Raw genomic sequence first — 55,593 nt, 5'->3', positions numbered from 1 at the left:
TCAGGATGGCGCCGAGTTCAACGCCGATGACGTGATCGCGTCGCTGACCCGAGTCAGCGATCCGGCCTCGCCGCTCAAAGGCAATCTGCCAGCCTATAAATCCGCGACCAAGGTCGATGATTACACGGTCGATATCGAATTGACCGGCCCTTATCCGCTCTTGCTGAACGATCTGACCAATATCCTGATCTTCGATGCGGGCTGGCTGAAGGATAACGATGCCGAGAAGCCGAGCGATGCGGCGGCCGGTGTCGAGAATTACGCTACGAACAACGCCAACGGAACCGGGCCTTTCGTCGTCGAAAGCCGCACCCCGGATGCCGAGACGGTCCTGGTCCGTAGCGATGACTGGTGGGACGAACCACGCCACAATATCGATCGGATCGAGTTTACGCCGATCACCTCGGCCCCGACGCGTGTGGCGGCATTATTGTCCGGCGAGATCAATTTCACCGAGGAGGCGCCGGTCCAGGATCTCGAGCGTTTGGCGGCGGCACCCGGTGTGACCTTGATGGAAACGCCCAGCCTGCGGACGATCATGTTCGGTTTCAACCGCAAGCCAGAACTCGAGGACGGTCGCGAAAATCCGTTCAACGATCTGCGCGTGCGCCAGGCTTTCGATATCGCGATAGATCGCGACCTGTTGGCAGAGCGCGTTTTCCGCGGCAAGTCTCGTCCCTCGGGTTCGATGGTCGCGCCCGAGATCCCCGGTTATGCCGAGGCGCTGGACGCCTATCCGGCTGCCGATGCGGAAAAGGCCCGCGCCCTGCTGGCCGAGGCGGGACATGAAGGGCTGGAATTCAGCCTGGTCTGCACCAATGACGCCTATGTCAATGACGAGGAACTGTGCCGCGCCGTGGTCTCGATGCTGAGCCGCGCGGGCTTCAGCCCGACCCTGGATTCCGCTCCGCAGGCGCTGCAGACACCCAAGCGTGCCGGTGGCAAGTCGGATGTCTATATCATCGGTTGGGCGACCCTGCCGATGATGGACGCCTATTCGGTCCTGCAGCAGATCATCCATACCAAGGGCGAGGCCTGGGGCGTGTTCAACTGGGGTGGCTGGTCCTATCCCGAGATCGACAAGCTGATCGAACAGGCCTCGACCGAGATGGATCGCGAGAAGCGGTTGGCGATCGAGACAGAAGCCTTGGCGATGGCCAAGGAGGAACTGGTGATGCTGCCGCTTTACCAGCAGCCGATGGCCTGGGCGATGTCGGAAGACGTCGAATCCGTCATGCAGAACCCGGACAACAAGGCCCGGCACTGGCTCACCAGGCTGGCTGAGTAATCTCGATGGCGGCATGGCCTTCGGGCCATGCCGTGAAACCACCGGGCCGGTATGCTCCGGTCCGCAACTTTCCAGACACGAGTAGGCACTGATGCTGGTCTTCATCCTAAAGCGTCTCGTCAATGCGGTTTTCGTCATGATGGCCGTGGCGTTCCTGGCCTTCGCGATCTTCCAGGTCGCCGGCGATCCGGTCGAGATGCTGGCCAATGAACAAATGTCGCAGGCAGACCGCGATGCGCTGCGCGATCGCATGGGGCTGAACGATCCCATGCCGGTGCAGTTCCTGCGCTTTGTCGGCAATGCCGCGCAGGGCGATTTCGGCATGTCCTATCGCAATAACCAGGACGTGATCGGGCTGATCGCCGAGCGTTTTCCCGCCACGATGGAGCTGGTGCTGGTCGCCACGCTGATCTCGCTGGTCGTGGGTATCCCCCTGGGTATCCTGACGGCGATCGGGCGGGGGCGATGGTTTGCCGAAGGGTTGCAATTCGTTTCCATCATCGGTGTCTCGCTGCCCAGTTTCGTCGTGGGCATCATGCTGATCCTAGTCTTCTCGGTCATATTGGGCTGGGCGCCTTCATTCGGACGCGGCGAGGTCGTCGATTTCGGATGGTGGAGTACCGGCTTGCTGACCCCCTCGGGACGCGCCGCACTGGTGCTGCCGGCGATTTCCCTGTCGCTTTACCAGATCACGCTGATCATGCGCCTGGTCAGGGCAGAGATGCTCGAGGTGCTGCGCACCGACTTCATTAAATTCGCAAGGGCTCGCGGGATACCTCGCCGCAAGATCTGGTTCCGTCACGCGCTCCGGAACTGCCTGATGCCGGTGGTCACCATGACGGCGATGAATGTGGGGGTGCTGATTGCCTTCGCACTGATCACCGAGACGGTGTTCCAGTGGCCGGGCATGGGGATGCTGTTCATCCAGGCGGTGACCTTTCTCGATTTCCCCGTCATGGCCGCCTACCTGGTCATCATTTCCTTCATATTCGTGTTGCTGAACACGGCGGTCGATATCAGCTACGCGATCATCGATCCGCGCCTGCGCAGCGCAAGGTAAGGTTCTTATCATGTCACAGCAGCATCAAGTTTCCGCCATGACCCCCGCCCCAGATGACGGACCCGAGGCCTCCACGCAGATAACCGGCAGGCGCGCCAAGTGGCGGGAGGGCGAGATCTACCAGTCCTTCCGCAGGCGTCCCGCGACGATCGGGGCAGCGATCTTGCTCCTGTTCCTGATCGTGACGGCCTTCCTGTCGCCACTCTTCGTGCCGCAGAATCCCTATGATGCGGCGCAGCTCGACCTGCTGAATGCCGAGATCCCGCCGATCTGGCAATCGGACGGTCAATGGCCCTTCATTCTCGGCACCGATACGCAGGGGCGCGACGTGCTGTCGGCGATCCTCTATGGTTCGCGCGTGTCCATCATCATTGGTATTGCCGCTGTCCTGTTATCGCTGATCGTCGGGATCACCTTTGGTCTTTTGGCGGGTTTTTACGGTGGCATCATCGACACCTTGCTGATGCGGCTTGGCGATGTGCTTCTGTCGATCCCGACCATCCTGGTGGCGATCCTAGTCAGCTCGCTGGCCATGCAGGCGCTGCCCGCGTCATTGCGCGATGTCGGCGCGGCGGGGGTGCTGGTGCTGGCCATCGTGCTGTCGTCATGGGTCCAATATGCCCGCACCGTCCGCGCGCAGGCATCGGTCGAGCGCGAGAAGGAATATGTCCTTGCGGCGCGCGTGCTGAACGTGCCGGGCCGCCGGATCATGCTCGGGCATATCCTGCCCAATACGCTGACCCCGATCTTTGTTGCCGCAACGCTGAATTTCGGCATGGCGATCCTGACCGAGGCGACGCTGTCCTTTCTGGGCATCGGCATGCCTCCGGGGCAGCCAAGCCTCGGCACGCTGATCCGCTTGGGGAATGACTACCTGTTCTCGGGAAGCTGGTGGATCGTGGTCTTCCCGGTGGTGCAACTGTCGTTCCTGGTGGTGACCGTGAACATGATCGGTGACTGGCTGCGCGACGCGCTCAATCCGAAACTGAGGTAAGACAATGGCCGATCTTCTGATCCGAAATATCCGCCCCATGGGAAACGAGCCCACCGACGTCCTGATCCGCGACGGAAAGATCGCAGACATGGGCGCGGGGCTGCAGGCCGAGGGCGTGCCGGTCGAGGAGGGCAGGGGGCGGCTGGCCATTCCCGGTCTGGTTGATGCGCATACCCATCTCGACAAGACCACCTGGGGCATGGATTGGCATGCAAATGACGAGGTCAAACCCCTGCGCGGCCGGATCGATTACGAGCGCGAGCAGCGGCTGGAGATCGGCATCGACCCGGCGCGGCAATCGATGCGCCATGCCCTGGGCCTGATCGCCAATGGTGCGACGCTGATCCGCAGCCATGTCGATATCGACACGCGTCACGGTCTGGCGATGTTCGAGGGCGTGACGGCCACCCGCGAGGCACTGCGCGATCATGTCGAAATCGAGATCGTGGCCTTCCCTCAATCGGGAATGATGGAGCGCACCGGCACCGTGGAACTGCTGGACGAGGCGCTGGCTCAGGGGGCCGAGATTGTCGGCGGCATCGATCCCTGCGGCTTCGAGTGGGATCCGAAAGGCGCGCTGGACGCGATCTTCGGGCTTGCGCAGAAACATGGCAAGCCCATCGATATCCATTTGCACGAGCGCGGCGAGCTTGGCGCTTTCAGCATGGAGATGATCTTCGAGCGCACCCGCGCACTTGGTATGCAGGGCAAGGTGGGGATCAGCCACGCATTCGCTCTTGGCGCGCCCGACTGGCTGCGCACGCAGGCGCTGATCGACGAAATTGCCGCGCTGGATATTCCGATCTTCACCACTGGGGCTCCCTCGGCCGAGGTGCCCGCGATCATGCGACTGAAAGAAGCCGGAATCCGCATGGGCGGCGGTTGCGACGGTATCCGCGATACCTGGGGGCCGTGGGGGCTGCCCGACATGCTGCACCGCGCCGAGGTGATCGGCATGCGCAACGGGCTGCGCTGCGATTTCGAACTGGAGCACGCCCTGCATATCTGCTCGGGCGGGGCGGCGCAGGCGATGGGCCGCGACAATTCCCGCATCGAGATCGGCGGGGCAGGCGACCTGACCCTGTTGCAGGGCCAGACATTGTCGCATGCGCTGGTGCAGCGCCTGCCGCGACCGCTGGTTGTGAAAGCCGGGCGAGTCACGGCGCGCGATGGAACCGTGATCGGAAAGGACATGCCGTGACGGGCGCGACAACCGAACTCGGGCAACTCGCACTTGGGCAGCGCGCCGATGGGCCGCTTTTGCTGACGGCGCGTTGGGTGATCCATGACAGCCCGCAGGGCCGCCGGCTGATCGAACATGGCGAGGTCGTCATCACGGATGGGCAGATCGCTTTCGTCGGGCGCGATTATCCCGGCGAGGTCGCCCGGCGGGTCGATCTGGGCATGAGCTTGATTTCCCCCGGTCTGATCGATCTGGACGCTTTGTCGGATCTGGACACCACCATCCTGGGCATCGACCATCAGCCGGGCTGGGCCAAGGGCCGGGTCTGGCCGCGCTCCTATGTCGAGCGTGGCCCCTACGAGATGTATTCGCCCGAGGAGCTCGCCTTCCAGAAACGTTTCGCATTCGCGCAATTGCTGCAAAGCGGGATCACTACGGCCGCCCCCATCGCCAGCCTGTTCTACCGCGAATGGGGAGAGACAGTTGCCGAGTTCGACGCCGCCGTCGATGCCGCAGCCGATCTTGGGCTGCGGGTCTATCTCAGCCCCGGCTATCGGGCGGGCGGCATGGTGTTGGAAGCGCCGGGCGAGATAAACCCGGTCTTTGACGAGGCGCGGGGGCTGCAGGGGCTGGAGGACGCGGTTGGTTTCATTCGCCGCCACGATGGCAGCCACGGCGGATTGGTGCGCGGCCTGCTTGCGCCGGATCGTGTCGAGACCTGCACCGAGGAATTGCTGCGCAGGACATTTGCTGCCGCCGAAGAACTTGATTGCCCGGTCCGCCTGCACATGGCGCAGGGCCAGATGGAACTGGACACCGTCCGCGCCCTGCATGGCTGCACGGCACCGCAATGGCTGGCCAGGCTGGGCCTGTTGGGGCCGCGCCTGGTCGCGCCGCATGCCACCTGCGCGACGGCTGACGATCTGGCTCTTTATGCACGGAACGGCGTCAGCATCGTGCATTGCCCGCTGGTTTCGGGGCGTCACGGCGCGGTGCTGAACAGCTTTGGCGAGTTGCGCGGCATGGGCATCAATATCGCCATGGGTACGGATACCGCTCCGCCCGACATGCTGCTGAACCTGCTGGTCGGATTGATCGGCGCGCATGTAAAGGGGCCACAGCACCAGACACCGACCCGCGATCTGTGGGATGCGGCCACCATCGGCGGAGGCGATGCGCTCGGTCGTCCTGACCTGGGGCGGTTGCGGGTCGACGGACCCGCCGATATCGCCGTGTTCGCGCTGGACGATGCGATCATGACCCCCGCGATCGACCCGATCACCACGCTTGTTGCCGGTGGCTCGGGCAAGGTCACGCGCGCGGTCTTTGTCGATGGCCGCCTGTCGATGCGCCGGATTGCCGGGCAGGCAGAGGTGGCGGGGCTGGATCTGCACGAGGCACAGGCGCGTGCACAGGCACAGTTCGACGCTCTGGTCGCCAAATATCCCGAACGAAGCTGGCGGCATCCGCCGCTGTCGGATCTATTCCCACCATCCTATCCCCTGGAGTCGTCATGAATGTGCTGGAAGTCCAAGACCTGCGGGTAGAGTTTCCGACCCATCGCGGCGTTCTGACCGCGCTGGACAATGTCAGCCTGTCAATCCGCCCCGGCGAAATCCTGGGCGTCGTCGGAGAATCCGGCGCAGGCAAATCCATGACCGGTCTCGCCGTGCAGGGATTGCTCGAGCCGCCCGGTCGGATCGCCTCTGGATCGGTGACGCTGAATGGCAAGCGGATAGACACGTTGTCCGATCGCGAGATGACACAAATTCGGGGCCGCGAGATCGGCGCGATCTTCCAGGACCCGCTGACCTCGTTGAATCCGCTCTTTACCGTGGGCGCTCAGCTTGTCGAGACGATCCGCCAGCATATTCCGATGTCGAACTCGGCCGCTCGCGCCCGGGCCGTCGAGTTGCTGGCCGAGGTCGGTATCCCTGCACCATCCGAGCGCGTGGATCACTATCCGCACCAGTTCTCGGGCGGGATGCGTCAGCGCGTCGTCATCGCGCTGGCCCTTGCGGCGCGCCCCGGCCTGATCATCGCCGACGAGCCGACCACGGCGCTGGACGTGTCTATCCAGGCGCAGATCACCGCGCTGCTTCGTCGCCTTTGCGCCGAACACGGGGCGGCGGTGATGCTGGTCACCCATGACATGGGCGTCATTGCCGAAACGGCGGACAGGGTGGCGGTGATGTATGCCGGACGCCTGATCGAGATCGGAGAGGTCGGGCAGGTCACCCGCGATCCACAGCATCCCTATACGCAGGGGCTGATGGGCTCGATCCCTGCGCTTGGGGCAAGGGTGCCGCGGCTGGAACAGATTGACGGCTCCATGCCTCGGCTGAACGCGATCCCGCCGGGCTGCGCCTTCAACCCGCGCTGCCCGAAGGCAGGCCCAAGATGCCGCCGCGAACGGCCAGAACTTTTCACGGCAGGGGCCGAGCAGGCGGCCTGCTGGCTATTGGAAGGAGGCACGGCATGAACGCCGATACGAAGGACAGGGCCACGGCTCCCGCGCTCGAGGTGCGGGGACTTTCCAAGAGCTTCGATGTCTCGGCCCCATGGCTGAACCGGGTGATTGAACGGCGCGGGCGGCAGATCCTGCGAGCCGTGGATGATATCGACTTCGACGTGCCCCGTGGCGGTTGCCTGTCGCTGGTCGGTGAATCCGGCTGCGGGAAATCCACCGTCGCCCGCATCGTCACCGGACTGTATAAGCCCGAGCGGGGAGAGATGCGCTTTGCGCCCGGTAATTCGGGGCAGCCGCTGACCGCGCAGATGATCTTTCAGGATCCCTATGCAAGCCTGAACGCGCGCTGGAAGGTCTTCGATGTCATCGCCGAGCCTCTGCGCGAACTGAAGCTGCGCAGCGGCAAGCAGGCGATCCGCGAGCGGGTGAACGAATTGCTGGAAGTCGTCGGACTGTCCGCCACGGACGGGGCGAAATTCCCACATGAATTCTCGGGCGGGCAGCGGCAGCGGATTTCCATTGCGCGGGCATTGGCCTCCGAGCCGGAATTCCTGGTCTGCGACGAGCCGACATCGGCGCTGGACGTGTCTGTCCAGGCGCAAATTCTGAACCTGATGCGCTCCCTGCAGGACGAGCTGGGGCTGACCTATCTGTTCATCAGCCATGACCTGTCAGTGGTGCGGCACATGTCCGACCGGATCGCGGTCATGTATCTGGGCCGGATCGTCGAGGAGGCGCCGACCGAGGTGCTGTTCGCAAGAACCCGTCATCCATACACACAGCTTCTGCTGGACACGATCCCGGATGTTCGCAACCCGCATCGCGACCGTCCGCTGAAAGGCGGAGAGGTGCCAAGCCCCCTGAACCCGCCCTCGGGGTGCAGTTTCCATCCGCGTTGTCCCTTCGCCAATGATCGCTGCAAGCAGGAAAAGCCGGGCCTGATCGCTTGCGATGACGGCGCCGTCGTCGCCTGCCACCGGGTCGAGGAAAGCGGCGGGCTTCCGGCCGGAGAAACGGTGAGCGCGTAACCCGGTCCTCGTGGAACGGGACTTTGCGTCCCGGCGCCGGCAGGTCTCTTGAACCAGTGGCAACACCGGCCGGCGGTCCCGCGAGGTATTTGGGCAAAGCAAAAGGAGGCAGATGACCCCGAGGCAGATCGTGGAAATTGGAGGGGGTCTCAGCCTTCCGTCGTTTCTCCGATGCGAACCGGACGAATACTGTCGACCGGAGGCGCCTTCAGAACGAATTGCCGGTCCGATGTGATGTAATTATCGGCATGAAGCCGGGCGATGGGCTGGTAATGCTCTGGATCGACATAGCGTTTCTCGGGATCGAGACATCTGTCGGCGACATGCATGTAGACGACTTCTCCCAGCACCAGCACGCGCCGGTCGAAATCGATGACCCTCTCGACGCGGCATTCCATTGCGCAGGGGCTTTCGATGATCCTCGGTGCCGTGACCAGGGTTCCCGGAGCGGGCGTCAGTCCCGCGGTCAGGATTTCGTCCACATCCTTGTCGAAGGAAAGGCCGCAGATCAGCATTCCCTCTGCGATGCTCATATCGACCATGTTGACGACGAATTCGCCGGTTTCACGGATATTGGCCACCGTGTCCTTGATTGCGCCGTCCGGCCGGGTTTGAATGCCGAGGACGACGATGGGGGGCTCATGCGAGAAGACGTTGAAGAACGACATGGGTGCGGCGTTCCTGCCTCCCGAACTACCATCGGTCGATACCAGCGCGATGGGCCGCGGGCCGACGAAATTCGAAAGCAGCCGATAGCGGACATCCTGGTCAAGTTTGGTAAAGTCGAAATCCACTATTGAGCCTCTGAATGTTATATGTGGCGTTGCGGCTGGACGGCGGGTCTGCAAAAGGCACAGGATTGAAAGTAAACTGGAACCGGTTATTGTGAACAATATTGTTAACAGAACTGGCTTGCAAGAGATGGATTTGAAATGAATACGGGAGAAGACACGGGTATCGGCAGGGCGGCAAAAGGCAGGTCGCTTTCTGTAGAGGAAATCCGCGATCGCATATGGCTCGCGATTGCGTCTCGCCAATTGTCTCCCGGAACGCGATTGAAGGAAGAGGAACTGGCAGGCGTCTTCAACGTCTCGCGTGGTCGGATTCGGCTTGTGCTCAAGGAACTGGGTCGGGAAGGGCTGGTGATCCTGCAAGCCAATCGAGGCGCCTTCGTGGCGGCACCGACGGCCGAGGATGCCGCCGATGTGTTCCATCTGCGCCGGGTCGCGGAAACCCGCATCATCCGGCGGCTGGCTGAAACGATCTCTCCCGAGGGGGTGGAGGAGTTGCGCGGGCTGGTTTCGGCCGAGGCCGATGCGGTCGCCGCCGGGGATAAGTCGGAGATCATCCGGCTGTCCGGGGCGTTCCATCTGCGCATGGCCGAGTTGCTCAAGAGCAATTTCCTGATCTGCATCATGCGCGAGCTGATCGCGCGCAGTTCCCTGGTCACGGCAATCTATCGTCCGCAGCATGACGTCCATTGTGGCCCGGCGGATCATGTCAAATTGCTGGACGCGCTCTCTGCCGGAAATGCCGGGCGGGCCGTCGAACTCATGGTCGAACATATCGATCTACTGGAAAGCGAACTGGATCTGAGCCAATCCGTCAAAAAGTCCAACGATCTCAATACGATCTTTTCATGAGCGCGATAACAGCCTGAAGCGGCGCGATTGCGGCCCCTATCCTTGCGGGGTCATCGCCTTGCGCTGACGGTTGCGTTCCAGTCCCAATTGCCGCTCGCGCCAGATGATCATGATCCCGGCCATGATGACCAGTGACGCGCCCCCCAACATCACCGGGGTCGCGATCTCGTCGAACAGGAACCAGCCGAAGGCGATCGACAGGATCATCGAAACATATTCGAAGGGCGCGATCAGCGAGGCCTCGCCAAAGCGATATGCCGATGTCAGGAAAATCTGCCCCAGACCGCCAAGCAATCCCGATGCAATCAGCAAGGCGGTCGTTTGTGCATCGGGCAGCACCCATCCGAATGGAAGGGTCAGCAGTGCCAGCACCGAAGATGTGAACGAGAACCAGAAGACGATGGCCGAGGTTCGTTCTTCCTGCACCAGTTTGCGCACGAAGATCTGCGCCAGCGCCGCACAACCGGCCCCGACAAGTGCCACGACCGCACCTAGGCTGCGCCTCAGATCCGGCTCCGCTCCCCCGAAACCGAGCTGCGGGGAAAGCACGATCAGCACACCGCTCAGGCCGAGCGCGACCATGGACAGCCGAAACAGCCGCACGTTCTCACCGAGGAACATCGCCGCAAAGATAACCACCAGCAGTGGCGCGGCATAGCCAATGGCGATCGCCTCGGGGAAGGGCAACAGGGCGAGGGCCCAGAACATGCAGCCCATCGCCGCCGTGCCGATGATCCCGCGATAGAAATGTCCCATTGGCCGGAAGGTGCGCAGTCCGACCGACAGTTCTCCGCGCCAAATCAGCCAGGCCAGGATGACCGGGATGGCGAAAAAGGAGCGGAAGAACACCTGCTGACCGGGGGGAACCCCGAGCCCGCCGTCCGAGGTCGCCTTCACGATCGCTGCCATGACGGTGAAAACGGTGACACTGCAGCATTTCAGAATTATGCCGCGAAGAGGACTGTCCATCGGCAGGGCTCTTTCAGGGGGCGGGATGATCGGGGGGATGGGTCATTGCCTGCGGATTATGTTGCCGTGGTAGGGCGGTCAAGCATTTTAGACCTCGCTGCCCGTAGGGAGGAGCTCGGGCCCCGCGCATCTGGCGGTTAATTTGCCTGCTTCCGACCCGGCACGGCCCAAGGACGCTTTTCGCCGACATTTGCTTGGCCATGTCTGCAAAGTTCGGCAAGGTCTTTGAACTCTTGGCCGTGACCCCATCAGAGTGTATAGGTTCACCCCGATCAAACTTGCCCTCGATGGTCCGCGCCCATCCCGCGCCTCCCCTCGACGAAGGAAGCCTTGAGATGGTACCCGGTTTCACCTGCACCATATGTGCTACGCGTAATCGAGACTTGCTGTATCTGGTCGTGGAACGGAATGCGTATGTCGTCGTGAAATGAATTGATGATATAAGAACAATGACGAAATATCAGGCAGACAGGCTCTCCGTCGCCCCCATGATGGATTGGACGAATTGGGCATAAAAAATATGGCTTGCCAATGGGTTGCGGCAAGCCTTCGGGGTGTTAGCAAATTTTAAGCAAGCGGATCAGCGCGACAGGGCTGTTGCCTCGCGTCTGGCAGCTTCCGCGCGAGCGTCAATGTAGCCCGCCAGATCGTTGAGATGGACCATTTTTGCGCCCTTCTGGGAGTTCTCCATGCGGACCAGAGGCAGGGCGATTTCACCGGCAGCAACCTTCCGAAGGAACACCGGCAGCGTGAGCGGTGCAAAGAAATCCTTGCACACCACGTCTGCCGGGATCAGCGGCTGACCATCATATTTCGCCATTAGGAGAAACGCCGTATTCATCTTTTTCGACCGTCTGATGGGTTACAGTGCGCGCGGCGAGGCAAGGAAACTCGCCGCGCGCTGGCAGTGGAAGGGGCAGAACCACCGCCGGTAGAGGCCAGGTAAAGGAGAAGGAAAACCCCGGCCTATCCGTGTATCAGTTGTTCAACCGGACGCGGCAGACCGTTGCCGCCGCTGCGGCGGCCTCGACCACGTGGCCGACCAGGGTGTTGCCTGTAGCCGTGCTGGTGATTTCGGTGCCGGTCCAGTAAGCTTTGACGCCTTCCGTCAGACCGGTCCCGGCTACCTTGGGCAGGTCAAAGACACCCTCCACGGCAACGGCAACTTTCCGGCCTTCTGCGGCGTCCGTGGCGGCCACGCCGAACAGTGCGCCAATAAGGGCAGCTTGCCCTGAAACGAGGCCGCCGGTCGGGGCTGTGAGGTCAATAGTGCTTCCGTTCTGAACATAGTTTCGCATGTCAGTAACCTTTGCTGGTTCGGGGGTAGATGATGCGGCTCGGGCGCAATCCCTGCGCCGCAGAGATCCGGTCTTCGAGGCTGGCGATTGCAGCGGCCATTTCGGAGTCAGACCGATAGGTGACAGACTTGTCGCCATGCCTGACGGTCAGCGCGCCGCTATCTCGGGCCTCCAGCAGCGCCTCGAGGCGCTGCTGCATTTCAGTCACGCTGGCCATTACGCGCCCGTTGCGTGGTCAAGGCGCGTCCAGGATCTCCACTCCATCCAGCCCAAGCCGAAGGGGTGACGAATCTTGAACTGGACGGCATCGGTATCGAAATTCACGCGGCTATCGGTGAACGGGGCCTCTTGCCCCTGCAAGAACACCCGCACAGCGCCGTCCATGCGGGCGGGGTCGGCGACCAGCCACGATTTCGCGGGATCGGTGAGGCGAGGCTCCACAACCACCTGTAGCTTGCCTGCCAGAGGGTTCACGTCAGCCACGGCGGACGCCTGAATCTGGGCAAGAAGCCGCAGGGCGGTTTCCTCGAAATCGGAATGGACAAGCCACTGGCTGGGATACACGCCGATGATGACGCCGCCCGCGCCTTTGCGCTTGGCCATTCCCGAGCGGAAGCCCATGACTTGCGCAACCTCCGTAGAACCGTCCAGCGTGAGCGTTTTCACGTTGCCCCGGCTGGCGTCGAATACCGCAGTGTTGTCCGACATGGTCGGCCCGGCATGGCTGGCCTGTTCCACGAATGCCACCTGCCGGTCGGCGATCTCGGCAGCCATGCGTTTCCCGAATTGCACGCCATCATTTCCGAGGCGGGAACCGGCATTGATCGTGAGTTCATACGATTTCGAGGTAATGCCCCCGATAACGGCAACGCTGACCTTTTCACCGGACTCATGGACAAAGCTGTGCTTGTACTGACCATTTTCCAGCCGGTCAGCTATGGCCAAAGTCGTCCAATCCGCCAGTGCCCGCGTTTCAGCGTTGAACGTGCTGACAGTATCGCGACCGAACAATGCGGCGATGGGCGCGGCGGCAGCTTCCATTTCCCGGCGCATGGCCAGGTTGAAGGTGCCGCCAGCGATGATCGGAAAGTCACTGGTCGTCGCGGCCCGGCGGATAACTTCGGCGTCGGACAAGCCAAGCGTGTTGATCCCGTGGTTCCGGCACAGCCGTTCGGCCAGGGCGCGTTCCCCCTGGGCGAAAACTTCCGCAGCTTGGCCGGTAGGAGCCTCTCCACGGTTGCGGGCATCGTAGAAGCCAATGACGGCGCTGCGCAGCACTTCCGGGTTATCCAGCGTCTGATCGTTGTGCCCCCGGTTCACGGTGCGGATCGTGGTTTGCCCGGCTTCGATGGACGCCAATGCAAGGCGCATACGATCACTATCATCCGCTTCACTGGCGCGCAGCACTTCGCGGACGTTATCAGGCACGCCAGCGGCCCGGCAGACAGTATCGAACTGGTCTGCCGTCATGCGGGTCGGCTCGGTGGTATCGGTAGTTTCAAGAACTGGATCAGGCATCTGATTTCCTCGGATTCGTGAATTGGGATCGGCAGGATTCACCACGAAACTGCCTTCGATGAATTTGCCGGAGAGGGCGCGGCGGATGGTCCGGCCTGCGGAGTCCGTGTCCTTGCGCCACTTGGTCACGGTGAAGGACACGGAAAAGCCGGTTTGGGCACCGTCGGCGAGGTTCGCGGCGATTGCCTCATTGTCGGCCCGGCTGGACAGTTTCCCGTCGGCAATAAGGGCCGTGACGCCGCCCTCGAGGCGTTCGGTGCGGAAATTCGAGAGGGTGCCCACGGTGTCACGGGCAGAGCGGGAATGATCCATTTGCAAGGGCAGGCTTTCCGGCCAGCCGTCTGCACCGAAGGAGGCCAGATCCAGCACTTCGATATGCGAGCCCCGTTCGACCGGTGCATCGGTGGCGACCACGACCGTAAAGGTCCGGCTTTCCGGGTCATAGCTGTTCGGTCGGGCTTGCGCCTGGAACCGGCGGATCGGTTCAGTCATCGGTTTCCTCCATGGGGGTAGGGCCAGCCGTTCCGCCGCTGGGGCGGTTCGTGTCTGCGGCGATCTCATCCATGACCGTTTCAGGGTCGCGGCCTCGGGCGGCGATAATCTCGCGGCGGGATTTCAGCCCGGCGTCAAGCAATGCGATTTCCGCGTTAGCTTCTTTCATCGGGTCGACCTGGGGCCAACTTGGCTCGATCCATCCGGGGGTGATGATGCCGCCAGCAGTGCGACCGGCCAGCCGTTCGATGCCATGCCAGCGGCGGAACACCGGAACCAGTAGCCCTTCGATCAGCAGCACCTTGCGGGTAGCCTCGGCCTTCCTGCGAGCGGTCAGGGCACCACCCCGGAATGACGAATAGTTGACGCCTTCCAGATCCCCGATCAGGTCTTCATAAGTCACGCCGATGGCGGCGGCGATTTGGCGGTAAAGGATCTTCATGAAGGCATCGAAATCGGGGCTTTCGGGGCCGCGCACCGTTTCCACCGTCTCACCGGGACGTGCCCGGATAATTGCCCCCGGTTCCAGAGATGGATTGATTTCCCCATCAAAGGCGTCGGTGCCGTCCGTGCTGGTGAAAATAGCTGTCAGCAGGGCGCTGACCTGCAATTGCTTTAGCCGTGCCTCAATCGCAATGCTGGCGTTGTTCAATACGGGCAACACCGCCACCAGCGGGCTAATGCCCCGGACCTGACCTGGGAATTCCGATTCATAGACGTGCACCACGTCGTCCGCGTCGAACCGCTGGGAAGCGGTGACCGTAGCGAAGGGGTCGCCAGGTGCGTTCGGAAGGATCCAATATCCGGTAATGACGCCGCGCCCGTCTCGTTCCACGCCGCTGATGATTGCGCCGCCATCATTGCGCGGTTCATTCTTCGACCGGTCGAGTTGTTCCGGGTCAAGGATCTGGAATGCGTACTGGCCCGACACAACGCGATGCAGCCCCAGAATTTCGCCAGCGATGGCATGGGAGCGGATTGCCGCGCGCTGGATTGCCGTCGCGCTCATTTGCCGCGAGGGGTCCAGTCGTGCTGTGTTGAACCGGAAGTCGAGATCGGAATCATCCGTATTCAACCGAACGCCGCTGCCAACAATCTGCGAAACCAGCAGATTGACGGCTGACCGAACGACGCTGTCGTTCATGTAGAGGCCCGCCACGCGCTGCGCCACGGTCTGCCCCGCGCCCCGAATATCAGCCGCACCCGATACGCCGCGAGGATCGTCGGGCCAGTTATCCGATGCAGCATTCACGGCTCGGGTGACAGCCGGGGCCGGTCGGGTGCGGGTCAGGAAACGGGAGAGGGCGGTAAACATCGTGATCACCGCGCCAGAAAGCTGCCGTTCAGGCCAAGGTCATCGGCTGCTTTCCTCGCCCTGCGAAGAATGGGCGTCAAATTGAGAAGGGCAAGGGTGCGGCCTTCTCTGTTATCGTCTTTCCATCCGTTCGTTATCTCCGACGTGATCTTGGCCAAGCCGCCAGCCTTCGCAAATGGGACAGCCGCCAAAGGCTCATCATTCCCGATGTCAACATCAGTATATGCCGCCAGCCAAACATCCTCGCCCCTCTCGAAGATCTCGATAGCTTCCCGCATCGCCTGCGGGTTGCCTTCGATAAATGCCTTAGCGACATCGCGGTCCATGGAGGCCGAACTGACAAAACCGTCCGCCGTGGCTGCCATGATGGCCTCGACGGGCAGGTATCCAGAAGCGTCGCGCGCGGCTTCGTATTGATTCCGTTCATCGTCCGTCAGGCCAATGCCCAAATCACGCGTGGATGCATTGACGCGCGGCACCTGATGCCTGCGCGCAAGCGTCTTGAACAAATTTTCGTTCAAACCGGAAATCGCAAGGAAATGGCGGCGCGGCAGGAAGGTCATCTCGAGTCCCCTTGGGTTGCGGGTTCATTTGACCCCAACATACCCGCCGCCACAATTGGTGTCAAGTGACCCCAGTAAAGGCGATGTATCCGGCCTAGAAAAGGATTGTCTGTTTGCGGAACGCAAACGCATTTGCAAAACGTCAACAAAAAACGTGTTGAATCAATGTGTTAATTGAGAAATGATGGCGGCGGCTAGAAAAGGAGATGCCAATGACCGCCGAAGAAGTCGCCGCCGAAGACGCCGCGCTAACCGCAGAGACTACCGCGCAACTCGCTTTCCTCGAATCGGCCCGCGCCGCCGGGGATCTAGACCGGGTGCTGGAACTGATGGGCCGGGCGATAGAGCCGGGCGACGATCCCCGGCTCACCATGGGTCTAGCGGCACTGCGCCGGATCAGCGCATCCAGTTTGATTTAATCAGGGCCTTGGCTTTCGGCGCGGCGTCGAGAACACCGCGCCGCAGCTGATCTGCTCGCTCAATCCAATCCACGCGCATCACCTGACGCGCTGCGATGGCATAAACCATGCAATCTAACGACTCGGCTCGCCGACCGGGAATGCGCTCGAACCGACGGACGGGCATTCCTTTCACATAACGGACTACAAGCCGCTCCGATGCCACCTGCGCGAACCACTCGCCGGGCAGGTCGTCGCTAAACCTGACCGCCCCCACCTTCGCCAGCAGGCCCAGGACGTGCGTCTTGATTCCGTCTACGCCCAGCAGCCATAAGCGGCCCTTCGCCGTCTTGCTCTTGCTGCGCTCGATCCATGGGCGCGCTCCTGCAACGCCTTTACCCGCCATGATCTTGCGGCTGGCACGGGGCGCACAGAAGGACACAACCCGCTCCATGGTTACGCCATCGCCCGCGTCAATGACTGCCGCGTCGATGCCGATTTTAGCGCCACAGGGATGGGGCCAGCGGGTCCGCAGCACGGTGTCCAGTTCGGCCCATGTCGTGTCGTCCGCCGGATCGCCGGGGATGATTTCATGCGCAAGCGCGAACAGGCTGCCGTCCTCGGCCCAGCCAAGTAGGGTCATTTCTAGGCGGTCACGCTGGACGTCGATTCCGGCGGTGATGACCAGGACGGCTTCTGGGATGGCATCCAGCCCGAACCGTTCCGCTCCGTTTGCAAGGGCCACGTCATCGACTTCCTCGGCATCGACCTTCCAGCCCTGCGCCAAAATCGTATTCACAAAGGTTTGCAGCGTGGTTGGATCGCCCTTCGCGGTCACGAATTCGGTCGCCAGCTTGGCCCAAGATGCATTTGCCAGCGTGGAGATCAGCGCATTCATTCTAAACCCGGCATGGCCCTTCACCTCGGGACGCTGCGCCCGCCATCGGCCTTTCGCGACCATGCCGGGCTTATGACGCTCATCAATCACGCACCCGCAATGCGGGCAGACGTAATGCGCGCGCTCCGGCTCGCCCTCGGGCCACTGAATATCTTTCCACGTGATTTCGTGGAAATCGCCGCACTCGGGGCACGGAACTTCATAGATTCGCTGATCGCTGGCCGCATAGGCGCGCAGGACATGGCTTGTGTCCTCAAAGACCGGCGTTGACCCGGTGATGATCTTGCGGTCCGCGAAACTTAGCGTGCGCCGCTCGGCCAGCACCAGCGGGTTGCCTTCCGCTGTGATTTCCATTCCGTCCGCCTCGTCTATCAGCAGGACGCGGACGTTGTGGCGGCGCAGGTTTCGGGGCGCGCGGGCGGCAACAACCTTGAGACTGCCGCCGGGGAAGCGGCGGGATAGCAGCGTGTTGCGCCCACCTTCGCCGCCGTCATCGTCCAGCAGTCCCGCCAGAGAGGGCGAGGCTGAAAAGATCGGTTCAACATCGCTGACGATGTAATCGCGGCAATCCGATTCCGTGGGAAGCAAGGCGAGGATCGGTGCCGGGTCGTTAGCTACATATCCGGCCAGCGCGCCAGTCAGCAAGGTGGTGAACCCGACGCGGACCGGCTTGACCAGCGTCACACGCTCGATGGTGGGATCCCCGATGGCGTCCGCAATCTCGACCTGCGGCGGCCACAGACTGACCGGGCCGGGCAGACTCGACACACCCTCGGGCAAATGAACGTGCGACTCAATCCATTCCGACAGGCGAAGCCGGGGCGGCGGGATCAGGGCGCGCAGGGCATTGCGGCGGATCTCGGCGATATTCATTCTGCGGCCTCCGCAAGCCTTTCCAGCGCCCGGCGCAGTTCCGCGTCAATGGCTTCAACATCATGCGGGGTCAGGTGCGCCAGTTTTTGCCGGGCACGCGAAGGGACCGCTAGAACGCCAGACCGGACCGACCGCAAAACGTCCTGCCACTCGCGCTCGACTTCTACGGCCTTGACCAGTTCACCGCGCAGCGCGGCGTTCTTAATGGCCTGGGCGTCGGCCTGCTCCGAGGCCAGCCGGGCGCGTTCGCGGGACAGGTCCAGCGCCGATTCCTGATCGCCCCGGCCCGCTGCCGCCATGCGCAAATGCTCGCAATAGGTCCGCACGGACTCGACCCTCGCATACTTGCCGGTCGAAACCTTTACGATATGGCCTGCGGCGGCATGTTCCCGAACCTTGCGGTCGCTGATGCCCAGCATGTCAGCCAATTCCTGCGCCGAACATGTATCACCAGCGCTCATGGCAGCGGCCCCCCTATAGTGTTTTTGAAGCGACTGAAATGGCGCGGCGCTGCGATACCCGCATTGACGGTCCCCAGAAGGACCCGCTGACCACTCCGAACCTCCTTGGCGAAAGGCCGGTCGGCTCGGCTAGGGATGACGCCATGAGGTGACGTGAAACGGCCATGGAAAACCTGACCGGTAGGGTGCGTGTAGCACTTGTAGCACTTTTCCCCTTTATCACCCGTCATGCGTTTTGTTTTCGCGCGTGCGCACACGTAAAAAACCCTGAAAACCCTTAGACGGGTGATAGAGGGAGAAAGTGCTACAAGTGCTACAAGGATGGGTATCATGGGAAAGTTGCTCCCGTTTTCAGGCGAAATCCGATGACACATGATGTAGGGTTGTCACGGCTCGACGGACGCGTCCGCTTCACTTCGACGTTGCCTTCTTCGCCGAGCGCACGGGTCATGGCTGTCTGCGTCCATTGCTTAGCGCCTTGCGCTTCACGCCACGTCCTGAACGCAGGGTAGATTTCACTGGTGGCCGTCTTGGCGTCGGGGTCCGGCACTAGGTATTCGGAGATGAAGTTTGCGACTGCGTCTTCGTCATCCATGTATTCGGCGCTGGCTTGTTTCACGACCTGGGGTGGGTTCAGACCCTGACGCCGCCACTCCACGGCCCCATCAATGGCCCAGCGCAGTATTGCAGGCCATTCGGCGCGCAGCTTGTCCTGTAGTCTCGGATCCTGCTTTCCGCTGTTGGCGAGGAAGGTTGCCCGAAAGGGGACCAGCAGGAACCGCTCCCGCATCGCAGTATCGACGCCCTTGAAGGCAGGCCGATTATTGCCGCTGATGAACAAGGTCGACTGTGGTCGGAAGGTAAAAGAGTTTTGCCTCATAAAGTTGGCGCTGATCTCGTCACCGCCAGTTAGAGACTTGAGAATGTCATCATTCCATGTTGCGCCTTTGGGCAATTCGTTGGCCGCGACAAGGCGGCGACCGTGCAGCTGCGCAATAGACTCTCTATGCCGTTGGAACTGTTGCTGGACGAAAATATCGGAACCGACCGTGAGTCCGTATTCGGCGCAGATGCTTACAAGTGTATTGACGAATGTTCCTTTGCCGTTGCGGCCCCTGCCGTAGAGGAACAGCAACTTGTGTTCTTCCGTCAGTCCCGTGATGGCATACCCGGCTGCGCGCTGCATGAACGAAATCAATTCCCGGTCAGGATCGCCATTGTCATCGGGGAATGTGGACTCCAGAAATCGGGTCCAGATCGGCGCATGTGTGCCTTTCGGGGCCGGGGTAACGGCTGTCGACTTCGTGATCATATCTGACCGCATCGCTGCCCGCAGAATGCCGGTTTTCAGATCCACCGTGCCGCCCGGCGTGCCCAATAGCAGGTGATCGCTGTCAAAGGCGTCCTGGCTGGCGATGCTCGACCAATTCGAGCGGGCCATATTGTAAACGGCTGTTGTCGTCCGATGTGAGCGCAGTTCCCGCACCAGCTTATCGGCCTTGCGTGTGTTGTCGCCGACCGCATCTGCCCTTATCTCTGCTGCCTTGACCTTGAGGAAATCCCGAACACGGGCAATAGCCACGACGAAGGGGGCTCTGACCCATCGGGAACCGTCCCAAAACAGCCAGCAGTCCCAATCCGCCACATATCTGGCGTTTTCGTCCCATTCCCGTATGCCGAGTTCTTCCGCCAAGCTGGCGTCGGTAATTTCTTCGGCGGTGTTGACCTGTGCACCATAAAATGCGCCACGGGACGGGGGATCGGTTTCCTGCGGGTCTATCGGGTCATAGGCATCTTGCCGGGGATCATCATCCGGTGCCCAATCTTCACCACATGCTGCGGCGGCATCGGACGCCCACGGGGCACGGTCAGTCATGGCCCGGCCCCCCGATCTTGAACTTGCGGGCCAGCTTGTCGACGGTTGCCGCGACTCCATCCCCCGTGACAATGGCGATCAGGCCGGTGAGTCCTTCGCCTTTCACGAAATCCTGTGCGCCGGTTAAGGTGCCCGACCAGCAGTCATTGGGGTGAACCAGCACCCATAGCCCGTTTTCCTGATCGCGCAGTTCAAAAACGCCATGCTCATTGAATTGGCCGCCCGGCAGGTAGTGCGTGAGCGCCTTTTCCCGGCGGCGATGCAGATGCGAGTCGATCAGCCAGACCGGCGGCAGGTCATAGAGCATCTGCCGTTCAAGCCCGTCGCTGACCTGCACGTCGCTGTAGATTTCGGCCAGCGCCTCAAGGGATTCGCGGGCAGCAACCGGGCGGCCATCCACCAAGAGCGCATGCGCGTCTCCGACCGCGCCTCGCGCCGTCACAAGCATCACCTGTTCGGCGGCGCTAAGCATCGGCGTGCCCGGCTTTATGCGGGTCCGGCGGGGTGGTTTTGCTTTGCGCGAATCGAGTTTGTTACTCATAGCGTCCGGAGTCCATCTGGGTTCACCTGACACCATACCTGCCAGCAAGTTCGGGGTCAAGTGAACCCAAATGAACTCGGAATGGTCGGGCGACTTAGCCGGAACGAAAAAACCCCGCGCAAGGCGGGGCTTGGGCAAGACAAGTTGATAAAGGCGGGTTACTTCCGCACTTGCCCTTCCAATTCATCAGCCATGATATCAAAGGGATCGTGTCCTGCCGCTTGCGCATCTCCAGCAGTTTCGTCGCTGATTGTTGATGGCTCCCCCACCGGATTTCCATCACGAAACACCCGCACCTGCCAAACGCCATCTATAAGGATGGCTTTAATTGTATATACGCTACCGCCATGTTCGAATTCCCGGATTGTTTTCAAGTGATCCCCTCCTTGGCTATGGGTGCCAATGATTTGAAAGATGCATGAATTGGTCAACAGAAAACTACTTCCGGGCGGATTTCAGCGCCACGACCTCTGCCCCGCCATCCGTCGGCGCGACACGGGCCAGCCATGGCCAGCCCTTCCACTTGTCGCCGGTCGCCCGCAGGTGGGAATACCGCTGCAAAGACTGCCAAGACCTGTGCCCGGACACGCTGGCCGCCTGCGGGATGGTGCGGCCCATCTCAAAGAGGCGGGAAACCCCTTCGTGCCGCAGATCGTGAAAGTGCAAGTCTTCAATTTCAAGGAACCGGCAGGCGCGTGTAAACGACGCGGTGATTGCATCGGTTGAGAACGGGAAGATCCGTTCGGACTTTCTCGGCATCGCTCTTGCAATGGCCTCGGCCTCGGGCGTCAGATCCACCCACGTGTCATTTCCGATCTTCTGGCCGGGGTGTTTCATGTCCCGGACAAGAACCCGGCCCGGTTCTAGGTCGGCCCATGTAATGCGGGTGATTTCTTCTTGCCTGCGTGTTGAGAACAAGGCGAAAGCGACGATCATGTGCATCGGCATCGACCGGCCATGCGTGTGTTTGTCAGCGAAATGCTGCATTAGCTTGTCCAGTTCCGCCATGGTTGGGCGGCGGTCCCGCTTTGTGCTTTTGGCGGTAATGCCCATTCGGCGCATCACAACATGCGCAGCCTTCATTTCTGACGGGTCCAGCGGCATGCCCCACATCGGACCGGCGACGGCGAAGATGGCGGCAAGGTGGGAAGTATAGTTCGCCACGGTCTGCGGCTTCCGTCCCCCGTCCAGAAGCTCCTGCGCGAACGCCACCACATCCTGCGACCTGATGGCACCGCAGGGCAGAGCGGCTATCTCATACGTCTTGATGGCGGCCAGGACCTGCGCCTTGGTCTTGCCGATCTGCCGTTCACTCTCGGCGATATAGCGGTCTATGGCATCCGCCAACGTGACGCCGCTCTGTCGCTTCCGTGCGACCTTGTCGAAACCGCCCGGCTTATTGGCCTCGGCTTCTTTGCGGCGCAGCCATGCCTCCGCTGCGGCCCGGCGCTCGAATGTCGATGACGCGGACGTTTTGCGACCGTCTCGCATAACTCGGATTTGTGCGGTAAACACGACTTTGCCGTCCTTCAAACGGCGCTCGGTGATGGTGCCCATGATTTGCTAAAATCCCTTGCTGATTTTTGCTAATCTTAAGCAACCTGAAAACCGAAACAAGCAAAAACCGTTAGAAATCAGCGGGAATATGACTGAAAAAGAGACGATCAAATATGGCCCAAAACGGCAAAAACCTCTATAAAAACAATAACATGCTGTTATCTGTGGCCCCGATGATGGACTGGACGGACCGGCATTGCCGGGTTTTCCATCGGCTGATGTCGCGGCGGGCATTGCTTTATACCGAGATGGTGACCGCGCCGGCGATCATTCATGGCGATCGGGCGCGGCTGCTCGATTACGACGCGGTCGAACATCCGGTAGCCTTGCAACTGGGCGGATCGGATCCGGCAGAACTGCGCGAGGCGGTGCGTGCCGCCGCCGATTGGGGTTATGACGAGATCAACCTGAATGTCGGTTGCCCCAGTGATCGCGTGCAGTCCGGCTGCTTCGGGGCCGTTCTGATGAAATCACCTGAACTGGTCGCCGAATGCGTGGCCGAGATGATGGCCGTCAGTCCGGTCGAGATTACGGTGAAATGCCGCATTGGGGTGGATGAACAGGAACCGGCCGAGATCCTGCCCGCATTCCTGGATACCATGCGCCGCACGGGTGTCCGCCGTATCGCCATCCATGCCCGCAAGGCGTGGCTGCAAGGTCTCAGCCCGCGTGAAAACCGGAACGTGCCGCCGCTGGATTACCCGCTGGTTCACGCGATGAAGCCCGCCTTCCCCGATCTGGAGCTTTCAGTAAATGGCGGGATCGACAGTCTCGACGAGGTGCGTGCGCATCTGCGGGTGATGGATGGGGTGATGGTCGGCCGGGCGGCCTATCATCAGCCCTGGGACATGCTGGGAAGCGCCGACAGGCTTTGGGGCGATACCCCGGCTTTCGGCTCGGCGCTCGAGGTGGCCGAGGCGATGCGGCCATATATCGACGCTCATCTGCGGCGCGGTGGGCGCCTGCACCAGGTCACTCGCCATATGTTGGGACTGTTCCACGGCCAGCCCGGGGCAAGGGGATGGAGGCGAACCCTCTCCGAGGGAGCTTCGAAAGGCGGGCTCGAGGTCTATGATTCCGCCTTGGCCCAAGTCAGCCGGATAGCCGCGTGACCGACAGACCCGGTGCCGTCGTCGCATCTTCTTCTTTGTCCAAGAACCTCGGGGGAGCGCCCCGGAACGGGGCGCGGGGGCAGCGCCCCATTGACCGCCCGCCCCATCCCCGCCATATCTGCCATGCGCGGAGGGCCGGATGACCGCGCGGTCGCTTGCCGCGAGGGAAGGGACCGCGAGGAAAGTCCGGACTCCATGAGGTAACGGTGCCGGGTAACGCCCGGCGGGGGCAACCCCAGGGATAGCGCCACAGAGAACAGACCGCCTCCCGCTTGCGGGCGGCAAGGGTGAAACGGTGGGGTAAGAGCCCACCGGGGGGCTGGCAACAGTCTCCGCATGGCAAGCCCCACCGGGAGCAATGCCGAATAGGGATCGCGCGCGGGGAAACCCGCAGGGCTGCCTTGCCCCAGCAGATCCGGGTAGGCAGCTAGATCCGGCCGGTAACGGCCGGACCAGAGGAATGGTCATCCATCCGGGGGCAACTCCGGAGGACAGAATCCGGCTTACAGGCCCTCCGCGCGATTTACAGTGTTTCGACAATTCGTTGAATCGCCGAAACGCTGCAGTCTTTTGTCCCGTCGCATTTCCGGACGCAAAACCGGTATCCACTTTTGCTGGAAATGCTTTTAGGCTGCATTTTTTGCATAGCAGCCTTTCGAAGCTGAAAATGCCGGGATTTTCAGCGATTCCCGGTTGACTTCATGCACGGCCAGACTACAAGGCGGGCTTCAAACGAATTCTACGGGGTCTGCGCCTAGCTGCTTGCCCCGAAGCAGGAGCGACGATTATGGCGAAGCCGACGACCATCAAGATCCGGCTCAATTCCACGGCCGGAACCGGGCATTTCTACGTGACCAAGAAAAACGCCCGTACCATGACGGAAAAGATGACGGTCCGGAAATACGACCCGGTCAAGCGTCAGCATGTCGAATACAAGGAAGGCAAGATCAAGTAAGATCTGCCTTTGGCTGTATTGCGGTCAGGCCGCGCCCTTCCGGGCGGCGGCCTTTTCGCATTTGAAACGATCCCGGCTCTTGCAGGTGATGCCATGGCGATACATGTAGGCGTCATGAGAATGGGAACCCAGCCATATATGTCCGACATGATGATCGATCCGCTCGCCGCCCTTCATGCCCGTCCGGGTGGTGCCCTCGCGCTACTTGTCCGTGCGGAAGGCGGATTTCCGCGCCGTCCTGGCGCGGCGATGGCGCTTTGGCCCGATGGTGCTCGCGTGGGACGGCTTGGCGCGGGTTGCATCGATGCCGATATCGCCGCCCATCTGGACAGGCCCGGCCCGGTGACAAGGCTGATCTATGGCGCAGGCGGGCCGGTCGATCTGCCCCTGCCTTGCGGCGGCACGGTCGAGATCGCATTGCTGCATCGACCCGATCCGGTCTGGTTGCAGGAAATTTCCGATATTCACCGTGCTCGACGGCTTGCCCATTGGCGGATCGATCTCGAAACGGGCTGTGCCCGGCGAACCGATGCACTCGAAACCGGGTTGAATGGCGGTTTCTTCGGTTTGAAGATCAATCCCCGCTGTATCTTGCATATTCACGGTGAAGGGGATGAGGCGTCTGCCCTTGCCGCCATGGCCCGAGCCGTCGGACTCGATTGCCGGATCGGCGCCACCGCAAGCCGGGCCGATGCACAGACCGCGGTGGTCACCCTGTTTCACGACCATGACCGCGAGCTGCCGGCACTGCGCGCGGCGCTGGAGTCACCGGCCTTCTATATCGGTGCGCTGGGATCTCGTCGCGCTCAGATGGCACGTATCGCTGCCCTGCGCGAAGCGGGGTTCGGGGATGCCGAGCTTGCCCGGTTGCGCGGCCCGATCGGCGTCGTCGCCCCGGTGCGGGAACCGCGCCTGCTGGCCGCTTCGGTCCTGACCGAGATCCTTGCGGCATACGAGCAGGCATTCGGATGAACCGCACCGGCTTGCTGCTGGCGGCAGGCACGTCACGCCGCTTCGGGGTAGCAGACAAGTTGCTTGCTCCGCTTGATGGCCGCCCGCTTGTCGCACATGCGGCGCAAGCCATGCAGATGACCGCGCTGGATCGCCATATCGCGGTGATCGCAAATCCGGAATTGCGACCATATCTGGACGGTTTCGAAATCGTGGAAATACAGCCCGGGGCGCAGTCGGACAGCCTGCGCGCCGGGCTGCAAGCCGCGGGCGAAACCGACCGGCTGCTGATCGCACTGGCGGATATGCCACGGGTCACATCTGAACTGCTGGACATGGTGGTGGCCGCCGCAACGGATGACCGTCCGGCTGCTTGCCACGATCTTGGCCCACCGATGCCGCCCGCCTGCTTTCCGCGAGGATGGCTCATCCGCCTTGCGGAACTGACTGGAGATCAGGGGGCAGGGCGCCTCATCCGCGACCTTCCCGCAGAGGCACTGGTCAATGCTCGGGGCCTGCTCACCGATATAGATACCGTATCCGATCTGGCCAAAATGAAGAAGACGGCCAGATAGCCGCCTTCTTCTTCAGTCAAATATCCCGGGGAGTCGCCGGAACGGCGACGGGGCAGAGCCCCCTCGCCACGCTTAACCCAGGACTTCGGCAATCGAGTCCTTGGTGGCGGACACGATCTGGTCGGCCTCGGCGCGGGTCAGGCAAAGCGGTGGAGCAAAGCCCAGGATGTCGCCCTGCGGCATGGCTCGGGCGATGACGCCACGTTTCAGCATCGCCGCCACGACTTTTGCGCCTTTACCTTCGGAAGCGTCGAAGAACTGCCGCTTGTCCTTTTCCGCGACCAGTTCGACCGCGCAGAGCATACCTTCGCCGCGCACCTCGCCGACATTGGGATGATCGCCCACGGCTTCGCGCATGGTCTGCCAGAAGTGATTGCCGGTTTCGCCCGCGTTCTTCACCAGGCCCAGCTCGTCGATCAGCTTCAGATTGGCGATGCCCGCAGCCGCGCCGATGGGATGGGCGGAATAGGTCCAGCCATGACCGATCACGCCGTTCTCGTCGGTGCCTTGCACCAGCACATCCCACATCCGCTGCCCGACGATGCTGGCCGATAGCGGCGCATAGGCCGAGGTCAGCCCCTTGGCCGAGGTGATCAGATCCGGCTTCATCCCGTAGTGATCCGAGCCGAACATGGTGCCAAGGCGGCCAAAGCCCGTCACCACCTCGTCCGAGATCAGCAGGATGTCGTGACGGTCCAGCACCTTCTGGATCGCCTCCCAGTAACCGGCCGGGGGCGGAACGATGCCGCCGGTGCCCAGAACCGGCTCGCCGATGAAGGCGGCGATGGTGTCAGCACCCTCGCGAGCGATCAAATCTTCGAGCGACTGCACGCAATGGGCGGTGAAATCGGCCTCGGACATATTCAGGTCCGGGCGGCGATAGTAATAGGGCGCCTCGGTATGGATCACCTGTGCCAGCGGCAGATCGAATTTCTTGTGGAACAGTTCCAGCCCGGTCAGCGAGCCGGTCATCAGCCCGGACCCGTGATAGCCCCGCCAGCGCGAGATGATCTTCTTCTTCTCGGGACGGCCAAGAATATTGTTGTAATACCAGACCAGCTTGATGTTGGTCTCGTTCGCATCCGAGCCGCCAAGCCCGAAATAGACCCGGGCCATGCCCTTGGGCGCGCGGTCCATCACCATCTTGGCCAGCGTGATCGACGCCTCGGATCCATGACCTGCATAGGCGTGGTAATAGGAGAGCTCTCGCGCCTGATCTGCGATGGCCTCGGCGATCTCCTTGCGGCCATAGCCCACGTTCACGCAGTAGAGCCCAGCAAAGCCGTCCAGCAGCTTGTTGCCGTCGCGATCCTGGATGAAGACGCCTTCCCCCCCGGTCACGATCCGCTGCGCGGCCTCGCCACGGGCGAATTGCCCCAGATGGGTCGAGGGATGGAAAAAGCTCTCGCGGTCCCATTCGGCCAGTTTATCGTTTGTCAGCATGTTTTGGCTCCTTTCATCCCCAGTCACGGCAGATATACTTGATCTCGGTAAAGGCCTCGAGGCCTTGCCGGGCGCCTTCGCGGCCAATCCCGGATTGTTTCATTCCCCCGAAGGGTATCGGTGCGCCCGTCACCTTGGTGCGGTTCACGGCGACCATGCCGAATTGCAGCGCCCGCGTCATGCGGTAAATCCGGCGCGGATCGTGGCTGTGGACATAAGCGACCAACCCGTATTCGGTGGCGTTGGCGCGCGCGATCACCTCGTCCTCGTCCTCGAAGGGAGACAGGGCGGCGACCGGACCGAAGGTTTCCTCGGAAATGATCGCGGCCTCGTCTGTCACATCGGCCAAGACGGTGGGGCGGAAGAACAATGGGCCCAGATCCGCAGCCACCTCGCCGCCGGTCAGCAGGCGGGCACCCTTGGAAACCGCGTCCTCGACATGGGCGATCTGCTTGTCCACGGCGCGGTCGTGGATCAGCGGTCCGATATCGGGATCCTGCATGCCCCTGCCGATCGACAGCTTTTCGACGGCTGCGGCAAAGCGCTTGCAGAACTCGTCATAGATCGGCCGCTCGATATAGAAGCGGTTCGCGCCAAGGCAATCCTGCCCGGATGTGGCGAATTTCGCCTTGATGCCCTCGGCCACGGCGCGGTCCAGATCGGCGCCCTTGAAGACGATGAAGGGGGCATGACCGCCAAGTTCCAACACGAGCCGTTTCACCGTGTCGGCGGATTGGCGATAGAGCAGCCGCCCGATCTCGGTCGAGCCGGTAAAGGACAGGGCGCGGACACGGGCATCCGCCGTCCATTCGCCGACGATGCTGGCGGCATCGCCGATGATCGTGTTGATGACGCCATCGGGGAAACCGGCGCGCCGCGCCAGTTCCGCCAAAGCGAGCGCCGAGAGCGGCGTTTCCGCCGACGGGTGAATGACCACCGTGCAGCCCGCGCCAAGCGCGGCGGCGGCCTTGCGGGTGATCATCGCGCAGGGGAAATTCCACGGCGTGATCAGTGCGGCCACACCCACGGGTTCGCGCCACAGCTCCATCTCGGCATCGGGCAGATGGCTGGTGACGCCCTCGATATTCGGGCGCAGCGCCTCCTCGGCATAGAACTGCACGAAGCTGGCGGCATAGTCGATCTCGCCCCGCGCCTCGCTGATCGGCTTGCCCTGTTCGGCGACCATGATGCGGGAAAGATCCTCTTTCGCCTCCATGATCAGCCCATGCCAACGGTGCAGGATGTCGGCGCGGTTCTGGGGCAGCATCGCGGACCAGCCGGGGAAGGCGGCCTGTGCGGCATCGACGGCGGCGCGGGCGCCGGTTGCATCGCTGATCGCCACCTGAGCTACGAGTTCACCCGTTGCCGGATCGCGGACGGCCAACCGGCCATCGGCGACGAAATCTCCGCCACCGGGCAACAGACCGGAATCCGATATCCGGTCGGTCAATCGAGAAGACAGATCGTCGAGCATTGCGCACCTCCTTGCTTGACCAGAATATGGGGGGAGGCGGGCAGGCGATTTCACCAATCGGTAAGGGGCGGGCAGAGGAATTCTCTGTTTTCCTCATCGGAGGACGGTGTTTTTTTCTCTGATCCCCGGATCACAACGCAGCCTCACCGCAGAGGGGATGCGGCGAGGCTGCCGGAAAATCTGTTGCGGACGCAGCGATCGCGGTTGGCGAGCCTATTCTGTGCCGGAAATTGTAACCACGTAATCTTCGCCGTCCCAGTTCTTGCCGGCGGAAACGACGGTGAGCCCCTCTGCATCGCGGCCATAGAATACGCCGACTCCTCTGTTGCTGAATTTATGGGTTTTGCCGTTGAGGTCGAGATTGCCATTGACCGCGGCGTCAACCGCAATATCGCGAATGACCCCTTCCATCTTGATGGTTCCGCCAGAAGTTCGATTTCCGGGAGATGCCTTCAGATTGGTTACACGACCTGAAACGGTTCCCTTGCCGAAACTAGCGTTCATCGTTGCCTTGCCGACAATGGGAGGAGGCGCACCTTTCGGCGTCGATGCCGGGCGATACCCACCTGCACCCGAATAGGTGGCTTTGCCGCTGACCGGCATCTCTGCCGATGTGGTGACATTGTCATATGCGGTGGGATCATCCAATTCGTAGCGATCATTGAAATCCTCGATCTGACCGAGCAGACTATTATAGGATGGCGCCTTGGTTCCGCTCCCGCCGCCCGGTGCCGAGCCTCCTCCCGAAGAAGAGCCGCCGCCACAGGCCGTCAATGTGATCGCGCCCAATACGGCAACGCCCTTGAGAATATGACAATACATTCCTGTCTCCCTACTAAACTACTGGCCTCGGGGATGAGGCTGAAATTCATTCTATATTAGGCTTATTATCGCCTGTAAATTGAATATTGTATCCCAAATTAACGGCTGTGGATCAGGGCCGAAACAGCAATCCCATCGCCGGCGGCACATCCTTGACCGGCTTCGTGACGATATAGCTATAATAGCGCCGCACCCCGGCCCGGCTTTCCAGCAGCCCGTCCATCAATGTCTGGAACGCACCCACATCGCCGGTTACCACCTGCATCAGGTAGTCATATCCGCCCCCGATGGCCCAGCATCCGGTTATTTCGTCAATCCGCGCGACGGTGCGTTCGAATATCTGAAAACTTTCGGCACGATGGTTGTCCAGCTCGATGGTGACGAAGACCTGCACATGCGGCCCAAGGCCTGACAGGTCGATCTCGGCGCGGTAGCCTTGGATCAGCCCAGCCTTCTCGAGCCGCTTCATCCGCTCCCAGCATGGGGTCGGCGACAGGTTCACACGGCTGGCCAGATCCGTCTTGGCGATGCGCCCCTCGCGGGAGAGCGTCGCAAGAATGGCAATGTCACGATCGTCGAGGCGAAGCGGGGTCATGATCCGCTTGTTTCCCCGGTGCCGGGGAATGTCAATCTGGACAAGTGACCCCGGCTTGGGGAATCTGGGCCAATGTCGCATTGGCCACTCACCCGCGAGGATATCAGCCGTCCCGCCTATCGCAGCCTGGCCCAGGGGATCGCCGCGGCTATCGATTCCGGCAGCCTGTGTCCCGGTGACCGGCTGCCGCCGCATCGCGATCTTGCGTGGAGACTGGGGCTTTCGGTGCAGACAGTCAGCCGCGCCTACGAGGAATTGATCCGCGCCGACCTGATCTCGGGTGAGGTAGGACGGGGGAGTTTCGTCAAATCCGGACCGCGAGAGACGATCGAGGTGCCATGGTTCCGTGCCGCGACGGATCGCCCCCCGGTAGATTTATCCATGATGACGCCGGTACGCCTGCCGCGGATCGCCGAGGCATGGCGGGTCTCGATGCAACGCATCGCGGACCGTTTGCCCGATTCGGTCATCCATTCATTTCGTCCGCATCAGACCATGTCGCTCTATGGCGGCATGGCGGCCGGGTGGTTGGCGCGCTGTGGAATGGTGGTTCCGGCACAGCGGATTCTGATTACCAATGGGTGCACTCCGGCACAGATGGTCGCGCTGATGAGCGTCGCGCAGCCCGGCGATGAAATCGCCACGGAAAGCTCTACCTGCCATACTCTCAAGCCCGCACTTCGCCATCTTTATCTGCGTATGCGCGGGATCGCGGGAGACGAGCGTGGTATGCGCCCCGATGCGCTTGCCGCCGCGGCACGGGCGTCGGGGGGCAAGCTGAGAGCGGTGTTTCTTCTGCCGTCCGGGGCAGGGCCCTTTGCACGGATGATCGATCGCGAGCGGCGCGAGGAACTGGCCGCCACTGCGGTCGAGCAAGGGTTGGTCATCATCGAAAGCGATGTGCTGGGACCGATCGCCCCGCGCCGCCCGCCACCCGTATCCAGCTTTGCCCCCGAACGCAGTCTCTATTTCACCGGATTGTCGAAATGCCTGTCGCCGGGTCTGCGTCTCGGCTTTCTTGCCATGCCGGAATATTTGGCAGAACGCGTGCTGAACCGGCACCTGTCACTGTCATGGATGGCGACCCCGATGATCGCCGAGATCGCGGCTGACTGGATCGAAACCGGGGTGGCGGATGAATTGCTGGCCGCTCAACGGGTCGAGCTCGCATCCCGAAATCGCCTCGCGCAGCGGCTTTTGGGGGGGCGCAGCATGGGGTTTCCGCACGGCCTGCATCGCTGGCTGCCGCTGCCTCCCAGTACAGATGAGCACGGCTTGATTCGCGCGGCATTGGCTCAAGACGTCGCGTTGGCACCGGGATCGGGATTCGCCGTGACGGATTATGCTCCGGCCCTGCGTATCTGTCTGGGAGGTGCGAACAGCCGGGATCTCGAGCATGCCCTGAACGTGATTTCGGCGCTTCTGCCTGACTCAAACCGGTTTTTCTCGAATACGGGATCGGGAGAGGTTTGACACTCCCCCGGCAAATTGTCATGATTTAATATATGAATTGACTTGAAAACTTGTTGCGCAGAACTCTCGGGCTCAGCCAGATCGGGCAGAACGACCCGAATCCTGCATCCCGGAAGGCCGAGGACGCCCTGCGTCACAAGGCCCCACACACAGGAGGTAAAATGACCTATAAATCCATTACCGCTGCCAGCATCGCGGCTCTTCTCCTTGGCGCGAGCGGCGCGATGGCCGAGACTTGGCGCTATGCGTTCGAAGAGGCGCTGGAAGAGGTCCAGGGCAAGTTCGCCCAGAAATTCAAGGAAGAGGTTGAGGCCAATTCCGACCACGAGATCCAGCTTTTCCCCTTTGGCACATTGGGGGAATCCGCTGACACCATGGAACAGGCGCAATCAGGCATCCTGCAATTCGTCGACCAGTCGCCCGGTTTCACCGGCGCGCTGATCCCCGAAGCGCAGGTGTTCTTCGTGCCCTACCTGCTGCCCGCCGATCAGGATCAGTTGGTAGAGTTCTTCCGTACCTCCAAGACCATCAAGGAACTCTTCCCGCCGCTTTACGCCGATCAGGGGCTGGAACTGCTGACCATGTTCCCCGAGGGCGAGGTCATGATGACCACGACCGAGGCTGTCGAGACGCCCGAGGATCTGAACGAAGTGAAGTTCCGGGTCATGACCAATCCGCTTCTGGTTTCCAGCTACCAGGCATTCGGCGCGACGCCGACACCGCTGCCATGGGGCGAGGTCTATGGCGCGTTGCAGACGGGTATCATCCAGGGTCAGGAAAACCCGGCCTTCTTCATCGAATCCACGAAGATGTACGAGGTGACGGATCACATCACCCGCGCCGGCCATAATAACTTCACCACGGCGGTGATGGCCAACAAGGAGTTCTATGACGGCCTGCCCGACGAGGACAAGGAGGTCATCCAGAACGCCATCGACGCGGCTTTCGACTACATCGTCGAATACCAGACCGGGCTGACCGAAGAGTCGCTGGCGAAGATCATGGAAGCCAAGCCTGACATGACCATCACCGAACTGACCGAGGAACAGCGCGAACCGTTCAAGGCAACTGCCGAGGCGGTTGAGCAGGAGTTCCTCGAAGTCGGCGGAGATCAGGCGCAGGAGATCCTCGACCAGATGAAAGCCGACCTTGCGGCAGTTTCCGAAGGTGGTGGCGAAGCGGCCGAAGGCGAGGCTGCTACGGAAGACGGCTCGACCGCCGAAGGCGAAGCCGCTGCGGATGAAGCCGCGATGGAGACCGCGGATGAAGCCGAAGAGGCTGCCGAGGGTGAAGAAACCGGCAACTGAGTTTCGGCCGAGCTCATGATTTGCGAACTGGCCGGGATTCCGGCCAGTTTACCAGTGATTTTTTCGACATAAGAGGCAGCGGCCATGACGCTTGACGACAAGCACGCCCCCGAGCCTGATCCCGATGTTGTCGCAGCGGCCAAGGCCGCGTCCATCGATGACGACGATATCGATGATTCCAAATATGTATCGGGGTTGCCCGGCTTTCTGGGCGTGATCGATGTCGGAATCGCCCGGATCGAGGCGATCCTGCTGGCCGCAGGCGTTCTGCTGATGGCCATCAACACCATGGCCAATGTGGTTGGCCGGGTGGTTGGCCATACGCTGTATTTCTCGGAAGAGGTCAATCAGGCACTTATCATCCTGATCACCTTCGCGGGTATTTCCTATGCGGCGCGGCATGGACGGCATATTCGCATGTCGGCCTTTTTCGATGCGCTGCCATTTCCGCTTCGCAGGGCGATGATGGTATTGATTGCCGTGATCACAGCCGCGGCAATGTTCCTGCTGACTTGGTATTCCCTTGATTACGTGCTTTCGCAGGCCTCCCGTGGACGATTAATGCCGGCGCTGAACATTCCGCAATGGTGGATCATTGTCTGGGCGCCGATGGGCTTCTTCCTGACCGGGCTGCAATACACGCTGACCGCGATCAAGAATGTCATCGACAAGGATATCTGGCTGTCGACCAGCACATTGGAAGGCTATGACGATAGCCGCGAAGAGGAGATCTGAGCCATGGTCTGGGCTATATTCGGCACGATGATCGTCCTCTTGTTGCTGGGGTTCCCGATGATGATCCCGCTGATTGCCGGGTCACTGATCGGTTTCGTCGGCATTTTCGGAGGCTTTTCACAGCTCGATACCATGGTGCAGCAGATCATGGCCGGTATCCGACCGGCCAGCCTGATCGCTGTGCCGATGTTCATCTTCGCCGCCGATATCATGACGCGCGGACAATCCGCGGGTCGGTTGATCGATCTGGTGATGGCCTTTGTCGGCCATCTGAAAGGCGGGCTTGCGGTCGCCACGGCCGGTGCCTGCACGATGTTCGGGGCGGTCTCGGGCTCGACCCAGGCCACGGTGGTTGCCGTTGGCGGCCCGCTGCGTCCGCGAATGCAGAAGGCGGGGTACAATGACAGTTTCATCCTCGCGCTGATCGTGAACTCCTCGGATATCGCCTTCCTGATCCCGCCATCCATCGGCATGATCATCTATGGCGTCGTGTCCGGCACCTCGATCGCGGAGTTGTTCATCGCGGGGATCGGGCCGGGACTGCTGATCCTGCTGCTGTTCTCGATCTACTCCTATATCTACGCTGTCAGGAACAATGTTCCGACCGAGCCTAAATCGACCTGGGCCGAACGCGGACAGGCGATCAAGCGTGCCTTGTGGCCTCTCGGCTTCCCCGCCATCGTCATCGGCGGTATCTATGGCGGTATCTTCTCGCCGACAGAGGCGGCTGCGGCCTGTGTGCTTTACGCGCTGATCCTCGAAATGATCGTATTCCGGGAAATGGATCTGAGGACGCTTTATGCCACGGCGAAATCGACCGGGCTGATCACTGCCGTTGTGTTCATCCTTGTCGGTGCGGGCGCGGCCTTCTCTTATGTCATCAGCTTCGCCCAGATCCCGCAGCAGATCCTTGGCGCCATCGGCATTGACGAGATGGGGCAGTATGGTGTGCTTTTCACCATCTCTATCGCCTTTTTCGTCGGTTGCATGTTCGTCGATCCGATCGTGGTGATCCTGATCTTCGTGCCGATCTTTGCGCCGGTGGTGCAGGCGGTCGGACTGGACCCGGTTCTGGTCGGGACGATCATCACCCTGCAGGTCGCCATCGGCAGTGCGACGCCGCCATTCGGTTGCGACATCTTCACCGCTATCGCGGTCTTCAAGCGGCCCTATGTCGAGGTGGTGCGCGGCACGCCGCCCTTCATCTTCATGCTGCTGTCGGTCGCGGTGTTGCTGATCTTTTTCCCGCAGATAGCGCTGTTCCTGCGCGATCTGGCCTTTGGATATTGAGGAGGCCGCGATGTTTGAACGGATACTGGTTCCCTATGATGGCTCGACCGGGGCTGAAAGGGCGCTGGTCAAGGCGACTGAGTTGGCCAAGCTGTGCAATGCGCATCTGATCATCGTGACGGTCTATCGCCATCATTCGATGCTGGAGGCATCGCTTTCGATGGTGCGCGGCAGTTCCGAGCCGGGAAGCAACCTGGACGAGACGATGCGAAGCGCCGCGCGAGAGGCTGCCGATTTTGCCAAGAGCCATGCGAAGGATGCCGGGGTGGAGCATGTGAGCGCCTTCATCAAGGCCGGGCAACCCGCCCGGACCATCGTCGCCATGGCCCATGACAAGGGGTGCGATCTGATCGTGATCGGCTCTCGCGGCCTTGGCGCGACCGAGGGCTATCTGCTTGGCTCGGTCAGCCACAAGGTCACGGGCATCGCCGATTGCCCCGTCCTGGTCGTGTAAGGGAGGGCAGCATCCCATATGTGGCGCGACAAGCTGTCCCGGTTCGGGCTGATAGCCCTTGCCACCGATCTCACGATCGAAGGTGATGCCATAAGGTTGCTGCCCGAGGGCTGCCGCCTGCATGTGACGCGGATTGAGTTCGACAATCCCACCACCGCCGAAAATCTGCGCAAGACCGGCCCCCGCCTGCGGGCGGCGGCCGATATCCTGGTGCCCGGTGTCGAGTTGAAGGGCATCGGGTTCGCTTGCACCTCGGCCTCGGCGGTGTTGGGCCCCAAGGTGCAGGAGGCGATCGGGGATCGGGCGCCGGTGACGACTCCGGCAGGGGCGGCGTTGCGGAGTTTTGCCGCGCTTGGGGTCGAACGGGTCGCGCTGATGACGCCTTACATGCAAGAAGCGTCGGATCTGGTGGGGGATTATTTCGCGGCGCATGGGATGGATGTCGTATCCCGCCATGCGATGGGTTACGCCGATGACCGCGACATGGCCTTGTTGCCGCCTGAAGAGGTCATTCGTTTTGCACTGGATTCGGATCATTCCGATGCCGAAGCGTTGTTCATGTCCTGCACATCGCTTCCCGCCGTTTCCGTCATCGAGGAGATCGAGGCGGAACTGGGCAAGCCAGTTCTCAGCTCCAACCAGGTGCTGTTCTGGTCGATGCTCGATATTGCCAAGATCCCGGCCACGGGGCTGGGGCAACTTTTCAAGGTTCGTACATGGTAACAATGGATGATGTCGCTGCGGCGGCAGAACGGATCCGCGACATGGTCCGGGAAACGCCGATCAAACCGTCCGCCAGTCTGTCGAGGCAGGCGGGCGGACCGGTCTGGCTGAAATGCGAGCACAAGCAGGAAACCGGGGCGTTCAAGCTGCGCGGCGCCTCGAATGCCGTGGCGCGGTTGGGGGATGTGGCGGGCGTGACCACGGCCTCGACCGGGAATCACGGACGCGCACTGGCCCATGCGGCGAAGCAGCTGAAGATGCGGGCGGTGATCTGCGTCTCGCGCCTCGTGCCACAGAACAAGCTTGCGGCGATCGAAAGCCTTGGGGCCGAGGCGCGGGTGATCGGTGCCAGCCAGGACGAGGCTTTCGAGGAGGCGCATCGCCTGAAGCATGACGAGGGATTTGCGCTGATCCCGCCCTTTGATCATCCCGATGTGATCGCGGGGCAGGGGACGTTGGGCATGGAAATCCTGCGGCAGATTCCCGACGCGGCCACGCTGGCCGTGCCGCTGTCCGGCGGCGGATTGCTGGCCGGGGTTGCTCTGGCCGCGAAATCGCTGAATCCCGGGATCCGCATCGTCGGGATCAGCATGGAGAAAGGCGCCGCAATGGCGGCCAGCCTTGAAGCCGGGCACCCGGTCGAGGTCGAGGAGGTCGAAACCCTCGCCGACAGTCTTGGTGGCGGGATCGGTCTGCAGAACCAGCTTACTTTCCCGATGGTTCGCGATCTGATGGATGAATTGATCCTGCTGACCGAAGAGGAAATCGCCGCGGGCATCCTCCACCTCGCCGTCGAGGATGGCGAGACCGTCGAAGGGGCAGCCGCCGTCGGCGCGGGGGCGGTGCTTGCGGGTAAGTTGCACGCCGGGGATGGTCCCTTGGTGCTGATCCTGTCGGGCGGGAATATTGACCCGGCCCGGCATGCCGAAATTGTTGAAGGTGTTTCATGAGCGATATTCTGATCTTGTCAGAAGACCAATTGCGCGAATGCGTTGATCTGGATCTGGCCGCGATTGAGGTGGTCGAGAACGCGTTCGCCACCTTGGCCGATGGTGGCGTCGTCATGCCGCCGGTGCTGTCCATGCATATGCCGGATGTGAATGGCGAGCTGGACGTGAAAACTGCCTATGTGCCGGGACTGCCGGGTTTTGCGGTCAAGCTGTCTCCGGGATTTTTCGACAACCCGTCCAAGGGGCTGCCATCGACATCCGGATTGATGGTGCTGCTGTCCTCGGAGACCGGCCGGGTCAGTGCGGTGCTGCTGGATAACGGTTACCTGACCGATCTGCGCACGGCTGCCGCGGGCGGTGTGGCGGCCCGGAATCTGGCGCGCGAAGATGCGCGCAGGGCGGCGATCTTTGGTGCGGGCTTGCAAGCGCGGATGCAGTTGCGGTCGCTCGCGCTGGTGCGGCCCATAGAAGAGGCGGTGATCTGGGCGCGTGACAACGCCAAGGCGCAGGCCATGGCCGAGGAAATGACCGCCGCGGGCATCAGCTGCAAGGCCTCGGCCGATCCGGCGGAAGCAGCCGCATTCGCCGATGTCATCGTCACCACCACCCCTGCCAGCAAGCCGATCCTGCAAGCCGATTGGCTGTGCCCCGGCCAGCATGTCACCGCGATGGGCAGCGACCAGGCCGGCAAGAACGAGTTGGACCCGCATTGCCTAGACCGCGCCGATCTTTATGTCGCGGACCGGGTTAGCCAGACCCGGCTGATGGGAGAGCTGCGGGCGGCGCTGGAAACCGGCGTGTTGACCGATGCGGATGACATTCCTGAACTCGGAAATATCATCACTGGCCGTCATCCGGGCCGCACGGGCCCCGAGCAGATCACCATCGCCGATTTGACCGGAACCGGTGTACAGGACACCGCGATTGCTACCCACGCGCTTGCCGCGTTTTCGAAAGACCAGTAAATGCCTGAATTGCAAAGGACCCCCGAGCGCTTCTCGACCGAGGAATACGAAGAGCGCCTGAAAAAGACACGCTCCAGCATGGCCAAGCTGGGCCTCGATCTGCTGATCGTTTCCGACCCGTCCAACATGGCCTGGCTGACCGGCTATGATGGCTGGTCCTTCTATGTCCATCAATGCGTGATCGTCGGCCCCGATGGTCCGCCGATCTGGTTCGGCCGCGGGCAGGACGCCAATGGTGCATTGCGGACCGTCTGGATGGGCGAGGAGCACATCATCGGCTATCCCGATTTCTACGTGCAGTCGGTCGAGCGTCACCCGATGGACTACCTCTGGGCGCAGCTTGCGGATCGTAACTGGCACCGTGGTTTCATCGGCGTCGAGATGGACAATTACTGGTATTCCGCCAAGGCGCATGAGCGGCTGGTCTATGGCCTGCCCGAAGCCCAGATCCTCGATGCCACCGGCCTCGTGAACTGGCAGCGCGCCGTCAAGACGCCGAAGGAATTGGCCTATATGCGCAAGGCCGCCCGTATCGTCGAGCGGATGCATCGCCGCATCGCCGACAAGGTCGAGGTGGGCATGCGCAAATGCGACCTGGTGGCCGAGATCTATGATGCGGGCCTGCGTTATGACGAATGGTCCAGCCATGGCGGCGATTATCCTGCCATCGTGCCGCTTCTGCCCTCGGGGCCGGATGCCGCCGCGCCGCATCTGACCTGGGACGATCAGCCGATGAAGGATAACGAGGGCACTTTCTTCGAGATTGCCGGTTGTTATCAGCGCTACCATGTACCGCTCTCACGGACGATTTTCCTGGGCAAGCCTCCGCAAGAGATCCTCGATGCCGAGAAAGCGATTCTTGAAGGAATGGAAGCCGGGCTTCACGCTGCCCGCGCGGGCAATGCCTGCGAGGATATCGCAGCGGCCTTCTTTACCGTCCTGGATCGATACGGCATCGAGAAGGACAACCGCACCGGCTATCCCATCGGGCTGTCCTATCCGCCCGATTGGGGCGAGCGCACCATGTCGCTGCGCCGTGGCGACCGGACCGAGCTGAAGCCCGGCATGACCTTCCATTTCATGACCGGTTTGTGGATGGAGGATTGGGGTTACGAGACGACCGAATCCATCGTCATCACCGAGCGCGAGCCGGAACTGCTGTGTAACATTCCCCGCCGGATGCTGGTGAAGTCATGAGCGCGAATCCGATTCAGCCGACGATCCCGTTGGACGGGCAGGGCAAGCAGCATGGTTTCCTGCGCTTGCCCTATTCGCGCAATGATAGCGCATGGGGCAGCGTGATGATCCCGATCACGGTGATTGCCAATGGCGAGGGGCCGGTGGCGCTTTTGACTGGCGGCAATCACGGCGATGAATACGAGGGCCCGATTGCGCTGCAGCAACTGGCATGGGAGATCGATCCGGCCGATGTGACTGGCCGGATCATCATCGTACCCTACATGAATTATCCGGCTTTCCGGGCGGGTGCACGGGTCAGCCCGATCGATCAGGTGAACCTGAACCGCGCTTTTCCGGGGCGGCCCGACGGCACCGTCAGCCAGAAGATCGCCAATTATTTCAATGATGTTCTGGTGCCGATGGCCGATGTCGTGCTCGATTACCACTCGGGCGGCAAGACGCTGGACTTCCTGCCCTATGCGGCGGCGCACTATCTTGACGACAAGCGGCAGCAGGCGGCCTGCGTGGAAGCGGTCAAGGCATTCGGCGCGCCCTACAGCATGATGATGCTGGAAATCGACAGCGTCGGCATGTTCGACACCGCCGTCGAAAGCCAGGGCAAGGTTTTCGTGACGACCGAGCTGGGCGGCGGCGGCACGGCCAGCGCCCGCTCTGCCGAGATCGCCATCCGGGGGGCGAAGAACGTCCTGCGGCATTCGGGCATCCTGGCGGGAGAGGTCGAACCCGCGGAAGGCGCGCAGATGCTGGACATGCCAGGCGGCGATTGTTTCCATTTCGCCAGCCGGGACGGGTTGCTGCATCCGCTGGCCGATCTGGGCGATCAGGTAAAGGCGGGCCAGCCGATCGCTCGGATCTGGCCGCCAGACCGCACCGGCATTGAGCCCGTCGACCTGCTCGCTAACCGCGACGGCGTGATCGCCGCCCGGCATTTCCCGGGGCTGGTCCAGAGCGGCGATTGTCTTGCGGTGATCGCGGCTTTCCATACCGGGGATGCATAACCAAGCCGAAGCAATATAATCGGGTGAGACCGGCCAGCGGCCCGGTCCACCCATTGCCGGGTCGGTCAGCTGGCGGTGCTCGCACTCGGTCTCGCACTCGGTCCAGAGCGTGTCGCGCTGAAACGGTAACGCCGGGCATTTGCGTCCCGCGATGGCCGGGGCTCTGCCCGTCGCCGGCAGGTCTCTCGAACCAGTGGCGAACCATCCTGCAACCCCGGGATATTTGCATGAAGAAGAAGCGGCGCTCGAATCCGGTCCGGCGCAACACGCTTTATCCGGAACCGATCAGCACCCCGGTGGCAAAGACCAGCCCGCCGCCAACGACCACTTGCAGGGCAGCCCTCCAGAAAGGCGTCTGCATCCAGCGGTTCTGAATCCAGGCGATTGCCCATAATTCGATGAAGACGACGATGCAGGCGATGATCGTGGCCGTCCAGAAATGCGGGATCAGATAGGGTAATGCGTGGCCGAGCCCACCAATCGCCGTCATCACCCCCGAGGAAAACCCGCGCTTGAAAGGCGACCCGCGCCCCGACACGATACCATCGTCCGAGGCCGCCTCGGTAAAGCCCATGCTGATTCCGGCGCCGAGGCTGGCGGCCAGCCCGACCAGGAAGGTGGTTCCCGTATCCTGCGTGGCAAAGGCGGTGGCGAAGATCGGCGCCAGTGTCGAAACGCTGCCATCCATCAGTCCGGCAAGGCCCGGCTGAACCCAGGTCAGCACGAAATTGCGATGCGAAATCGCGTCTTCCTCTTCCCGCGCCTCGGGCGTCAGATGCTCGTCGCTCAACTCTCCGGCGCGTTCCTCGTGTCCGCGTTCGGCGGCGGCCAGATCGCCCAGTAATTTGCGCGTTGCGGCGTCGCTGCTGGCCTGGGCCGCCCGGGTATAGAACTCCGCCGCGTCATGCTCCATCGTCGCGGCCTCGGCGCGGATCGCGTCCAGCGACAGGTTCTGCATCATCCATGCTGGCCGGCGGCTGTAGTAGCCGGCCACATGCTCGCGCCGGATCACCGGGATCGCCTCGCCGAAACGCGACCTGTAGGCCTCGATCAATTGCCGCCGATGTTCGTCCTCTTCGTCTCCGACCCCGTCGAATACTGCCGCCGTCGCCGGGTAATCGGCGCGCAGGAATTCGGCCCAGTTGCGATAGATCCGCGCGTCATCCTCTTCCGAGGCGATGGCCAGCGCCAGCACCTCGCGTTCGCTCAGATCGGAAAAACGCTTGCGATTATTCAACATCCGCATGGGCTTCTTCTTTATCCAAAATACCTTCTGGGGTAAGGCCGCTCGCGGCCGAGGGGGCGGACAGGCTTCATGCCATGACGGGAGCAGGCGCGCCATCCAGCAATTCGCGCGTTCGAATCTGTCACCTTGCGCCTGCCAATTGTCTCCGGCACCAACTGGCGAGGGCATCGGGATCGACCCCCTCGGCAAGATCGCCGCTGAACTCCGCGAATGCCGGACGCTGTTCGCGCGAGACATGCAGCAGCACCGGCACACCATCCAGGATTGCCTGCCCGATCACGCTGCAAAAGCCACGCCCGACGGCCTCCTGCTTGCCAAATTTGGGCAGGATCAGCAATTCGGCCCCCGCGAGCCTTGCCTCCACCCGGGCCGCCGCTGTTTCCAGCGCGCCCGGATCCAACCGGCAGCCGGCAGAGCCCGAGCCGAGCGATTGCGAAATGCGGATCGGGCGATCCTCCTCGCCGATCACCTGGATATCCATGTCGCAGGCGCAATCCGGCCCCCGGTCGCGATTGACCTGCACCGCGCCCGCCAATCGCAATCCCTCGCCGGACAGCTCCCTGACCAGCGCTTGCAGCCGCCGGTCGGCCGCGCCCGGCGGCGCGCCTTCCGGCAATTGGAACCAACCCAGCATCACACCCCGCTTTCCAGGGCGAATTTCATCAACCCGTTGATGCCGTCCACGCCCAGCTTCTTCTTCAGCGAAGACGAGGTATTCGCGGCGGTCTTGTAGCTGACGTCCAGCTCGTCCGCGATGGCCTGCAGGCTGAGGCCGCGCCCGATCAGCGTGAGCACCTGCCTTTCGCGGTCCGACAATGAGCCAAGCGGATCGGCAGAGGCCCCGGCACGCAGGGTTGCCAGCGCCACTGCCTGCTTGGCCGACAGGTAGAATTCACCGGCTTCCAGGCTGCGCACCGCCTCGCGGAAATCGGCGGGAGGCGCGTTTTTCGACAGGAAACCCTGCGCTCCGGCCTGTAAGGCTCTTGCCGCAAAGCCGGTCTGATCGTTCATCGAGAAGATCAGGATTTGCGCTCCGGGTGCGGCCTCACGCAGTGGTTCCACCAGGTCCAGCCCGCTGGTTCCGGGCAAGCTGATATCCAGCACGATCAGGCCCGGAGCCGGACCATTCGCCAGCTGGGTCAATGCGTCCTCGCCCGACATCGCCTGTCCAACCGGATCATAACCCATCTCGCGCAGCAATCGGCTGGCGCCCAGATGGGTGATGGGGTGGTCGTCTATGACCAGCGCGCTTTTCATTCCTTTGGCCTCATCCGGTCTGTGTCCGTGGCAAGCGTGCCTCGATCGTGGTTCCGCTTTCTGTCGATGACAAGGCCAACATGCCGCCCAACAGGGTGATCCGCTCGCGCATGCCGGTGAGCCCGGTGCCCTCGCGGCTGTCGCGACCGAAACCCTTGCCATCATCGGACAGGATCATGCGCCAATGCGCCGGATCGGTCCAGAGGCGGATCGTCACGGATTGCGCATCGGCGTGGCGCAGCGCATTGGTCGTGCCTTCCTGCAGGACGCGGAACAGGGTCAGCGCGGTTGCCTCGTCCGGTTCGGGCAGTCCCGCCGCGATATCGAGATTGACCCGGATATCCGGAAAGCGCCGTCCCAGATCGTCGACGTAATCGGACAGGACCGATGGCAACGGCAATTGCCCCACGGCGGCGGGGCGCAGATCCTCCAGAAGCGAACGGTTCACGCGCGCGATCTCTTCGGCGATGGCGGAGATTGCATCGGCATGTTCGGCGATTGCGGGATTCGGGGCAGCCTCGCGTAACGCATCCGCCTCGACCCGCAGGCCGAAGAGACAGGGCCCCATTTCGTCGTGAAGATCGCGGGCGATGGCCTTGCGCTCTTCGTCGCCGCGATTGACCACCCGGCGCTGCAACCGCCTGCGATCGGCCTGCGCTTGTTCAAGCGCCGAGGCCAGCCGGTCTACCCCCGTCGCCAGTGGCGCGAGGTCGGGCTGTGACAGGCTACCGACCCGCGCCGTCAGGTCGTCATGGGTCAGATCCTCCAGTCGCGCCGCGATGCTGTCTACCGGGCGCAGCGCGTGCCGGGTCGCGATCAGGATCAGCAATGCCTGCGCCGCCGCTGCAATTGCCGCTAGGCCGAGGGTTGTGCGGATGTTCCGCCATGCACTGGCGATTCCGGCTGCGGGATCGGTGGCGATATGGACGAAGCCGCGCAACCGCCCTCCGGCGGTAACCGGAACCCGGGTTTCTTGCGGTTCGGGTGCGACCATGGCCGCGAACCAGCCAGGGGCGACGCTGGCCGGTTCGGGATCGGTTTCGGATTCGCGGATGACGCCTTGCCGCGGATCGAGGATCATGATCCTGGTATGACGTGGCGGCACCAGCCGTTCGGGCAGCGCGGTCATCAGCTCGTCGGGTGGCACGGCGCTTTGCATCGTGCCGATGGTGGCCAGTACCAGCGAGCGGGCGGTTTGCGCGCCAAGCCGGGTTTCCAGCGCGATCTCTCCGCGAAGGCTGTTCAGGCTGGCCGCCGCCAATGCCGCGAAGAGCATTGCCTGGACGGCAAAGATCACCAAAAGGATGCGCGTGGTCAGGGACAGGCGGTTCATGGCCTGCAGATTGACGCAAGCAGGGGAAGAGGTCCATGGCAAAGGGGGCGCTGCCCCCTCGCCCGCAAGCGGCCTCACCCCCGGGATATTTGCATGAAGAAGAAGGGGCCCGGGCTTCTCGTCGCGGGCTGGCTGTCGTAAGAGGGGGCATGAACGATTACGATGCATTGCGTGCGCGAATCCGCGCCCTGACCGATGGCGAGACCGACGAGGTCGCGCTGATGGCCACCTTGGCCTGCGAAATTCACCATTCGGACGAGCGGTTCGACTGGACCGGCTTTTACCGGGTGGTTGCGCCAGAATTGCTGAAGATCGGGCCCTATCAGGGCGGGCATGGCTGCCTGGTCATTCCGTTCTCGCGCGGGGTTTGCGGTGCGGCGGCGCGGACGGGCGAGGTGCAGATCGTCGCCGATGTGGATGCCTTTCCCGGCCACATCGCCTGCGCCAGCTCGACCCGGTCCGAGATCGTCTTGCCAGTCTTTGGCAAGGGGGGGCGGTTGATCGGGGTTCTGGACATCGACAGCGATCGCCCCGATGCTTTCGATGCCGAGGACGCAACGCGGATGGCAGCGATATTGGAGGAGGTGTTCGATGGAATCTGAGTTTACCGGGCATTGTCTGTGCGGTGCGGTGACGTTCCGGGGGCGGTGGGAGCAGGCCGAGTTCAAGGCCTGCCATTGCGGCCAGTGCCGCCGCTGGTCCGGGCATTTCTGGGCGGGGGCGGATGCGCTTGACCTGGCGATAGAGGGGCCGGTGAAATGGTATCGTTCCTCTGACGAGGCCGAGCGCGGTTTTTGCCCGGAATGCGGCAGCAGCCTGTTCTGGCGGCAGATCGGATCAGAGAGAGTCGCCGTCGGGCCGGGGGCCGTGGATGAGCCTACGGGATTGCGCTTGGCCGGGCATATCTTCGTGGCCGACAAGGGCGACAGCTACGAGATCGCCGATGGTTTGCCGCAAGAGGCGCGGGAATGATCTGGGAGACATTGGCCAATATCCCGGCGGCTCAGCTCATGACCTTTATCCTGGGCGGGCTGGTGCTGAATTTCGCGCCCGGTCAGGACGTGTTTTTTGCCAGTGCCTGTGGAATTCAGGGCGGGCCGAAGGCGGGTATGCTGGCCGGGTTGGGTGTGGGCCTGGGCGTATCGATGCATCTGACCATGGCGACCGTGGGGCTGGGTGCCGTTGTCGCGGCCCATCCCGAGGCGTTGCTGGCGATCAAATATGCGGGCGCGGCCTATCTGCTGTGGCTGGCCTATAAAAGCTGGACTGCCGGGCCTGTCGATCCTTCGGCCCGTGGCAGCGTGAGGGTGTGGAACATTATCCGGCGCGGCTTTCTGTCGAATGCGCTGAACCCCAAGCCTGTGCTGTTCCTGCTGGCGTTCCTGCCGCAATTCACCAACCCGGCATGGGGACCGATCTGGCAGCAGATACTGGGGCTGGGGCTGATCTTTACGGTAACCGGCACGATCGTCACGATGGGTTACGGTGTCGTCGGAGGTCTGGCCGGACAGGTCATCGGGCGGCGTCTTGGATTGGTCAACAGGATCGCCGCGGTGATGTATGCGGGGCTCGCAATGCGCCTTGTCGCGAAATGAATTTCACTTACGCACCCCCTTCTGATTCGCCCGAACTGATCCATGCCGATCACGAGATATTGGTGGTCAACAAGCCGGCGGGCTTGCTGTCGGTGCCGGGGCGCGGGCCGGAAAAGGCCGATTGCCTGATCGAGCGGCTGCGTGGGGCTTTTCCGACCGTGCTGCTGGTGCATCGCCTGGACCTGGATACTTCGGGCGTGATGATCTTCGGGCTGACGCCGCATGCGCAGCGCGTATTATCGAAGCAATTCGAAGAGCGGAAGGTGAAAAAAACCTATGTTGCCCGTGTCCTGGGGCGGCTGGAGCCGAAGACGGGACGGGTCGATCTGCCGCTGATCGTGGACTGGCCGAACCGGCCCCTGCAGAAGGTCGATCATGCCGAGGGGCGTGCCGCGCAGACCGACTGGCGGGTGGTGCGTGCGAGTGACGACGAGACGCGGGTCAGGCTGTTTCCGCTGACCGGGCGGAGCCATCAGCTCCGCGTGCATATGGCCGAGACCGGGCATCCGATCCTGGGCGATCCGCTTTATGCGACGGGAGAGGCCGGGGACTTCCCAAGGCTGATGCTGCATGCCGAGAGCCTGCGCATTAGGCATCCTGAGAGCGGGATACAACAAAGCTTCAGCGCCCCCGCGCCATTCTGAGACCGCACCGGAGGGGTGCAACAGTGGCGATGCAACACCACCGTGCGTTGCATTCGTCCACCGGGCAACGGCATGGCGAAATAGGCCAGAAAATAAAGGGTTTTCGGCTGCACAGCCCGTGCACCGGACGTACACAGCCTGTACACAGGGCGTACACAGGCTGCGGGCGTAGCGCGCCCTTAAAGGTGCCATGCTCCCTTTAAGGGCGAAGCTTCAGCTCTCCCCATCCGGATACCAGTTCGCCTGGATGACGAGGCTGCCCGAACCACCTGCCTCGACCAGCCGGGCGAATTCCTCGATATCGCTGCCGCGGTGGTGATAGGGGAACACGACCACGGGCTTGAAGGCCGTGACCGCCTCGGCTGCCTGTTCCACCGTCATCGTGTAGGGCAGATTCATCGGCAAGAAGGCGACCTCGATATCGGTGAGGGCAAGCATCTCGGGCACAGGCTCGGTATCGCCGGCGATATAGAAGCGTTTGCCGCCGATGGTCAGGACATAGCCATTGTCGCGTCCCTCCGGGTGATACTGCATCCGGTCTTCGGTGATGTTATGGGCTGGAATTGCCTCGATCCCGAGATTCAGCACCTCGACCATGTCGCCATTGGCCATCGTACTGGCGCGCTCTTGCATGGTTTCAGGCAGCATCTCGTGCACCGCCGGGTTGGTGATCAGGCGCACGGCCGGCAGGGCTTCGAGCGTCGGCAGGTCGAAATGATCGCCATGCTCATGGGTGATCAGGATCAGGTCCGGTTGGGGAAGACCGGCATATTTCGCGCCACCGCCCACGGGATCGACATGGATGACGCCATCCGGTGTCTCGACAACCATCGAGGCGTGATCGACAGGGTGAATGACCACCTCGCCGCCATCGACGGGATAGCGGAAGGTTTTCGCCACCTCTTGCGTGGCGGCAAGGCGCGGCAGGGCGCTGCTGCCAATGGCGGCAGCGGCGAGGGTCAGGCCGGTGCGGCGGGTGATACGCATGTGATAGCCTCCAGATTATAATGATCCGTAACATCAACGCGCATAGATGGAGAAGGTTCCTGCGCCACGGGCAAAGCCCTTCCAGCGATGATGCCCTTCTTCTTTATGCAAATATCCCCGGGGGGAGTGCCGGGGGGCAGGCAGCCCCCCGGCCTTCGCCGCAGGCGCCAGTGTCCGACATCGGCCACCTGAATCGCCGCGCACCCGCGGGTAACCATATCCCCTCAAAGTGACTGAGGCGAAACTTGATCATGACCGGGGATAGGCTACCCTCGTGGAGAAGCGCGGGGTGAGGATTAGCCATTCCGCCTTTGGATGAGACTTGATCCCGATGCCAGCCAAGAGGGGCCCACCATGCCACATGACTATCCGCATTCTGCCATTCGACTGACAATCCTTGCCACGACCGGGGTTTTTGCCGGGGCGGTTGCCGCGCAGGATTTCAACGACGTGTCCCCGAATGCGCAGGGACAGACACCGGCTTTCGAGAACCAGACCCGCGCGCCGGTCCTGCCTGACATGGCGTTGCAGCAGCAGGTCGTCGCGGAAGGGTTGGAGCATCCCTGGGGCATGGCGCAACTGCCTGACGGAAGCTGGCTGGTGACCGAACGGCCCGGGCGCCTGCGACTGATCGGCGGCGATGGTGCGCTGTCCGATCCGGTCGCCGGGCTGCCGAGGGTCGATAGCCGCGATCAGGGCGGGCTTCTCGATGTCGCCATCGCCGATGATTTTGCCGAGACACGGCAGGTCTGGCTAAGCTTTGCGCAGCCCCGCGAGGGCGGCAAGACCGCGTCTGCCGTTGCCACCGGGGTCCTGTCGGCCGATGGTTCCAGCCTCGAAGGGACCAGGGTGATCTGGCAGCAGGAACCGGCCTGGGCTTCGACCAAGCATTACGGCTCGCGGCTGGTCTTCGACGGGCAGGGCGGGCTTTTTGTGACGACCGGAGAGCGGTCGGTCAACGATGCGCGCGTGCATTCGCAGAATGTGGCGACGACGCTTGGCAAGGTGGTCCGGATCGATCCGCAGAGCGGGGCTCCGATGGGCCAGCCGGGCGTGGAGGGTGCCTTGCCCGAGATCTGGTCATGGGGGCATCGCAACATGCAAGGGGCGACGATGGGACCGGATGGTGCGCTCTGGACCATCGAACATGGGCCACGGGGCGGGGACGAATTGAACCGCCCGCAGGCGGGGCGCAATTACGGCTGGCCGCGCGTGACCTATGGCGTCGAATATAGCGGTCAGCCGGTCGGTGACGGAATCACGCGGCTGGAGGGGACGGAGCAGCCGGTCTATTACTGGGACCCGGTGATCGCGCCGGGCGGGATGAGCTTCTATGACGGCGCGATGTTTCCCGATTGGCAGGGCGATTTGCTGATCGGCGGGATGCAGGCCGCAGCCCTGGTGCGGCTGGAACTGGACGGAGGCCGGGTCACCGGAGAGGCGCGACACCTGCAGGGGATCGGCCGGGTCCGCGATGTCGATATCGCGGCGGATGGGGCGGTCATGCTGCTGACCGATCAGTCGAATGGTGCACTGGTCCGGGTGACGCCGGGGCAGTAGCGCATCCCGACGCGGGAAACGGCTTTCACTCCTTGCGGCCGAAGAGCCGTTCGATATCTGCCAGCCGCAGCTTCACCCATGTGGGCCGGCCATGGTTGCATTGCCCCGATTTCGGCGTGCGTTCCATGTCGCGCAGTAATGCGTTCATTTCCTCGGCGGACATGCGGCGACCGGACCGGACCGAGCCATGGCAGGCCATCGAGGACAGCACCGCGTCGATCCGCGCCCGCAGGCGATCCGAGGCGCCTTGGTCGGACAGGTCGTCCAGGATGTCGCGGATCAATGCCTGCGCGTTCAGCTTGGCCAGCATCGCGGGCGCCTCGCGCACCGCTATCGCGCCGCCGCCGAAGGCTTCGACGACAAGGCCAAGCTCGGCCAGCTCATCGGCGATGGAGAGGATGCGGGCGGCGTCGGCCTCGGGCAGCTCAACGATCTCGGGGATCAGCAGGGCCTGGCTGGCGATGCCATTCGCCTCGGCCTGTGCCTTGAGCCGCTCGTAAACCAGCCGTTCATGCGCGGCATGCTGATCGACAATGACCAGCCCGTCATCGCTTTGCGCGATGATGTAATTCTCGTGGATCTGGGCGCGGGCGGCCCCAAGGGGCGCTGTGGTCGGGGTGTCGTCGCCCGCAGGCTCGAACCGGGCTGAGGGTGCCTCGGAAAAGCCGGTCTCCTGCGTGGGTGTGGGTGCCTGCAGATCGAGGCTTGCCCGGATCGCTCCGCCCGATGGGCGATAATCCATCTGGTAATTGCGCCGCGGTGCCGCGTTCAGCCCGGCGGGCTCAGGCTGAAACGCCGCCAGAGTCGCATCGCCCACGGTCGACGAGGCCCGGTGTCCGGCATTGGCCAAGCCGTGCCGCAGCGCACTGACGACCAGCCCGCGCGCGGCGGTGGGATCGCGGAACCGCACCTCGGCCTTGGCGGGATGGACGTTCACATCGACAAGCTGCGGATCGCAGGTCAGATACAGCACCGCCGCCGGATGCCGCCCCGAGGCCAGCACATCCATATAGCCCGCCCGCAGCGCGCCGGTCAGCAGCTTGTCGCGCACCGGGCGGCCATTGACGTAAAGATGCTGCGCGACCGCAGCGCCGCGGGAATAGGTCGGCAGGGCGGCAAAGCCGGTCAGTGTCAGCCCGTCGCGCTCGGCATCGATGGGGATGGCGTTATCGATGAAATCGCGGCCCATGACGCGGGCAAGACGGGCCTGGAGTGCGCCGAACAGCTCCCCTTGCTCGGCATCGGCGCGGAATGTCTCCTTGCCGTCGGCGCTGAGGGTAAAGCCGGTATAGGGCTCGGCCATGGCAAGGCGGCGGACGGTCTCTGCCACCGCCTGCGTCTCGGCACGTTCGCTGCGCATGAATTTCAGTCGCGCGGGTGTGGCAAAGAACAGGTCGCGCAACTCGACCACCGTGCCGCGATTTCCGGCGGCGGGGCGCGGTGAAGCGATCCGGCCCGCGGTGACCGAGATTTCCGCGCCATCACCGCCATCAACGCGCGAGGTGATTGTCAGCCTCCCCACGGCGCCAAGTGACGGCAGCGCCTCGCCGCGAAAGCCGAAACTGTTGATCGCCAGAAGGTCATCGCCGTCGATCTTGCTGGTCGCATGCCGCGAAAGCGCCAGTGGCAACTCATCAGCCGTCATGCCGCAGCCGTCATCGCTGACGCGGATCAGCCGCTTGCCGCCTTCCTCGATGGCAATGTCGATCCGGGTCGCACCCGCATCCAGCGCGTTCTCGACCAGTTCCTTGACCGCCGAGGCTGGACGCTCGACCACCTCGCCCGCCGCGATGCGGTTGGCGGTGGTTTCGTCCAGCTGCCGAATGACGGGGCGGATATTGGGGGCGTGATTGTTCATACCACCAGATTTAGCAGTTGCGAGACTTCTTCGCCAGTGATTCGAGACCGTCGCGGAGCAGGCCGGTCAAACGCGCTCCGCCGCCAGTTCCGGACGTCCATTTCTTCTTCATGCAAATATCCTCTGGGGGTCCGGGGGGCGAAGCGCCCCCGGCCATCGCGGGACGCAATCCGGAACCGGGAACCGCCTCGCCTCACATCGCGCCGATATCCCACCACAACCCGGCCATGCCCCGCAGCGCATCGCGGCAGAGCGGTTTCAGCACATGTTCGTCAGGGGCGTGTTGCGAGCAGCCGCGATAGGAATGCGGCACCCAGATTGTCGGCAGGCCGAGAATATCGGTGAAACTGTCATTGGGCAGCGAGCCGGCGAGATTCGGCAGGACATGCGGGGCTTTGCCCGATGTGCGCTCCAGCGAGGCGATGGCAAAGCGAACCCATTCGTGATCCGGATCCAGCCGTGTCGCCCGGAAAAAGCCGCGATCATGGGGGCGAATTTCCACGGCCTCGAAGCCATGCTTGTCCAGATGCCGGCGCAGCGCGGGCAGGATGTCATCGGGATCGGTGCCGACCACATAGCGCAGCTGGCAAGTGGCCCGCGCCTTGGCCGAGATCGCATTCACCGGTGCCTCGGGAACGCCGGAAGTCATCGCCAGCACCGCGAAACTGTTCCAGCCATAGACGCGTTCGGCGGGGGTCAGGCTTTCCTCTCCCCAATCGGTATCGACCGCCGGTCCGTCGCCGTCCTCGACGGGCAGATCCTTCAACGCGTTACGAATCGCCGGGGTCAGACTGTCGGGGCGCCATTCGGGGATCTGGATCTGTCCGCGCCGGTCGCAGATCGAGGCCAGCGCATGGGACAGGATCATCGCCGGATCGGCCAGCAATCCGCCCCAGTTACCGGAGTGATGCGCGCCCTCGCGCAGTTCCAACTCCAGATCGAAGCTGATCCCCCCGCGTGAGCCCATGAACAGCGTCGGCCGTTCCGGCTGCAAGCGGGGTCCGTCCGAGGCGATCAGCACATCCGCTGTCAGTTCCTGCTTATGGGCGCGAAAGAACTCGGGCAGCCCGGCGGATCCGGTCTCTTCGGACATCTCCAGCACGATCCGGACATTGAAGCCAAGCTTACCTTGCGCCGCGATCACTGCTTCCAGCGCGGCGATATTGATCAGGTGCTGCACCTTGTTGTCGGCGGTACCGCGACCGTAGAGGCGGTCGCCTTCCTCGATCAGCCGGAAGGGATGCAGACCGTCGCGCCATTGCTCGGTCTGGGCGCGGATCACGTCGCCATGGCCATAGGTCAGCACGGTCCGAAGCGCGGGATCCTCGATCCTCTCGCCGATCAGCAGCGGACCGCCCTTGGGATCGGGATTGTCGTGAATGCTACAGGCAAAGCCAAGGGCTTCGAGCCGGGGCAGCATCGCCTGTTCAAGATAGCGGTACAGTTCCGGCCGCTGATCGGGGTTCTGGCTTTCGGTCTGGTATTCGACCAGTGCCGCGAGGTCGGACTGGAAATCTCCGCTGTCGAAATAGCGTTCAGATGCGGCAATGGCGGCGTCTCGGGTCATATACGGGTCTCCGGTTCGGTGATGGCATCGCCCCAGGGCGACATGATCTCGGTGCAGCCGCTATTGGTGTCTCCGTCGCGCATGACACCTGCGGGGCAGGCGAAGGCATAGGGAAACACCGTCCGGGGAAACCGGGCGGTTCTGTGCTGCTTGGCGAGTGCGTCGTGAACGGGCTGGGGCAGGGCGTCATCCACGGTCACCAGATCGCCGCCGGACATGTCGATGCGGCCCTGATGAAAGGCATCCTCCAGCCCCATGCCGAAATCCGCCATGAAAGAGGAAAGCTGCGCCACCGCACCGACGATCTTGCGCCCGCCCGAGGCACCAAGCGCGAAACGGCGCGAACCGGACTCGCCGATCACGGGGCAGATATTCATCAGGCAGCGCTTGCCCGGCGCCAGCGAGTTGGGTTTGCCCGGCACCGGATCGAACCACATGATCCCGTTGTTCAGAAGCAGCCCGGTCGAGGGCGACACCACATGCGAGCCAAAGGCCGAGAGCAGAGTCTGGGTCATCGCGACCATGTTGCCGTCGCGATCCACGATCGAGAAATGCGTGGTGCAGCCCGGCGCTTCGGGGCTTTCACCGTCATCGCCCATGTCCTCCAGCCGCTGCCTGTATGCCGTGCTCAAGCCATTGGCATAGGCAAGATAGGCATCCGGTCCCGGAACCCCGGACAGCGGCGGCAGCGCACCCATGGCATCGCGGAAGGTCGGGCCTGCTGTCAGATGCGGGGTGACGTGATACCGCGCATCGCCGCGCGAGAAGGACAGGGGCTTCTGGAACTCGGCGCGATAGGCGCGCAGGTCGTCATGCGACAGGCTGCCGCCCTTGGCCTGTATATCGGCGGCCAATGCGGCCCCGACATCGCCGTCATAGAATTCCCGCGCGCCCTTTTCGGCGATCTCGGCCAGGGTCGCGGCCATGGCGTCCATGGCGAGAGTCTTGCCCGCGGTGCTGGTCCAGCCTGCGATGGTCGGCCATCGCCCGTCCTCGAGAAACATCGCGGCGGCATCCGGGTCATCCGCCAATGCGCGCGTGGCCGAGGCGATCATCAGCGATGCATACCAGTCCACCGGCAGTCCTTCGCGCGCGAAACCGATGGCGGGGGCCAGCAAATCGCGCCATGGCAAGCGGCCATGGCGGGCATGGGCCTGCCCGATCCCGTCCACGACGCCCGGCACCGCCACCGCGGTCGCGCCGCGGATGTTCCGGTCGCCCTCGACCGCGTCCCATGGAAACAGGTCGCTGGCCTTGCCGCTGCCCGCCAGCGGATAATCCGCCGGGTCGAGCGCCGCGGGCGAACGCATGCCATAGAACAGCGCCTCGGCCTCGCCCTTGTCGGCATGCCACAGCATCATCCCGCCGCCGCCTGCGGGGCCGCTCATCCAGGGTTCGAGCACGCCGATGGCGAAGGAGACCGCCACCGCCGCATCGACCGCGTTTCCTCCGGCCGCGAGAACCTCGGCCCCGGCCTGCGCCGCGCGCGAGTTCTGCGCGGCCACCACACCGCGCGGAGTTTCCACAACCGTTTTGCGCACCGTTTGCGTGCGCGACAGCGATGAATTCATGGCCTGATCCTCAGCTTGCCGCGCGTGCGGGCGTGTCGTCGTAAAGATGGCATTCGACATGGCCATCCGGCGTTGCAATGGGGGTGGGTGCGATCTGCGAACAATGCGGCATCACTTTCGCACAGCGCGGATGGAAGGCGCAGCCCGAAGGGGGAGAGATCGGATTGGGATAGGCCGCGCCAAGCTGTGTGTCGGGCACGCCGAGGCCGGGATCGGGAGTCAACACCGATTCCAGCAGAGCGCGGGAATAGGGATGCCGTGCCTCTTCGAACAGCCTGGCCACGCCGGCCTCTTCCACGATCCGGCCCAGATACATCACGGCCACGCGGGTGGCGAGATGCTCGACCACGGCGAGATTGTGGCTGATGAACAGATAGGTCAGGCCGAATTCCTGCCGCAGATCGCCCAACAGGTTCAGGATCTGCGACTGCACCGAGACATCCAGCGCCGAGGTCGGCTCGTCGCAGATGACGATCTCGGGATTCATGATCAGGGCGCGGGCGATGGCGACGCGCTGGCGCTGACCGCCGGACATCTGGTTGGGATAGCTGCGCGCGACCCGGACGGGCAGGCCGACGATATCCAGCATCTCGCGCACCTTCTTTTGCCGGCTGGCTGAGTCTCCGATCTGGTGGACACGAAGGGGCAGGCTGACGATATCCTCGATGCTCTTGCGCGGGTTCAGCGAGGAATAGGGGTCCTGAAAGATCGGCTGTATGCGCCGGGACAGGGCGATGCGGTCCTGACCGGCAAGCGTCTGGCCATCGACCAGAACCTGCCCCTCGGTGGGGGCCTCCAGCCCCAGCAGGATCTTGGCGAGCGTGGATTTGCCGCAGCCGGATTCGCCGACCAGCCCCAGCACCTCGCCCCGCCCCAGCTTGAGCGAGACATCGTTGATCGCCCGCAAGGGGCGCGGCTTGCCGAAAAGCCCCTGCTTGACCGTGTAGGTCTTGGAGACGTTCTTCAGTTCTAGAACGGGATTGTCGGTCATGCCGGCACCTCCTGTGAATGGCGATAGCCGTCGGGATGAACGCAGCGCAATTCATGCGCGCCGCCATCCAGTTGGTGCAGGGGGATCGCGCTCGCGCAGGCCTCGACGGCCTGATCGCAGCGCCCGCGGAAAGGGCATCCGGTCACGTCACCGACCAGAGACGGCACGATGCCGGGGATGGTGCCAAGCCGTGCGCCGCGTTGGGTTCGCCCCGGAACGGGAATGCAGTTTATCAATCCGCGCGTGTAGGGATGGGCAGGCTGGCGGAAGATCGCCTCGGCGGGACCGGTCTCGACCAGCTCGCCCGCATACATCACCGCAACCTTGTCGGCCACGCGGGCCACCACGCCCAGGTCATGGGTGATCAGGATCATCGCCATGTTCATCTCGCGCTGGAGATCGACCAGCAGCCGCAGGATCTGCGCCTGGATGGTCACGTCGAGCGCGGTGGTCGGCTCATCCGCGATGATCAGCTCGGGCTCGCACATCAGCGCCATGGCAATCATCACCCGCTGCCGCAATCCGCCCGAAAGCTGA

At 62.6% G+C, this 55,593-nt stretch carries 56 protein-coding genes and 1 other RNA gene (2 of these 57 only partly in view); 29 read left to right on the top strand and 28 right to left on the bottom strand.

The window, feature by feature from the left end:
* From JHX88_RS10050 to JHX88_RS10020, 7 genes are all read left to right on the top strand, one after another.
* A protein-coding gene (locus tag JHX88_RS10050) for an ABC transporter substrate-binding protein (RefSeq protein ID WP_076524184.1) crosses the window boundary here: on the top strand, nucleotides 1–1,288 show its 3' portion. The gene continues 275 nt to the left of window position 1, outside the view; only the last 1,288 of its 1,563 coding nucleotides appear in the window; its start codon lies off the left edge, out of view; the stop codon is at nucleotides 1,286–1,288.
* A 91-nt stretch (nucleotides 1,289–1,379) separates the two neighbouring features.
* Nucleotides 1,380–2,348, top strand: a complete 969-nt coding sequence (locus tag JHX88_RS10045) for an ABC transporter permease (RefSeq protein ID WP_076524186.1) — start codon at nucleotides 1,380–1,382, stop codon at nucleotides 2,346–2,348.
* A 37-nt stretch (nucleotides 2,349–2,385) separates the two neighbouring features.
* Complete coding sequence (locus tag JHX88_RS10040) at nucleotides 2,386–3,342, top strand: ABC transporter permease (protein ID WP_076524188.1); 957 nt, start codon at nucleotides 2,386–2,388, stop codon at nucleotides 3,340–3,342.
* A 4-nt stretch (nucleotides 3,343–3,346) separates the two neighbouring features.
* A complete protein-coding gene (locus tag JHX88_RS10035) occupies nucleotides 3,347–4,543 on the top strand; it encodes an amidohydrolase family protein (RefSeq protein WP_076524190.1) in 1,197 nt (398 codons plus the stop codon).
* Nucleotides 4,540–6,042, top strand: coding sequence for an amidohydrolase family protein (locus tag JHX88_RS10030; protein WP_076524192.1), 1,503 nt, complete (start codon nucleotides 4,540–4,542; stop codon nucleotides 6,040–6,042). Before JHX88_RS10035 ends, JHX88_RS10030 begins: the two co-directional genes overlap by 4 nt.
* The gene (locus JHX88_RS10025; protein WP_076524194.1) at nucleotides 6,039–7,007 is read left to right on the top strand and encodes an ABC transporter ATP-binding protein; all 969 of its coding nucleotides are present in this window, start codon (nucleotides 6,039–6,041) and stop codon (nucleotides 7,005–7,007) included. Before JHX88_RS10030 ends, JHX88_RS10025 begins: the two co-directional genes overlap by 4 nt.
* A complete protein-coding gene (locus JHX88_RS10020) occupies nucleotides 7,004–8,023 on the top strand; it encodes an ABC transporter ATP-binding protein (protein WP_076524197.1) in 1,020 nt (339 codons plus the stop codon). The genes JHX88_RS10025 and JHX88_RS10020 overlap by 4 nt, the downstream gene beginning before the upstream one ends.
* A gap of 149 nt (nucleotides 8,024–8,172) precedes the next feature.
* On the opposite strand, the gene JHX88_RS10015 is transcribed toward JHX88_RS10020, so the two are convergent.
* A complete protein-coding gene (locus JHX88_RS10015) occupies nucleotides 8,173–8,817 on the bottom strand; it encodes a flavin reductase family protein (RefSeq protein ID WP_076524200.1) in 645 nt (214 codons plus the stop codon).
* Between the two features lie 138 nt (nucleotides 8,818–8,955).
* On the opposite strand from JHX88_RS10015, the gene JHX88_RS10010 reads away from it, so the two are divergent.
* The gene (locus tag JHX88_RS10010; RefSeq protein WP_076524203.1) at nucleotides 8,956–9,666 is read left to right on the top strand and encodes a GntR family transcriptional regulator; all 711 of its coding nucleotides are present in this window, start codon (nucleotides 8,956–8,958) and stop codon (nucleotides 9,664–9,666) included.
* A gap of 36 nt (nucleotides 9,667–9,702) precedes the next feature.
* On the opposite strand, the gene JHX88_RS10005 is transcribed toward JHX88_RS10010, so the two are convergent.
* From JHX88_RS10005 to JHX88_RS09975, 7 genes are all read right to left on the bottom strand, one after another.
* Nucleotides 9,703–10,635, bottom strand: coding sequence for a DMT family transporter (locus tag JHX88_RS10005; protein WP_076524206.1), 933 nt, complete (start codon nucleotides 10,633–10,635; stop codon nucleotides 9,703–9,705).
* A 580-nt stretch (nucleotides 10,636–11,215) separates the two neighbouring features.
* Nucleotides 11,216–11,476 (bottom strand): pyocin activator PrtN family protein, encoded by a 261-nt coding sequence (locus tag JHX88_RS10000; RefSeq protein ID WP_076524208.1) that lies wholly within the window; start codon nucleotides 11,474–11,476, stop codon nucleotides 11,216–11,218.
* Between the two features lie 136 nt (nucleotides 11,477–11,612).
* Nucleotides 11,613–11,933, bottom strand: coding sequence for a DUF2190 family protein (locus JHX88_RS09995; protein WP_076524210.1), 321 nt, complete (start codon nucleotides 11,931–11,933; stop codon nucleotides 11,613–11,615).
* Nucleotide 11,934: 1 nt separating this feature from the next.
* Complete coding sequence (locus JHX88_RS09990; protein WP_076524212.1) at nucleotides 11,935–12,150, bottom strand: phage head-tail joining protein; 216 nt, start codon at nucleotides 12,148–12,150, stop codon at nucleotides 11,935–11,937.
* Nucleotides 12,150–13,943 (bottom strand): hypothetical protein, encoded by a 1,794-nt coding sequence (locus JHX88_RS09985; RefSeq protein WP_076524214.1) that lies wholly within the window; start codon nucleotides 13,941–13,943, stop codon nucleotides 12,150–12,152. Before JHX88_RS09985 ends, JHX88_RS09990 begins: the two co-directional genes overlap by 1 nt.
* The gene (locus JHX88_RS09980) at nucleotides 13,936–15,258 is read right to left on the bottom strand and encodes a phage portal protein (RefSeq protein WP_076524539.1); all 1,323 of its coding nucleotides are present in this window, start codon (nucleotides 15,256–15,258) and stop codon (nucleotides 13,936–13,938) included. The genes JHX88_RS09985 and JHX88_RS09980 overlap by 8 nt, the downstream gene beginning before the upstream one ends.
* Nucleotides 15,259–15,263: 5 nt before the next feature.
* The gene (locus JHX88_RS09975) at nucleotides 15,264–15,821 is read right to left on the bottom strand and encodes a hypothetical protein (protein ID WP_076524216.1); all 558 of its coding nucleotides are present in this window, start codon (nucleotides 15,819–15,821) and stop codon (nucleotides 15,264–15,266) included.
* A 212-nt stretch (nucleotides 15,822–16,033) separates the two neighbouring features.
* On the opposite strand from JHX88_RS09975, the gene JHX88_RS09970 reads away from it, so the two are divergent.
* Entirely contained in the window at nucleotides 16,034–16,240 is a 207-nt protein-coding gene (locus JHX88_RS09970) for a hypothetical protein (RefSeq protein WP_076524218.1), read from the top strand.
* Here the strand turns inward: JHX88_RS09970 and JHX88_RS09965 are convergent.
* The 6 genes from JHX88_RS09965 to JHX88_RS09940 form a co-directional block, all read right to left on the bottom strand.
* The gene (locus JHX88_RS09965; protein WP_076524220.1) at nucleotides 16,218–17,990 is read right to left on the bottom strand and encodes a phage terminase large subunit family protein; all 1,773 of its coding nucleotides are present in this window, start codon (nucleotides 17,988–17,990) and stop codon (nucleotides 16,218–16,220) included. The two genes, JHX88_RS09970 and JHX88_RS09965, sit on opposite strands and share 23 nt — an antisense overlap.
* A complete protein-coding gene (locus tag JHX88_RS09960; RefSeq protein ID WP_076524222.1) occupies nucleotides 17,987–18,451 on the bottom strand; it encodes a hypothetical protein in 465 nt (154 codons plus the stop codon). Before JHX88_RS09960 ends, JHX88_RS09965 begins: the two co-directional genes overlap by 4 nt.
* A 328-nt stretch (nucleotides 18,452–18,779) precedes the next feature.
* The gene (locus JHX88_RS09955) at nucleotides 18,780–20,327 is read right to left on the bottom strand and encodes a DNA primase family protein (protein WP_076524224.1); all 1,548 of its coding nucleotides are present in this window, start codon (nucleotides 20,325–20,327) and stop codon (nucleotides 18,780–18,782) included.
* Complete coding sequence (locus JHX88_RS09950) at nucleotides 20,320–20,868, bottom strand: hypothetical protein (RefSeq protein ID WP_141225781.1); 549 nt, start codon at nucleotides 20,866–20,868, stop codon at nucleotides 20,320–20,322. The genes JHX88_RS09955 and JHX88_RS09950 overlap by 8 nt, the downstream gene beginning before the upstream one ends.
* Nucleotides 20,869–21,026: 158 nt before the next feature.
* Nucleotides 21,027–21,242 (bottom strand): hypothetical protein, encoded by a 216-nt coding sequence (locus JHX88_RS09945; RefSeq protein WP_141225782.1) that lies wholly within the window; start codon nucleotides 21,240–21,242, stop codon nucleotides 21,027–21,029.
* 64 nt (nucleotides 21,243–21,306) lie between these two features.
* A complete protein-coding gene (locus tag JHX88_RS09940; protein ID WP_076524229.1) occupies nucleotides 21,307–22,425 on the bottom strand; it encodes a tyrosine-type recombinase/integrase in 1,119 nt (372 codons plus the stop codon).
* Nucleotides 22,426–22,577: 152 nt separating this feature from the next.
* Here JHX88_RS09940 and dusA point away from each other — a divergent pair, with 152 nt between their 5' ends.
* From dusA to JHX88_RS09915, 5 genes are all read left to right on the top strand, one after another.
* Nucleotides 22,578–23,537, top strand: a complete 960-nt coding sequence (gene dusA / locus JHX88_RS09935) for a tRNA dihydrouridine(20/20a) synthase DusA (protein WP_076524542.1) — start codon at nucleotides 22,578–22,580, stop codon at nucleotides 23,535–23,537.
* A gap of 127 nt (nucleotides 23,538–23,664) precedes the next feature.
* An RNA gene (gene rnpB, locus JHX88_RS09930) (RNase P RNA component class A) lies at nucleotides 23,665–24,059 on the top strand.
* Nucleotides 24,060–24,324: 265 nt separating this feature from the next.
* Nucleotides 24,325–24,492, top strand: a complete 168-nt coding sequence (rpmG, locus tag JHX88_RS09925; RefSeq protein ID WP_076524232.1) for a 50S ribosomal protein L33 — start codon at nucleotides 24,325–24,327, stop codon at nucleotides 24,490–24,492.
* A 93-nt stretch (nucleotides 24,493–24,585) separates the two neighbouring features.
* Nucleotides 24,586–25,464 (top strand): XdhC family protein, encoded by an 879-nt coding sequence (locus tag JHX88_RS09920; RefSeq protein WP_141225783.1) that lies wholly within the window; start codon nucleotides 24,586–24,588, stop codon nucleotides 25,462–25,464.
* Nucleotides 25,461–26,018: a nucleotidyltransferase family protein gene (locus JHX88_RS09915; RefSeq protein WP_076524237.1), complete on the top strand. Its 558-nt coding sequence runs from the start codon at nucleotides 25,461–25,463 to the stop codon at nucleotides 26,016–26,018. The genes JHX88_RS09920 and JHX88_RS09915 overlap by 4 nt, the downstream gene beginning before the upstream one ends.
* A gap of 72 nt (nucleotides 26,019–26,090) precedes the next feature.
* Here the strand turns inward: JHX88_RS09915 and JHX88_RS09910 are convergent, their stop codons facing one another.
* The 4 genes from JHX88_RS09910 to JHX88_RS09895 all read right to left on the bottom strand — a co-directional run bounded on the left by JHX88_RS09910 (nucleotide 26,091) and on the right by JHX88_RS09895 (nucleotide 30,352).
* Nucleotides 26,091–27,461 (bottom strand): aspartate aminotransferase family protein, encoded by a 1,371-nt coding sequence (locus tag JHX88_RS09910; RefSeq protein WP_076524239.1) that lies wholly within the window; start codon nucleotides 27,459–27,461, stop codon nucleotides 26,091–26,093.
* A gap of 13 nt (nucleotides 27,462–27,474) precedes the next feature.
* Nucleotides 27,475–28,935 carry an NAD-dependent succinate-semialdehyde dehydrogenase gene (locus JHX88_RS09905; protein ID WP_084202953.1) on the bottom strand — a complete coding sequence of 487 codons (1,461 nt, stop codon included), beginning with the start codon at nucleotides 28,933–28,935 and terminating at the stop codon, nucleotides 27,475–27,477.
* 213 nt (nucleotides 28,936–29,148) lie between these two features.
* Nucleotides 29,149–29,757, bottom strand: coding sequence for a HupA family protein (locus JHX88_RS09900; RefSeq protein WP_076524241.1), 609 nt, complete (start codon nucleotides 29,755–29,757; stop codon nucleotides 29,149–29,151).
* Between the two features lie 112 nt (nucleotides 29,758–29,869).
* The gene (locus tag JHX88_RS09895; protein WP_076524243.1) at nucleotides 29,870–30,352 is read right to left on the bottom strand and encodes an Lrp/AsnC family transcriptional regulator; all 483 of its coding nucleotides are present in this window, start codon (nucleotides 30,350–30,352) and stop codon (nucleotides 29,870–29,872) included.
* Nucleotides 30,353–30,424: 72 nt separating this feature from the next.
* Here JHX88_RS09895 and ehuR point away from each other — a divergent pair, with 72 nt between their 5' ends.
* The 10 genes from ehuR to doeB all read left to right on the top strand — a co-directional run bounded on the left by ehuR (nucleotide 30,425) and on the right by doeB (nucleotide 40,447).
* Nucleotides 30,425–31,825, top strand: a complete 1,401-nt coding sequence (ehuR, locus tag JHX88_RS09890) for a MocR-like ectoine utilization transcription factor EhuR (RefSeq protein ID WP_076524245.1) — start codon at nucleotides 30,425–30,427, stop codon at nucleotides 31,823–31,825.
* Nucleotides 31,826–31,986: 161 nt separating this feature from the next.
* Nucleotides 31,987–33,132, top strand: coding sequence for a TRAP transporter substrate-binding protein (locus tag JHX88_RS09885; protein ID WP_084202955.1), 1,146 nt, complete (start codon nucleotides 31,987–31,989; stop codon nucleotides 33,130–33,132).
* An 84-nt stretch (nucleotides 33,133–33,216) separates the two neighbouring features.
* Nucleotides 33,217–33,867, top strand: a complete 651-nt coding sequence (locus JHX88_RS09880; RefSeq protein WP_084202957.1) for a TRAP transporter small permease — start codon at nucleotides 33,217–33,219, stop codon at nucleotides 33,865–33,867.
* A 3-nt stretch (nucleotides 33,868–33,870) separates the two neighbouring features.
* Nucleotides 33,871–35,157, top strand: a complete 1,287-nt coding sequence (locus tag JHX88_RS09875) for a TRAP transporter large permease (protein ID WP_076524247.1) — start codon at nucleotides 33,871–33,873, stop codon at nucleotides 35,155–35,157.
* 10 nt (nucleotides 35,158–35,167) lie between these two features.
* Nucleotides 35,168–35,611, top strand: a complete 444-nt coding sequence (locus tag JHX88_RS09870) for a universal stress protein (RefSeq protein ID WP_076524249.1) — start codon at nucleotides 35,168–35,170, stop codon at nucleotides 35,609–35,611.
* Nucleotides 35,612–35,629: 18 nt separating this feature from the next.
* Entirely contained in the window at nucleotides 35,630–36,334 is a 705-nt protein-coding gene (locus JHX88_RS09865) for a maleate cis-trans isomerase family protein (protein ID WP_076524251.1), read from the top strand.
* Entirely contained in the window at nucleotides 36,328–37,284 is a 957-nt protein-coding gene (gene eutB, locus JHX88_RS09860; protein WP_076524253.1) for a hydroxyectoine utilization dehydratase EutB, read from the top strand. The genes JHX88_RS09865 and eutB overlap by 7 nt, the downstream gene beginning before the upstream one ends.
* The gene (locus JHX88_RS09855) at nucleotides 37,281–38,249 is read left to right on the top strand and encodes a cyclodeaminase (RefSeq protein ID WP_076524255.1); all 969 of its coding nucleotides are present in this window, start codon (nucleotides 37,281–37,283) and stop codon (nucleotides 38,247–38,249) included. Before eutB ends, JHX88_RS09855 begins: the two co-directional genes overlap by 4 nt.
* Complete coding sequence (gene doeA / locus JHX88_RS09850) at nucleotides 38,250–39,446, top strand: ectoine hydrolase DoeA (protein ID WP_076524257.1); 1,197 nt, start codon at nucleotides 38,250–38,252, stop codon at nucleotides 39,444–39,446. It abuts the gene before it with no gap.
* Nucleotides 39,443–40,447: a N(2)-acetyl-L-2,4-diaminobutanoate deacetylase DoeB gene (gene doeB, locus JHX88_RS09845; RefSeq protein WP_076524259.1), complete on the top strand. Its 1,005-nt coding sequence runs from the start codon at nucleotides 39,443–39,445 to the stop codon at nucleotides 40,445–40,447. Before doeA ends, doeB begins: the two co-directional genes overlap by 4 nt.
* A 271-nt stretch (nucleotides 40,448–40,718) precedes the next feature.
* Here doeB and mbfA read toward each other — a convergent pair whose 3' ends face one another.
* The 4 genes from mbfA to JHX88_RS09825 all read right to left on the bottom strand — a co-directional run bounded on the left by mbfA (nucleotide 40,719) and on the right by JHX88_RS09825 (nucleotide 44,283).
* On the bottom strand, nucleotides 40,719–41,693 hold the full coding sequence (mbfA, locus tag JHX88_RS09840; RefSeq protein ID WP_076524261.1) for an iron exporter MbfA: 975 nt from the start codon (nucleotides 41,691–41,693) through the stop codon (nucleotides 40,719–40,721).
* A 121-nt stretch (nucleotides 41,694–41,814) separates the two neighbouring features.
* Nucleotides 41,815–42,327: a DUF2478 domain-containing protein gene (locus JHX88_RS09835; protein WP_076524263.1), complete on the bottom strand. Its 513-nt coding sequence runs from the start codon at nucleotides 42,325–42,327 to the stop codon at nucleotides 41,815–41,817.
* The gene (locus JHX88_RS09830) at nucleotides 42,327–42,950 is read right to left on the bottom strand and encodes a response regulator (RefSeq protein ID WP_076524265.1); all 624 of its coding nucleotides are present in this window, start codon (nucleotides 42,948–42,950) and stop codon (nucleotides 42,327–42,329) included. The genes JHX88_RS09835 and JHX88_RS09830 overlap by 1 nt, the downstream gene beginning before the upstream one ends.
* Before the next feature lie 10 nt (nucleotides 42,951–42,960).
* Nucleotides 42,961–44,283 carry a histidine kinase gene (locus JHX88_RS09825; RefSeq protein WP_076524267.1) on the bottom strand — a complete coding sequence of 441 codons (1,323 nt, stop codon included), beginning with the start codon at nucleotides 44,281–44,283 and terminating at the stop codon, nucleotides 42,961–42,963.
* A 149-nt stretch (nucleotides 44,284–44,432) separates the two neighbouring features.
* Between JHX88_RS09825 and JHX88_RS09820 the strand changes: the two genes are divergently transcribed.
* From JHX88_RS09820 to JHX88_RS09805, 4 genes are read left to right on the top strand one after another with little or no spacing between them, the layout of a single operon-like run.
* On the top strand, nucleotides 44,433–44,885 hold the full coding sequence (locus JHX88_RS09820) for a GAF domain-containing protein (protein WP_076524269.1): 453 nt from the start codon (nucleotides 44,433–44,435) through the stop codon (nucleotides 44,883–44,885).
* On the top strand, nucleotides 44,875–45,255 hold the full coding sequence (locus JHX88_RS09815) for a GFA family protein (RefSeq protein WP_076524271.1): 381 nt from the start codon (nucleotides 44,875–44,877) through the stop codon (nucleotides 45,253–45,255). Before JHX88_RS09820 ends, JHX88_RS09815 begins: the two co-directional genes overlap by 11 nt.
* Nucleotides 45,252–45,878 carry a LysE family translocator gene (locus JHX88_RS09810; RefSeq protein ID WP_076524273.1) on the top strand — a complete coding sequence of 209 codons (627 nt, stop codon included), beginning with the start codon at nucleotides 45,252–45,254 and terminating at the stop codon, nucleotides 45,876–45,878. The genes JHX88_RS09815 and JHX88_RS09810 overlap by 4 nt, the downstream gene beginning before the upstream one ends.
* A complete protein-coding gene (locus JHX88_RS09805) occupies nucleotides 45,875–46,522 on the top strand; it encodes a pseudouridine synthase (protein ID WP_076524275.1) in 648 nt (215 codons plus the stop codon). The genes JHX88_RS09810 and JHX88_RS09805 overlap by 4 nt, the downstream gene beginning before the upstream one ends.
* A 213-nt stretch (nucleotides 46,523–46,735) precedes the next feature.
* Here JHX88_RS09805 and JHX88_RS09800 read toward each other — a convergent pair whose 3' ends face one another.
* On the bottom strand, nucleotides 46,736–47,509 hold the full coding sequence (locus JHX88_RS09800; RefSeq protein ID WP_076524277.1) for an MBL fold metallo-hydrolase: 774 nt from the start codon (nucleotides 47,507–47,509) through the stop codon (nucleotides 46,736–46,738).
* Between the two features lie 354 nt (nucleotides 47,510–47,863).
* Between JHX88_RS09800 and JHX88_RS09795 the strand changes: the two genes are divergently transcribed.
* Nucleotides 47,864–49,069: a PQQ-dependent sugar dehydrogenase gene (locus tag JHX88_RS09795; protein WP_076524550.1), complete on the top strand. Its 1,206-nt coding sequence runs from the start codon at nucleotides 47,864–47,866 to the stop codon at nucleotides 49,067–49,069.
* A gap of 25 nt (nucleotides 49,070–49,094) precedes the next feature.
* Here JHX88_RS09795 and mutL read toward each other — a convergent pair whose 3' ends face one another.
* The 5 genes from mutL to JHX88_RS09770 form a co-directional block, all read right to left on the bottom strand.
* Nucleotides 49,095–50,927 carry a DNA mismatch repair endonuclease MutL gene (gene mutL / locus JHX88_RS09790; RefSeq protein WP_076524279.1) on the bottom strand — a complete coding sequence of 611 codons (1,833 nt, stop codon included), beginning with the start codon at nucleotides 50,925–50,927 and terminating at the stop codon, nucleotides 49,095–49,097.
* 193 nt (nucleotides 50,928–51,120) lie between these two features.
* A complete protein-coding gene (locus JHX88_RS09785; protein ID WP_076524281.1) occupies nucleotides 51,121–52,494 on the bottom strand; it encodes a M20 family metallopeptidase in 1,374 nt (457 codons plus the stop codon).
* Complete coding sequence (locus JHX88_RS09780) at nucleotides 52,491–54,065, bottom strand: gamma-glutamyltransferase (protein ID WP_076524283.1); 1,575 nt, start codon at nucleotides 54,063–54,065, stop codon at nucleotides 52,491–52,493. Before JHX88_RS09780 ends, JHX88_RS09785 begins: the two co-directional genes overlap by 4 nt.
* A 10-nt stretch (nucleotides 54,066–54,075) precedes the next feature.
* Nucleotides 54,076–55,056: an ABC transporter ATP-binding protein gene (locus tag JHX88_RS09775; protein WP_076524285.1), complete on the bottom strand. Its 981-nt coding sequence runs from the start codon at nucleotides 55,054–55,056 to the stop codon at nucleotides 54,076–54,078.
* Nucleotides 55,053–55,593, bottom strand: partial view of an ABC transporter ATP-binding protein gene (locus JHX88_RS09770; RefSeq protein WP_076524287.1) — the 3' portion only. It continues 464 nt past the right edge of the window; the window shows 541 of its 1,005 coding nt (coding positions 465–1,005); its start codon lies off the right edge, out of view; it ends in the stop codon at nucleotides 55,053–55,055. The genes JHX88_RS09775 and JHX88_RS09770 overlap by 4 nt, the downstream gene beginning before the upstream one ends.

The organism is Paracoccus saliphilus, assembly GCF_028553805.1.
In the GTDB taxonomy this organism is placed as follows: Bacteria; Pseudomonadota; Alphaproteobacteria; order Rhodobacterales; family Rhodobacteraceae; genus Paracoccus; species Paracoccus saliphilus.
The sequence above is the reverse complement of the archived record's forward strand: the minus strand, read 5'-3'. Positions and strand labels throughout refer to the sequence as shown.

Bases quoted from the DNA above. Each gene is read 5' to 3' on its own strand.
- JHX88_RS09985 (WP_076524214.1), bottom strand. From the start codon at position 13,943: ATGACTGAACCGATCCGCCGGTTCCAGGCGCAAGCCCGACCGAACAGC.
- JHX88_RS09955 (WP_076524224.1), bottom strand. From the start codon at position 20,327: ATGACTGACCGTGCCCCGTGGGCGTCCGATGCCGCCGCAGCATGTGGT.
- JHX88_RS09885 (WP_084202955.1), top strand. From the start codon at position 31,987: ATGACCTATAAATCCATTACCGCTGCCAGCATCGCGGCTCTTCTCCTT.
- JHX88_RS09950 (WP_141225781.1), bottom strand. From the start codon at position 20,868: ATGAGTAACAAACTCGATTCGCGCAAAGCAAAACCACCCCGCCGGACC.
- JHX88_RS09855 (WP_076524255.1), top strand. From the start codon at position 37,281: ATGAGCGATATTCTGATCTTGTCAGAAGACCAATTGCGCGAATGCGTT.
- JHX88_RS09775 (WP_076524285.1), bottom strand. From the start codon at position 55,056: ATGACCGACAATCCCGTTCTAGAACTGAAGAACGTCTCCAAGACCTAC.
- JHX88_RS09880 (WP_084202957.1), top strand. From the start codon at position 33,217: ATGACGCTTGACGACAAGCACGCCCCCGAGCCTGATCCCGATGTTGTC.
- JHX88_RS09805 (WP_076524275.1), top strand. From the start codon at position 45,875: ATGAATTTCACTTACGCACCCCCTTCTGATTCGCCCGAACTGATCCAT.
- JHX88_RS09920 (WP_141225783.1), top strand. From the start codon at position 24,586: ATGGCGATACATGTAGGCGTCATGAGAATGGGAACCCAGCCATATATG.
- JHX88_RS09900 (WP_076524241.1), bottom strand. From the start codon at position 29,757: ATGTATTGTCATATTCTCAAGGGCGTTGCCGTATTGGGCGCGATCACA.
- JHX88_RS09895 (WP_076524243.1), bottom strand. From the start codon at position 30,352: ATGACCCCGCTTCGCCTCGACGATCGTGACATTGCCATTCTTGCGACG.
- JHX88_RS10020 (WP_076524197.1), top strand. From the start codon at position 7,004: ATGAACGCCGATACGAAGGACAGGGCCACGGCTCCCGCGCTCGAGGTG.
- JHX88_RS10040 (WP_076524188.1), top strand. From the start codon at position 2,386: ATGACCCCCGCCCCAGATGACGGACCCGAGGCCTCCACGCAGATAACC.
- ehuR (WP_076524245.1), top strand. From the start codon at position 30,425: ATGTCGCATTGGCCACTCACCCGCGAGGATATCAGCCGTCCCGCCTAT.
- JHX88_RS09990 (WP_076524212.1), bottom strand. From the start codon at position 12,150: ATGGCCAGCGTGACTGAAATGCAGCAGCGCCTCGAGGCGCTGCTGGAG.
- JHX88_RS09820 (WP_076524269.1), top strand. From the start codon at position 44,433: ATGAACGATTACGATGCATTGCGTGCGCGAATCCGCGCCCTGACCGAT.
- JHX88_RS10010 (WP_076524203.1), top strand. From the start codon at position 8,956: ATGAATACGGGAGAAGACACGGGTATCGGCAGGGCGGCAAAAGGCAGG.
- JHX88_RS09870 (WP_076524249.1), top strand. From the start codon at position 35,168: ATGTTTGAACGGATACTGGTTCCCTATGATGGCTCGACCGGGGCTGAA.
- JHX88_RS09815 (WP_076524271.1), top strand. From the start codon at position 44,875: ATGGAATCTGAGTTTACCGGGCATTGTCTGTGCGGTGCGGTGACGTTC.
- JHX88_RS10025 (WP_076524194.1), top strand. From the start codon at position 6,039: ATGAATGTGCTGGAAGTCCAAGACCTGCGGGTAGAGTTTCCGACCCAT.
- eutB (WP_076524253.1), top strand. From the start codon at position 36,328: ATGGTAACAATGGATGATGTCGCTGCGGCGGCAGAACGGATCCGCGAC.
- JHX88_RS09965 (WP_076524220.1), bottom strand. From the start codon at position 17,990: ATGAATATCGCCGAGATCCGCCGCAATGCCCTGCGCGCCCTGATCCCG.
- doeB (WP_076524259.1), top strand. From the start codon at position 39,443: ATGAGCGCGAATCCGATTCAGCCGACGATCCCGTTGGACGGGCAGGGC.
- JHX88_RS09970 (WP_076524218.1), top strand. From the start codon at position 16,034: ATGACCGCCGAAGAAGTCGCCGCCGAAGACGCCGCGCTAACCGCAGAG.
- JHX88_RS09810 (WP_076524273.1), top strand. From the start codon at position 45,252: ATGATCTGGGAGACATTGGCCAATATCCCGGCGGCTCAGCTCATGACC.
- JHX88_RS10045 (WP_076524186.1), top strand. From the start codon at position 1,380: ATGCTGGTCTTCATCCTAAAGCGTCTCGTCAATGCGGTTTTCGTCATG.
- JHX88_RS09980 (WP_076524539.1), bottom strand. From the start codon at position 15,258: ATGTTTACCGCCCTCTCCCGTTTCCTGACCCGCACCCGACCGGCCCCG.
- JHX88_RS09800 (WP_076524277.1), bottom strand. From the start codon at position 47,509: ATGCGTATCACCCGCCGCACCGGCCTGACCCTCGCCGCTGCCGCCATT.
- JHX88_RS09835 (WP_076524263.1), bottom strand. From the start codon at position 42,327: ATGCTGGGTTGGTTCCAATTGCCGGAAGGCGCGCCGCCGGGCGCGGCC.
- JHX88_RS09915 (WP_076524237.1), top strand. From the start codon at position 25,461: ATGAACCGCACCGGCTTGCTGCTGGCGGCAGGCACGTCACGCCGCTTC.
- JHX88_RS09830 (WP_076524265.1), bottom strand. From the start codon at position 42,950: ATGAAAAGCGCGCTGGTCATAGACGACCACCCCATCACCCATCTGGGC.
- rpmG (WP_076524232.1), top strand. From the start codon at position 24,325: ATGGCGAAGCCGACGACCATCAAGATCCGGCTCAATTCCACGGCCGGA.
- dusA (WP_076524542.1), top strand. From the start codon at position 22,578: ATGCTGTTATCTGTGGCCCCGATGATGGACTGGACGGACCGGCATTGC.
- JHX88_RS09910 (WP_076524239.1), bottom strand. From the start codon at position 27,461: ATGCTGACAAACGATAAACTGGCCGAATGGGACCGCGAGAGCTTTTTC.
- JHX88_RS09875 (WP_076524247.1), top strand. From the start codon at position 33,871: ATGGTCTGGGCTATATTCGGCACGATGATCGTCCTCTTGTTGCTGGGG.
- JHX88_RS09865 (WP_076524251.1), top strand. From the start codon at position 35,630: ATGTGGCGCGACAAGCTGTCCCGGTTCGGGCTGATAGCCCTTGCCACC.
- JHX88_RS09960 (WP_076524222.1), bottom strand. From the start codon at position 18,451: ATGAGCGCTGGTGATACATGTTCGGCGCAGGAATTGGCTGACATGCTG.
- mbfA (WP_076524261.1), bottom strand. From the start codon at position 41,693: ATGCGGATGTTGAATAATCGCAAGCGTTTTTCCGATCTGAGCGAACGC.
- JHX88_RS09795 (WP_076524550.1), top strand. From the start codon at position 47,864: ATGCCACATGACTATCCGCATTCTGCCATTCGACTGACAATCCTTGCC.
- JHX88_RS09940 (WP_076524229.1), bottom strand. From the start codon at position 22,425: ATGGGCACCATCACCGAGCGCCGTTTGAAGGACGGCAAAGTCGTGTTT.
- doeA (WP_076524257.1), top strand. From the start codon at position 38,250: ATGCCTGAATTGCAAAGGACCCCCGAGCGCTTCTCGACCGAGGAATAC.
- mutL (WP_076524279.1), bottom strand. From the start codon at position 50,927: ATGAACAATCACGCCCCCAATATCCGCCCCGTCATTCGGCAGCTGGAC.
- JHX88_RS10035 (WP_076524190.1), top strand. From the start codon at position 3,347: ATGGCCGATCTTCTGATCCGAAATATCCGCCCCATGGGAAACGAGCCC.
- JHX88_RS09905 (WP_084202953.1), bottom strand. From the start codon at position 28,935: ATGCTCGACGATCTGTCTTCTCGATTGACCGACCGGATATCGGATTCC.
- JHX88_RS09780 (WP_076524283.1), bottom strand. From the start codon at position 54,065: ATGAATTCATCGCTGTCGCGCACGCAAACGGTGCGCAAAACGGTTGTG.
- JHX88_RS09785 (WP_076524281.1), bottom strand. From the start codon at position 52,494: ATGACCCGAGACGCCGCCATTGCCGCATCTGAACGCTATTTCGACAGC.
- JHX88_RS09995 (WP_076524210.1), bottom strand. From the start codon at position 11,933: ATGCGAAACTATGTTCAGAACGGAAGCACTATTGACCTCACAGCCCCG.
- JHX88_RS09975 (WP_076524216.1), bottom strand. From the start codon at position 15,821: ATGACCTTCCTGCCGCGCCGCCATTTCCTTGCGATTTCCGGTTTGAAC.
- JHX88_RS09825 (WP_076524267.1), bottom strand. From the start codon at position 44,283: ATGAACCGCCTGTCCCTGACCACGCGCATCCTTTTGGTGATCTTTGCC.
- JHX88_RS10005 (WP_076524206.1), bottom strand. From the start codon at position 10,635: ATGGACAGTCCTCTTCGCGGCATAATTCTGAAATGCTGCAGTGTCACC.
- JHX88_RS10000 (WP_076524208.1), bottom strand. From the start codon at position 11,476: ATGAATACGGCGTTTCTCCTAATGGCGAAATATGATGGTCAGCCGCTG.